Source organism: Filimonas zeae (assembly GCF_014641615.1).
GTDB classification, from domain to species: Bacteria; Bacteroidota; Bacteroidia; order Chitinophagales; family Chitinophagaceae; genus Filimonas; species Filimonas zeae.
On sequence record NZ_BMIB01000007.1, the window covers coordinates 57,672 to 115,342 of the forward strand.

Below are 57,671 nucleotides of genomic sequence, written 5' to 3' on the forward strand. Positions count from 1 at the left end.
GGATACCAGTATAAAAAGGGTGGCTATGCCCGCCGCTACTTCTGCCTTACCTAAACCGCAGCCTGTTCCGGTGCCGGTTGTTTCTGAGCAGGAAGTGGTGGTAGAAGATACCAATACCGAAACAGAAAAGCAACCTGCCCTGAAGCTGGGCGTTGTTTTCAGCAGCAACCAGCACCAGTACCCCTGGCTGCAGGTAGATGCGATACAGGGTGAGCCAAACGATGCCGGAAATGCTTTTCTGGGCAAAGTAGAGAAACTGGATCTGGCTAAGTTTATTAATACCGATGCGTTTAACGAGGAAGACAAATCGCTGATTCAGCACCTGCGCAAACTGTTGCCGGGCGAGGTAAGCCGGTACCTAAACCGTAACTCGCCTTTCAGCGCTATATGGGAAAATATTGTGCAGCAGCACGATGATGCCCTGCCTGAAGAAACCCGCCACCTGATTGTAGAGTATCTGCACCCGCGGTATAAAAAGCTGGTTACCGATCTGGCTGGTGCGGCTTTTTCTTTCTTACTACCATCTGGCAAGGCTTTTCAAACAGCCAATCTGATACCGGCTGTGTGTGCGGAGGAATTGATAAGTCCTGAATTTACAGTAAGTTATAAAGAGGGTATCTATGAAATCAGCTGCTTTGTAAAGGTTTCTGATGGCCGTTTCAGCATTGCTGAAAACGAACTGAACAGCCCTTTGCTGTTTAAGCTGCACGATATTTTGTACCTGTGGAAGCGTGCAGATGATGTGATGCTGGCGGAGAAGTTTATGCCTTCCGGCTCTATACAGATTGAAGAAGCGCATTGGAATAAACAGTTGCAGGATTTTGTACTGCCTTTAACCAAGGAATACCAGGTACAGTTTAGCAATGTGCAGAAAGAAGAGGTGCGCGATCTGAAGCCGGATGTGAAGCTGCTGTTACGGGAGAGAGGTGACTATCTGCTGTTTCAACCTGTTTTCAGCTACAAAGGCTACGAAGTAAAAGCGAGCGATAAAGAAAAAGTAATTCTTCCCGTAGCAGACAAGTTGCTGGTAATACACCGCAATGTGGAAGCAGAGGAAGCATTCTTTCAACAAATAGAAAACCTGCATTCCGGTTTTATACGTCCGGAAGAAGGAAACCTGCTGGCATTGAAAGGTGCCGAGGTGTTAAAGAACAACTGGTTTTTCCTGTTTGTAGATGCAGTAAAGGAAATGAACCTGCCGGTATTTGGGTTTGAAGCACTGAAAAGCTTCCGCTTTAATACCGCCAAGCCTTCAACCAAAATATTTATCAGCAGCCATACCGACTGGTTTGACGCCAAAGTGGATATTCACTTTGGAGAACAGCAGGTTACGGTGGCTGACGTTAAAAAGGCATTGGCCAACAAACAACAATACGTTCAGTTACAGGATGGCACACTGGGTATTTTGCCCGAAGAGTGGATTAAGAAGTACTCATTACTCTTCCGCGTGGGCGATGGCAAGAGCACCAGCAATATCAAGCTGAGCAAATATCACTTCAGTGTGATTGAGGAGTTGTACGAGCAGCGCGATGAGGAAGAACTGGTATTTCAGCTGGAAGCTAAATACGAAAAACTGCGTGAGTTTCAGAATATTCCGCAGGTAGATGCTCCCGGACACCTGCAACCTATATTACGGCCTTATCAGATTTCCGGCTTTCAGTGGCTCAATTATCTGAGTCAGGTACAATGGGGTGGTATTCTGGCAGATGATATGGGTTTGGGTAAAACCATTCAGGCGCTTTCCTTCCTCCACCATTTAAAAGTCGAGAATGATAATATGCGTGCGCTGGTGGTATGCCCAACTACGCTGATGTATAACTGGGAGAATGAGATTAAGAAGTTCACCCCTACATTGAAATACTATACGCACCATGGCGGCCTGCGTAATTCTGACGTGCTGACGGATGGTTCCATAGACGTGATTATTACCACCTACGGCACCCTGCGCAGTGATATCAAATACTTCTCTGAAATAGACTTTGATTATGTGGTGCTGGATGAAAGCCAGGCGATTAAAAACCCGGCGAGTAAGGTTACCAAGGCGGCCTGCATTTTAAAAGCGAAGAACCGTTTGTGCCTGAGTGGTACCCCGTTACAGAATAACACCTTTGATATTTATGCTCAGATGAACTTCCTGAACCCGGGCATGCTGGGCTCTATGGAGTTTTTTAAACAGGAGTTTTCTGTACCAATTGACAAGTTTGGTGAGAAAGAGCAGAAAGAACACCTGCGTAGACTGCTGTTTCCGTTTATCCTGCGCCGTACCAAGGAACAGGTGGCCAAAGACCTGCCTGCAAAATCGGAGATGATTCTCTTTTGTGAAATGGGTAAAGAGCAGCGGGAAATTTATGATGCCTTCCGTAACGACTACCGCGACAAAATTCTGGGAGTGGTAGATAGTCAGGGTATGGGCAGGTCGCAACTGACCATTTTACAGGGACTTATGAAGCTGCGGCAGATATGTGATAGTCCTGCTATTATTAAAGACGAAGACAATTTTCCCAACGCCTCCGTTAAACTGGAAGAGCTGGGACGGGAGATTTCTGAAAATATCAGCAACCATAAAGCCCTTGTGTTTTCTCAGTTTTTGGGAATGCTGGGTTTAATACGTCAGAAGCTTACCGAGTTAGGTATTGATTATGAATACTTTGACGGTAGCACTTCTGCGCCCGACCGGGAAAAAGCCATCCGCCGTTTTCAATCGGAAGACAGCTGCCGCGTATTCCTGATTTCGCTAAAAGCAGGTGGTGTGGGTTTGAACCTTACCGCCGCAGATTATGTGTATATAGTAGACCCATGGTGGAACCCCGCTGTGGAGCAACAGGCGATTGACCGGACGCACCGTATTGGCCAGACCAAGAACATATTTGCCTACCGGATGATTTGTAAAGACACGGTAGAAGACAAGATATTGCTACTACAGGAGAAGAAAAAAGCACTGGCTGCCGATCTGATTACAGATGATACCGGTTTTGTAAAAAGTCTTACCCGTGATGATATTGAGTACCTTTTCAGCTAATAACAGCTGAAAAGGCACTTTGAATGATGCCTGAACGTTTCTGGCAAACCCTTTGGATGTGCAGATGTTAAATATTGTTAAAGCATCTACTAGGGTTTTCGTATTACCTATCCGTGTACCGTGATTACCGATATAAACGTGTATCCTCGTTGCTACGGAATACTTTTGCGCTTAACCCCCGGATCAATCAATCTATAAATTCATTGAATCATCAGAACCCTTCTATGAAAAAGAGTCTGCTTGTCCCTATCTCCCTGGCAACAATGCTCATTTGTTTCTGCATGTCTGTAGCAGCACAGACTGCCGTACCCAATGGCTCCATAAAGGGGCGCCTGGCAGATAGTACTTCCAAAGAGCCCTTAAAGGGCGCTACCGTTAGCTTACTTAACAAAGCAGATTCGTCCATTGTGGCTTACGTGCTTTCTCAGGACAACGGAACCTTTTCTTTCGACAAAGTATCGCAGGGCAGTTATCTGTTGCATATCAGTTTTCAGAGTTACGACAACTTTTACAGGCCGGTGTCGCTTACTGCGGATAAGCCGGGTGTAGACTTTGGCTCGTTATACATGCAGCAGGAAGCCAATGTGCTGGAAGGTGTTGTAATTAAATCCACACCACCTATTGCCATTAAAAAAGATACCGTAGAGTTTAACGCCGGTAGTTTTAAAACCAAGCCTAACGCTGTGGCGGAAGACCTGCTGAAAAAGCTGCCGGGTGTTGAAGTGGACAAGGATGGTACCATTAAAGCGCAGGGTGAACAGGTTACGAGAGTATTGGTGAACGGTAAGCGCTTTTTTGGTGATGACCCGCTGATGGCTACTAAAAACCTGCCGCCGGATGTAATTGACAAAATTCAGATTTTTGACGCGCAGAGCGATCAGAGTGCTTTTACCGGTTTTGATGATGGTAACCGGGTAAAAACCATCAACATTGTTATCAAGAAAAACAAGAACAAAGGATATTTTGGTAAGGCTGCCGCGGGAATTGGCAACAAAGATTTGTACGAACTGGGTGTAAACATGAACCGCTTTAACGACAATGAGAACCTGTCGGTAGTAGCTTCCAGCAACAATGTAAACAAACAGGGCTTTTCGGCTCAGGACGTATTGGGTGGAGCTGGCGGTGGTGGCCGTGGTGGTGGAGGCGGCGGCGGTGGTATGCGCCGTGGCGGTGGTGGCGGAGGAGGTGGTGGTAACTTCGGAGGTGGAAGTTCGGGGCTGACTACCAACTATACTGCTGGTTTGAACTACCGTTCTCCCTGGAGCTCTAAAACAGAAGGCTACGGCAGCTATTTTTACAATGGCCAGAATACCAACCGCGACCAGATAAGCAGAACACAAACTTTCGTAACCTCAGATACCACCACCGATAACAATCAGGTGCTGATTGCCAGAAACAATAACTATAACCACCGGTTTAACTATAATATTGAAAGCAGGCCGGATACCAATAATCAGTTTATTATCCGCCCCGGGCTGTCTTATCAGAAAAGCACAAACAGCAGTAACCGTACTACGGGAATTGTTAAAAACCAGGGCATTAAAGTGAGTAATGGTACCACTATGTCAGAGTCAGAGAACAGCGGATACGCTGCAAACCTGGATCTGAACTACCAGCACCGCTTTAAGAAAAAAGGCCGTACTATATCGCTGGGATTGAATGGTAGTTATAATTCCAACGACGGTGAAGGAAATAACTATTCCGTAAACCAATCTTACCTGGCTAACGGAACAGACTTTACGGTGGATACTGTTAATCAGCGCAATTTCAACAATGTACACAGCAAAAGCTTCAGCGGAACTGTATCGTACACCGAACCTTTGTCGGAGCATAGCATGATTGCGTTGGATTACAACTATTCTACCAACATGAACACCTCTGACAGGCAGACGTTTAATTATGATTCAGCTACGCATAATTATAATGTACTGGACACTACGCTCACCAACTACTTTGAAAGCAGAAACACTTCTAACCGCGCCACTATCAGTTACCGGGTTCAATTTCCCAAAGTAACCGCAAGTGTGGGTACGGGCGTGCAGTTTTCCGAATTGTCCAGCATCAACCGTACAAGAAATACTGATCTGAAACAGCGGTTTACCAACATGTACCCCACTGCAAGCCTTAACTATAGTATTGCCCGGCAAAAGAACCTGCGCTTTAACTACGATGGCCGTACCAATGCCCCATCGGTAACCCAGTTGCAGGATGTAACGGATAACTCTGACCCGCTGAACATTAAACAGGGTAACCCCGGATTGAAGCAGGCGTTCAACCACTCTTTCCGGTTGATGTTTAACTCATTCAGTCAGACGACTATGCGCAACGTTTTTCTTACGTTTAATGCACAGTTTACTACCAACAACATTACCAATTCGGTTATTACCGTGCTGGACGGTGTTGAAAAGCCGGCTGGTGTTCCCGATAACACCCCTTCGGGTGCTACCATTACCAGACCTGTTAACCTGAATGGTAACTATAATATGTCACTATCGTTCAACTATGGCCTTCCGCTGAAAACACCTAAGTCCAATCTTAACTTCGGAAGTAACTTAAGTCAGAACCAGACGGTGAACCTGCAAAACGACAGAAAAGGCGGTTCTATCAAGAACTATACACGGAACTATGCTTTGGGAGGTGTAATCCGCTGGACCACCAACCTGCAAAAGAACTTTGATGTAAACTTTACCTCAAACTCTACTTATAACATTGCACGTTATACAGTGAATCAATCTCAGAATGGTAACTATTTCTCTGAGTCGCTCTCAACCGAATTCACGTACTATACAAATAGTGGCTGGATGGCTTCTGCCGATTTCGACTATAAATACTATGGCCGTGGCGCGGGTTATAATACCAGTGTGCCGTTGCTGACGATGTATGTAGCTAAACAGATTTTCAAGAACAAATCCGGCGAAATACGCCTTTCGGTATACGATCTGTTAAACCAGAACGTAAGTATTACCCGGAATATTACGCAAAACTACATACAAGACGTTCAGAACAAAGTGCTGACCCGTTACGTGATGTTAACCTTTACGTACAACCTGCGCAAGTTTGGAGACGGCAAAATGCCTTCTTTCCGGCGTGGAGAGGGCAGGCCAGATGGTGGCGGCCGGGGATTTGATGGCGGCCGCGGTGGTGGTTATGGCGGCGGAAGAGGTGGGCGTGGCGGATTTTAACGAACTGATAAGCCCCCGGAAGGGGGCTTAACCTTTTTTTCATAAAAAAATATCCACAGGTTTTCCAAACATTCTTAATTTTACATCTTCAAAACATTTGGATCATCATTTCATACAGAACTGAAGTTGAAACAATACACAACCCATAGTAGCTTATCGGCTTTCCATCCTTCTCTGATGGGGGATGTTAACCTTTTGGGTAACATGAACTTCCTGTATTTAATGCGACGACCCCGGATTTGATATTTCTCCTCCTACTTCTGTCTCCCAACATGTTGGGGAACATTTTTCCTTAGGCAATACCAGGCATCCCTTTGCACTGTTTTTGCTTAACCTCCCACATATAAGTATTTGTTTTAGCGTATTTCTTAATTAAGGAAAGTGGAACATCAAGATATTATAGTTCGTGTAGCCAATAGTGGCGACGTTCACCTGGCATCAACCATTACTGATGAAATGGAATCATCTGCCAAAGCGCGTGGTACAGGTATTGCCAAGCGCTCACCCGATTATGTTGCTATGAAAATGCTGGAAGGAAAGGGAGTGATTGCCCTTACCAAAGGCGGAGACTGGGTAGGCTTTTGCTACATTGAAGAATGGAGCCATGGTAAGTTTGTAGCTAACAGTGGATTGATTGTTTCACCGGAATACCGCAAAACAGGTGTAGCAAAGCGTATTAAGAAGAGAATATTTGACCTGTCGAGGGAAAAATATCCCGAGTCTAAAATATTCGGTCTTACTACTGGTTTGGCTGTAATGAAAATAAACAGCGAACTGGGATATGAGCCTGTTACCTATTCTGAGTTAACAGATGATGAAGTATTCTGGGCAGGTTGTAAAAGTTGCGTCAATTACGATATCTTAATGAGCAAAGGCAGGAAAAACTGCATGTGTACTGCCATGTTATACGATCCTAAAGATCACTACGAACCTAAGGAAACCAAAGACTATTTTGAAAAGAAGAGCAAAGTGTACGAGCGTTTAATGCGCTTTAAGCAGTTTCTTTTCAGAAAGAAGTCCGGCACCAAAAAGTCACTCTTTCATGCGTTCTTTAATTTCTAAATCAGTAAACCATTACATCGGAGATGAAAAAAGTAGTTCTTGGTTTTAGCGGTGGGCTAGATACAACCTTTTGCGTAAAACACCTGGGTGAAGACAAAGGTTATGAAATACATAGCGTAATTGTAAATACAGGTGGTTTTAGTGAAGAAGAGTTGAAGAAAATAGAAGCGCACGCTTATAAACTGGGTGTTAAAACCCATACTACTGTTGATGCGGTGAAAGGGTATTACGATAAAATGATCAAGTACCTGGTATTTGGTAACGTATTAAAGAACAACACTTACCCTTTAAGCGTAAGTGCTGAGCGTCTGGTACAGGCTTTACATATAGCAGAGCATGCAAAAGCCCTGAAAGCAGATGCAGTTGCACATGGCAGTACCGGTGCCGGTAACGATCAGGTGCGTTTTGATATGGTGTTTAACATTGTACTTCCCGGTGTGGAAATTATTACTCCTATCCGCGACCTGAAACTGAGCCGTGAAGCAGAGATTGAATACCTGAAAGGCAAAGGAGTAGAGATGAACTTTGAAAAAGCAGCCTACTCTATTAACAAAGGCCTGTGGGGTACCAGCGTTGGTGGTCGTGAAACTCTATCTTCCAAGGGTTTATTGCCTGAAGAAGCATGGCCTACACAGGTAACCAAAAGCGGAGCAGAAGAAGTGAAGCTTCATTTTGAAAAAGGCGAACTGACTGCGGTAAACGACAAAACGTTTGCACACCCTTCAGAAGCAATACAATACTTACAAACTATAGCCGGCGCTTATGGTGTTGGCCGTGATATTCACGTTGGTGATACCATTATTGGTATTAAAGGCCGCGTAGGTTTTGAAGCAGCTGCACCTATGGTAATATTGAAAGCACACCACGCACTGGAAAAGCATGTATTAACCAAATGGCAGCTGAGCTGGAAAGATAATATTGCCAACTTCTACGGAAACTGGATGCACGAAGGGCAGATTCTGGACCCCGTAATGCGTGATATAGAAGCATTTTTACAAAGCTCACAGGCCAATGTTACCGGCGATGTATTTGTACAGTTACAGCCTTACTACTTCCAGGTAATAGGTATTGAATCTAAGTACGACCTGATGAACAGCAAGTTTGGCAAGTACGGAGAAATGAACAATGGCTGGACGGGTGAAGATGTTCGTGGCTTTACGAAAATCTTTGGCAACCAGACTGCTATGTTCCACATGGTAAAAGACAGCAACGAACAGTAATCACCATATATAATTCACAGGCAATGGCAATAAAAGCAGGAATCGTAGGCGGTGCAGGATATACAGGCGGGGAGTTATTGAGAATATTAATCAATCACCCACAGGTGGAGATTGTGTTTGTACACAGCTCCAGCAATGCAGGTAATCCAGTGAGCAAGGTACATGCAGACTTAACCGGAGATACGGATCTGGTTTTTACCGGCCAGTTAAGCAACGCTATTGATGTACTGTTTTTATGTGTAGGCCATGGTGATGCCAGAAAGTTTCTGGAAGCAAATACGATAGATGAAAATGTAACCATTATTGATCTGTCGCAGGATTTTCGTTTAAAAGCCACGGCTGCTATTGGCGGTCGTGAATTTGTATATGGCCTTCCCGAGCTGAACAAAGCTGCGATTCAGAAAGCAGGCAATATTGCCAATCCGGGCTGTTTTGCTACCGCTATTCAGCTGGGGCTGTTGCCGCTTGCTAAAGCTGGTTTACTGGGAGATATTTATACTACCGGCATTACCGGTTCAACCGGTGCTGGTCAGGGCTTAAGCAGCACTTCGCATTTTAGCTGGAGAGCCAATAATATACAAGCATACAAGTCTTTACAACATCAGCATATTAAAGAAATACACCAGAGTCTGCATCAGTTGCAGGACGATTTTCCTGCTACTGCAGGAACGGAAAACGGTGTGCATTTCGTTCCCTGGCGTGGTGATTTCACCAGGGGGATTTATGTGAGTTCCACATTGGATTGCGGACTGCCGGTAGAAGAGGTAAAGAAACTGTATACCTCTTTTTATGCAGATGCCGCGTTCACCCATTACAGCGACAGTATGATTGATCTGAAGCAGGTGGTGAACACCAATAAGTGCCTGATACATGTAGAAAAACAAGGTAATAAGATAGTAGTACACGCTGCTATTGACAACCTGTTGAAAGGTGCAAGCGGACAAGCTGTGCAGAACATGAATTTAGTATTCGGGGTGGAAGAAACGGCGGGCCTTAAACTGAAAGCCAACTATTTCTAAGCCTTTTTATTCACAATTTAAATCCCGTTAGTGGATAGGTATGAAACTATTTGACGTTTATCCGGTTAATGACGTTACCATCGTAAAAGCAAACGGATCTTATGTATGGGACGAAAACGGCGTACAGTATTTAGACATGTATGGTGGTCACGCGGTGATTTCCATTGGACATACACATCCGCATTGGGTGTCGCGAATTGAAGAGCAGCTGAATAAGATTGCTTTCTATTCCAACTCAGTACACCTGCCTATTCAGCAGGAGCTGGCTGAGAAACTGGGTAAGGTAAGTGGTAAAGAAGATTATCAGTTATTCCTTTGTAACTCAGGTGCAGAAGCCAATGAGAATGCTTTGAAACTGGCTTCTTTCCATAACGGTAAAAAGAAAGTGGTGGCTTTTAAAAAGTCGTTCCACGGTCGCACTTCACTGGCGGTAGCTGTTACAGACAACCCATCTATCGTTGCCCCTATCAACGAAACGGAGAATGTAATTTTCCTGCCTTATAACGATGAAGCCGCACTGGAAGCCTGCTTTAAAAAGAACGGTAGCGAAATTTCTTCTGTAATAGTAGAAGGTATACAGGGTGTTGGTGGTATTAACATTGCCAGCGACAGCTTTTTACAAAAAATCCGTTCGCTGTGTGATGAGTACAATGCAGTGTATATTGCCGACTCGGTGCAGTGTGGTTATGGCCGCAGCGGTAAATTCTTTTCTCACGATTATGCCGGTGTAAACGCAGATATCTATACCATGGCTAAGGGTATGGGTAACGGCTTCCCTATCGGTGGTATTTTAATAGCACCACAAATCAAGTCTAAACATGGTATGCTGGGTACCACTTTTGGTGGCAATCAGCTGGCTTGTGCGGCGGCGTTGGCTGTACTGGAAGTAATTGACCAGGAAGGACTAATTGAACAGGCCAGACAACGTGGTATGTACCTGACCAACCGGTTAAAAGCGGTTAAAGGAATTGAAAATGTACGTGGCCGTGGTTTAATGATTGGTTTTGAAGTGCCGGAGGAAATAAAAGACCTGAAGAAAAATCTGTTGTACAAGCACCAGGTATTTACCGGTGAAGCAAAACCCAATATCATTCGCTTATTGCCTTCGCTGGCAATTGCCCGCAAACAGGTTGATGAGTTTCTGGAATTATTACAGGAAGAAATCAACGCGTTAAAAGCGGCTGTGACGGCACCCGAAACAGCAGAATAATATTACACACATTAAACCACTCCTACATTGAGAAACTTCATATCTGTTCATGATGTAAAAGACATCAATGCACTGGCTGCCAATGCGCTGATGTATAAAGCTGATCCTTTTAAAGACAGAAAACTGGGCGCAGATAAGCGTATAGGTCTGTTATTTTTAAATCCGAGTTTACGCACACGTTTAAGTACGCAGGTAGCAGCAGCGAATCTGGGTATGGAAGCCATTGTGTTTAACGTGGATAAGGAAGGCTGGGCGCTGGAGTTTGAAGAGGGCGCTATTATGAGCGGTAATACCGTTGAACATATTAAAGATGCTGCCCCTATTCTGGGCAGCTATTTCGATATACTCTGTATAAGAACCTTTCCTGGCTTAAAGAACCGCGAAGATGACTACAGCGAGTTATACATTTCTCAGTTTATTAAATACTGTGGTGTTCCCGTAATCAGTCTGGAAAGCGCTACACTGCATCCGCTCCAGAGTCTTACGGATATTATTACCATTCAGGAGACTTTGAAAGAGAACGCAGCGTTTAAAGCTGCCAATGCAAAGCCTAAGATTGTACTTACCTGGGCGCCTCATGTAAAGCCGCTGCCCCAATGTGTGGCCAACAGCTTTGCACAATGGATTAACGCCTGGGGCGAAGCTGATTTTGTAATTACCCATCCGGAAGATTACGAACTGGCTACCCAGTTTACCCAGGGTGCTACTGTTACCCAGAACCAGGATGAAGCATTAAAAGGCGCTGACTTTGTATATGTGAAAAACTGGAGTACGTATACGGACTACGGTAAAGTGTATGAGAACGACCCGGGATGGATGCTGACTGCGGAAAAGCTGAAGCTGACTAACCAGGCCAAAGTAATGCACTGCCTGCCGGTAAGAAGAAATGTGGAGTTAAGTGATGAGGTGCTGGACGGACCTAACAGTATTGTTACCAAACAAGCGTCTAACCGTGTTTGGGCGGCACAGGCTGTAATTGCTGAAATTCTGAAAAGCGTATAATGGATAAGGTATTTGTAATTAAAATAGGCGGAAACGTTATTGACAACGAGCAAAACCTTTCCGCTTTTCTTTCTGCCTTTGCCTCTATTCCCGGTAAAAAAATACTGATTCATGGCGGTGGTAAAATTGCTACCAAAATAGGCGATCAGCTGGGGGTAGCTTCTAACTACGTAAATGGCAGACGTATTACCGATGACGCCACCATTGATATTGTAACCATGGTATATGGTGGGCTGGTAAATAAAAAAATCATTGCGCAGTTGCAGGCTAAAGGCTGTAATGCTATAGGCCTTACCGGTGCAGATGCTAACCTCATTCCTGCCGTAAAACGTCCCGTGAAAGAGGTAGATTTTGGCTGGGTGGGTGATGTGGATGCTTCGCGTATTCCGGTAAACAACTGCCGTCTTTTTCTGGACAACGGAATTATACCAGTGTTTGCGCCTTTAACGCACGATTCCGAAGGCCATATTCTGAATACCAATGCAGATACCATTGCTTCTTCTATAGCAGTTGCCTTATCTGCATTTTATGATGTGCGCCTGGTGTATTGCTTTGAGAAGAAAGGTGTGCTGGAGAATGTGGAAGATGAGGATTCTGTAATACGCCTTATTACCAAAGAGAAGTATGCGCAGCTGTTGAGTGAAGGCAAACTTTTCGCGGGCATTCTGCCTAAAATTGATAACGCATTCGCTGCTATAGATGCCGGAGTGAAGGAAGTTTTGATAGGAGATGCCAATGATCTGCTACAGAATACCACACCCGAAACACAGGGAACGCTTATTACCAACTGATGTAGATGGAAACGACGTATTTATACAAAGAGGCGTTGCAATTGCTACAGGAGCTGATTGCCACGCCTTCTTTTTCGAAAGAAGAAGACAAGACTGCTGCCATTATTGAACGATTTTTACAAAGCAAGGGTGTTGAAACACATCGTCACTTAAACAACGTCTGGGCCTTAAACAAATACTTTGATCCCGGCAAGCCTGTGGTGTTGCTAAACTCACATCACGACACGGTAAAACCTAACCCTCAGTACACCAAAGATCCATTTACACCTGCTATTGAAGATGGTAAACTGTATGGGCTGGGAAGTAATGATGCCGGAGGATGCCTGGTTTCGCTGCTGGCAGCTTTTCTTTACTTCTACAATCAGCAGGGGCTGCTGTATAACGTTATTATAGGTGCCTCTGCCGAAGAGGAAATTTCTGGTGCCAACGGTATTGAAGCCTTACTGAAAGCGGAAGGACTGGTTGCTGCTTTACAGCATAAGCAACCCGCTTTTGCTATTGTAGGTGAGCCTACCTTGTTAAACCTGGCTATAGCCGAAAAAGGGTTGATGGTGCTGGATGGCCTTGCACACGGAAAGGCGGGCCATGCTGCAAGAGAGGAGGGAGAGAACGCTGTTTATAAAGCGATGAAGGATATTGAATGGATCAGCACCTACCGTTTTCCCAAAGCATCGGAATGGCTGGGGCCCGTTAAAATGAGTGTAACTGTAATTAACACAGAGAACAGGGCGCACAACGTGGTGCCTGCACAATGCTCTTTTGTAGTAGATGTACGTGTTACAGATGCCTACTCTCACGAGCAGGTGCTGGAGATAATACAAAAGCATGTACAAAGTGAGGTAAAGCCGCGCAGCATGCGCATGCGTGCTACGCGTATAGAGCCTACACACCCTATTGTGGAAGCAGGTATTGCTCTGGGCAAATCAGTATATGGCTCACCCACTTCTTCTGATAAAGCACTGATGCCTTTTCCGGCCTTAAAGTGTGGCCCCGGCGATAGTGCCCGCAGCCATACGGCAGACGAATTTATTTATCTGGAAGAAATTGCAAATGGAATAGAGCATTATATACAGCTGTTAAGCAAAGTGGTGGTGAAGGCCTGATATTATTGGAATTTAAAACTGAACACATGAAACTCTGGCAGAAAAATATAGATTCTTTAAAAGAGGTGGAACTTTTTACGGTGGGCAGAGACCGTGAGTTTGATCTGTTACTGGCTCCTTTTGATGTATTGGGTAACATAGCGCACGCCAGAATGCTGGCTACTGTGGGCCTGCTTACCAATGAAGAAGCTGCTATACTGGCCAAAGAGTTACAACATATTTATGCTACCATTCAACAGCATCCTTCTTTACCTGAAAAAGCAGCGGGTGTAAATGACCCTGCTTTTGTTATTCAGGATGATGTGGAAGATGTACACTCTCAGGTTGAATTTTTACTGACGCAGAAGCTGGGCGATATTGGTAAGAAAATACATTCTGCCCGCAGCCGTAACGATCAGGTACTGGTAGATGTAAAACTGTTTTTACGTGCTGAGCTGGAACAGACAGTACATGCAGTACAATCTTTATTTGAGTTACTGATAGCTAAAAGCGAAGAGTTCAGAGAATGTTTACTACCGGGCTATACGCACCTGCAACTGGCAATGCCTTCCTCTTTCGGTTTATGGCTGGGCGCTTATGCAGAAAGCCTGGTAGATGATGCCATATCGCTGAAAGCGGCTTATGATATAGTGAACAAGAATCCGCTGGGTTCTGCAGCAGGGTACGGTTCCTCTTTTCCGATTAACCGTACGCTTACCACACAACTGCTGGGCTTTGGTGATTTAAACTATAATGTGGTATACGCCCAGATGGGACGCGGCAAAGCAGAAAGGAATGTGGCCATGGCACTGGCCAACCTGGCAGAAACACTGTCCAGGCTTTCTATGGATGCCTGCCTGTTTTTAAATCAGAACTTTGGCTTTATCAGCTTTCCACCGCAGTTGACCACCGGCTCCAGCATTATGCCGCATAAGAAGAATCCGGATGTGTTTGAACTGATCCGTTCTTACTGCAATCGTATTAAAGCGTTGCCTAATGAGATCATGATGATGACCACTAATTTGCCGTCAGGTTATCACAGAGATTTGCAGCTGTTAAAAGAGCATCTGTTTCCGGCATTTACTACCATTCGTTCCTGCATGGAGATGGCGGGATTGATGCTGTCGAACATGGAAGTGAAGAAGGATATTCTGCAGGATGAAAAATACAAATACCTGTTTAGTGTGGAAGAGGTGAACAAACTGGTACTGGAAGGCTTACCGTTCAGAGATGCCTATAAAAAGGTAGGACTGGATATAGAAGCGGGACAGTTTACTTATAGCACAGAAGTACATCATACCCATGAGGGAAGCATTGGCAACCTCTGCAACCATAAAATTACCGCCAATATGCATGATGTGTTGTCTTCCTTTGCTTTTGACGAATCAAAAGCTGCGTTGACAACCCTGCTGAATGGTTAGTTCTTTAACGTTGATTAACCTTTCTCTTAAGTTGGTTAACCTGTTATAGAAGATAGCGGACTTACGTTTGGGCAAAATATTTTGCCCATGCGTAAGCATTTTACCCTTACACTTTTAAGCCTTGCTTTCTGCTGTATTTCCTACGCACAACGAACTACTGTAAAAGGGAGAATTATTGACAGTACCCAGCAAAGAGGAATGGCCTATGCTACCGTTTCTCTGGTACACGAAAAAGATTCTACGCTGGTAACCTTTGCCCGTGCCGATTCTTCCGGTTATTTTACTTTACCCAACATTGATAAGGGAAGCTATCTGCTTTCCACTTCCTACGTGGGGTACCTGCCTGTATGGAAAAAGCTAGAGGTGGCAGCAGGAGGGGAGCAGGTAATAGCGGATGTGAATATGACCGATCTGGTAACGGCACAAAATGTAACCGTACAGGCAAAGCGTCCACCGGTTACCATGAACAACGATACCCTGGAGTTTAACACCGAGAACTTTAAAACACATCCGAATGCTGTGGTGGAAGACATGCTGAAAAAGATGCCGGGTGTAACTGTTGAATCGGATGGAACGATAAAGGTAAACGGGCAAACGGTACAGAAGATACTGGTGAACGGAAAGGAGTTTTTTACTGGTGACCCTAAAATGGCTACTAAAAACCTGCCTGCCGATGCAGTGGATAAAGTGCAGTTGTTTGATAAAAAAAGCGATCGGAGTGAGTTTACAGGCATTGACGATGGCAACACCACCAGAACCATAAACCTGAAACTAAAAAAAGACCGCAACAATGCCTTGTTTGGTAAAATATACGGCAGCGCCGGAACGAATGAGCGATATGATGGACAGGCCAATATAAACCGCTTCAACAATGAGGAACAGATATCGCTGCTTGCTATGGGCAATAATACCAACAAGCAGGGCTTTTCTATAGCAGATGCTATGAACTTTTCCGGCGCATTGGCACGTGGTATGCGTAATGGTGGTGGTATTGTTATTACAGGTGGCAGCAGTAGTGAAACGGGCTTGCCTACTACCGGTATGGGGCAGAATCAACAGGGTGTAGCTACTACCTACGCGGGAGGCATTAATTACAATAATAACTGGAACAAGAAAACAGACCTCAATACCAGTTATACAGGTAGTGATATGCATCTTGTTACCAACCGCCAATCCACTACACAAAACCTGGCGCCTACCAATAGCTATGTAAGAAAAGACAATTCAGAAACGGCCAGTGATAATACGCAGCATCGTATTAACCTGGCGCTGGACCAGAAAATAGACAGTTCGTTTTCAGTAAAGTTTACCCCTAATATTACCTGGCAAAAAACAGCCAGTAATGCTACCAGTAATTATAACTCTGTAAGCAGCAAAGGGGTAGCGCTGAACGAAGGAAGTACTGTAAATATCAACAACGCAGACGCCGTGAATATTACCAACAACATTCTGTTGCGGAAGCGGCTGGCAAAGAAGGGCAGAACCTTATCCGGTAATCTGAATAACACTTACAATCACAGCCAGTCTTCCGGCAGGTTGAATTCAAATATGTTGTTTTATTATGAAAATCAGATGCCAGTAGATTCGGTGATTAGCCAGATCAATAGCCGCGATGCTGTTACACAAACGTATGGAGCAAACGTTACCTATACAGAGCCTATAGGCAAGCGTTCATTGCTGGAAGTAAGTTCGTTCGGTAATATCAGTATTGGTAAAAGCAATAAAACTACATACGACCAAAACCTGGGCAACGGTAAATACGATTTGTATAATGAGTTATTAAGTAATGATTTTACCAGCAGGTATTCTTATGGTGGTGGAGGACTAAACTTCAGAACCAATCAAAAAATGTTTAATGCTACAGTGGGAACCTCTTTGCAAACTGCTGCATTACAGGCCACCAATAATACAGCAGATGTAAAAATACGGCAGACTTTTACGGACCTGTTACCCAATGCAGCTTTTCAATATTTGTTCAGCCGCTTCCGTAATTTGAAGCTGGATTATTATGCATCTACTGTGCAGCCCAGCGTAACACAATTGCAGCCCATAGCAGACATCAGCGATCCGTTGAATGTATCTTCGGGTAATGCTGATTTGAAGCGGCAGTATAACCATACACTGAACATGAACTATTTTGCGGTAAAGCCGGAGAGTGGCACCAACATACGGGCGTTGCTGATGGTGGTGGCAAGCAAAGACGCTATTGTAAATGCGGATAGCGTGAAAGAAAATGGTTCACGCAGCAGCCGGCCGGTGAATGCAGATGGTGTATACATGGTTACCGGAAACTTTGGGTATGGATTTACGGTAAAAAAACTAAAATCCCGCTTTGATGTGGGAAGCAGCATCTCGTATAACCGTAACGTTGCTTTTCTTAATGATGAGCGGAACCTGATTTCAAACCTGGCCATAGGACCCAATTTATCCTGGAACTTTAGTATAGATGATGTTATTGACCTGCGGCTCTCTTCCCGTTTCAGCATCAGCAAAGCAACTTATTCTTTACAGCCACAGGCAAATACCAATTACCTGCAACAGAGCTACGGAGGAGAGATGACCAATTACCTGCCATGGTCGCTGGTAGTAAACAACCAGTTCAATTATGTATTGAATTCCGGTAGAACAAGCGGCTTTAATACACAGGTTCCACTGTGGAATGCTTCTATAGCTAAAAGCTTTCTGAAGAACAAGCGTGCAGAGGTTAAGCTTTCTGTATACGATCTGCTGAATAAGAATATAGGCATTACCCGTACAGCTAATCAGAGTGCTATTGTAGATCAGCGATACAATGTGTTGAACCGGTATTTTACGCTTGGGTTTACCTATAGCCTTAATAAGTCTGGCTTGCAAACTAAAGGAGCGAGAATTATGGTGGGGCCACCTATGTAACAGAAGTACGTAATAAGTTTAAAAAGAAATGGCCGGTCTGCAATTTGCAGCCGGCCATTTTACACGATACATGAGAAAAAACTATTTTACTGACCAATGCGTATTACTCTTGGTCCGCCCGGCCCGCCGTTAAACATGCTCATCATTTTCTGATTGTATTCTGCGCGATTGGTTGTTTTGCCTTTGGAAGGTTCTTTCAGTTCTTTTTTACTCAGTTTATTGCTTACTTCCTGTGCGGTAAATTTGATGTCTCCCTCATTTACATCCAGCAGCAGTATGGTACCAGGAAGACCGTTATACATTTCGGGCCCCGCAGGAACAGGGATGTCTTCTGTATACCAGGCTACAATACTCTGACCACGTGCATTGGTAAGGGTAGCTTTTTTACAGTTGTATTTCAATACCACTTTGGTTTCTTCCGTAAGCTTCCACGCCATGGTTTTTACGGTGTCTATGATAAGGTAGTTCTGCTCTCCCAATTCGGCCTGTTCCACAATTTTCTGGTTGCTAAAGTTGATATACAGAATATTATTCTGGCCTGGCATTCCGGGTGGTGGTCCCATACGCTGGGGGCCTCCGCCGCCTGGCCCGCCGGGTGCACCACCACCTGCAAACGGATCAGGAGCCTCATCTTCTTTAACGGCTTTATAAACGCTGGTACCATCTCCAAACAGCAGCTCCTGCTTAGTGGTTCTGAATTCGGGTATCATTGCTTTCATCTGCTCGTCTTTAAGGCGACGGTGCAAATTCATCTTTTTTTCGTAGGTAATGGTACCCTCCTTTATCTGAGCCGTTGCTGTGCAAACCATTGCTACGCTAAAGGCTGATAGTATTAATTGCCGCATAGTTTATATTTATACAGTCAAAGCTAAAAGGGGGCATTGTTAAGCATTCCTGCTATAAGGTTAATTAAGGTTAATGAGCCGGGCAGAGGATGTGGTGGTAGTTACATTTGTAAACATTGATGAGCGGCATGAATAAGTTGCGTATTTCCTGGGTATTTATGGCGGGCACTATTGTTTTAATAGCTGCCTTTCAAGGGTATTGGCTAAAGAAGGTATATAAGGAGGAATACGATGCGTTACAGCGCCGAACAGATATTCTGCTGAAAGAGACAGTGCAGGGGGTACAATCGGAGCGGATGAAAAATATGCCTTTGCTGGTTCGTCCGGATCGTATTGACAGAATAGAGATTGTTTCTGATACAGCTAAAGGACGTACCACTGGTTTAAATGCTAAAGCAGTTATTACTACCAAAGCCCGGACGCACACTGGCTCTATAAACGATATCAGCGATTCTGTTTTAAAGGAAAAGGTAGTGGTAACGGGCATAAGGCATGCTATTCCCGATAGCCTGCGCGGATTATTAGGCAGATCGGATGTTAAAATAGTAATGGGTGGGCGACTTCCAGACAGCAGCGAAAGAGGAGTTTTTATAAATGGGTATGATGATATACCACCCCCGCCGCCGTTTTTCAGAATGGCGATTGCCAATACCATCGACAGTTTAAAGCGTTCGGTTAAAAAGACAAAGAAGGGGAATACAAAAGACGCCCAGAACATACAGAAGTTTATTTACGAGCTGCGTCAGCTGGATGACTCTATTCCATTACGCAAGCTGGATACACTATACACTAAGGCTTTGAAAAAAGAGGGCATTGTGCTGTCGCATTGTTTATATATGGCTTCTTTGCCTAACCGTAAAGCAGGAATGGACTCTGTTCCGCAAGCAGGCGGCAAGCTGAGTACCCGTTTTGCTATGGCAGGCTTTAATGCCCCTTTCGGCTATTATGCGGTATTTGAAAAGCCACTTTCTTATTTAGGCAGGAAGCTATTACTACCAGTAGGCGTTTCTGTATTGCTGATTGGAGTTACTACACTTTCATTTGTATTTATGTACAGGAGCCTGGCCGCACAGAGAAGGCTTAGCGAAATGAAGAACGGGTTTATCAGTAACATTACACATGAACTGAAAACACCTGTGGCAACGGTAAACGTAGCTATTGAAGCATTGAGAAACTTCAATGCCATTGAAGATGCGGCACGTACCAAAGAATACCTGGACATATCTGCGATAGAGCTGCAAAGGTTAAATCTGCTGATTGATAAAGTACTAAGGTTATCTATGTTTGAAAAGCAGACCATGGAGCTACAGCCGGAAGAGGTAGATATGAACGCATTGATTAAGGAAGTAACAACGGGCATGCGTTTGCAGCTGGAGAAGGCAAATGCCAGAGTGGAATTACAGCTTCCTGCTGAAAAGATAGTGGTACAGGGGGACAGGCTTCATCTTACCAGTGTTATCTATAATCTGCTGGACAATGCAGTTAAGTACAGTCCGGGACAGCCCTTTATACATGTTGACCTGCAAAAGGGAGATGGCGAACTGATTTTCAGCGTTCGGGATAATGGTATTGGCATTGCCACCACTTATCAGAAAAAGGTATTTGAAAAATTCTTCCGGGTGCCGGACAATGACCGTCATAATATACGTGGATACGGACTTGGGTTAAGTTATGTTGCACATATTGTACAGCTGCACCATGGTAGCATAACTGTGCATAGTGAGGAAAGAAAAGGCAGCACTTTTACAATTAAACTTCCTTTTGCGTATGAGCAGAGTTAAGGTTCTCTATGTGGAAGATGAACAGTTCCTGGGTAAGATTGTGAAGGAAACACTGGAAAGCCGTGGCTTTGAAGTGTTGATGGAAACAAACGGCGAAACAGCCTTGCAAACCTTTTTGACAGAGCTGCCGGATATTTGTGTGCTGGATGTAATGTTACCGGGAATCAGCGGGTTTGAGCTGGCAGAAGCTATCAGAAATGAGAATGACGATATACCGGTTATTTTTCTGACTGCTAAAGTGCAGACGGAGGATGTGGTAAAGGGATTCAGGGTTGGAGGAAATGATTATATCCGGAAGCCTTTCAGCATGGAAGAACTGATTGTGCGCATAGAGAATCTTTTGCGCATAAAGCCGGAGCCTGCCGGGGCAGCAGCACCTCAGGAAGCGTTGATAATAGGTACTTACCGGTTTCATTTGCAACGTCAGATATTGCAGGGAACAGAAACGGAAAAAAGACTTTCTTACCGCGAGAGTGAGTTGCTGAAGTTTTTGTGGCAGAACCGTAGTACGGTAATAGACAGAAGGGCTATTTTAAATGAACTGTGGGGGAATGATTCATTTTTCAACAGCAGAAATCTGGATGTATACATTACCAGGCTGCGTGGCTATCTGAAAGAAGATCCTGCACTGGAAATTATAACTATAAAGGGGGTAGGCTACCGTTTTGTGGCAGACTGCCCCCTTTAGTAAGAAACTTTTTATTTAGTAGTTTATCACCTGCTCTACAATAGATTCAGGGATAGGTCTCCATTCATATTGCTGGTTACGTAACTGCGGAATAAAGCCTGCTTCGTTAATAGCCTGCTGCATGGTACGATAAGTAAAACGGTGAGGAGCACCAGCGGCGCTTACCACGTTTTCTTCAATCATAATACTGCCCCAGTCGTTGGCGCCTGCGTGCAGACATATCTGAGCAGTTTGCTTACCTACTGTTAACCAGCTTGCCTGTATGTTTAGTACGTTGGGAAGCATGATACGGCTGATGGCTATCATTCTGATATATTCGTCCTGTGTAGTCAGATTATGCACACCGCGGATACGGGTAAGCAGCGTGTCTACATCCTGGAAAGTCCATGGTATAAAAGCCAGAAAACCTTTGGCTTCTGCCGGCTTTTTAGCCTGTATTTCCCGTATGCGGGTAAGGTGAATAAAGCGCTCTTCCAATGTTTCTACGTGGCCAAACATCATGGTGGCGCTGGTGGTAATATTCAGTTTATGGGCTTCGTGCATAATGGCCAGCCACTCATCGCTACCACACTTGCCCTTGCTGATGAGGCGGCGCACTCTGTCAACCAGTATTTCTGCACCTGCACCAGGCAGAGAATCCATACCGGCTTCTTTCAGCGCCTTCAATACATCGTGGTGGCTCATTTTTTCCAGCTTACAAATGTGGGCTACTTCGGGTGGCCCCAGCGTGTGCAGCTTTAAATCCGGGTACAAAGCTTTAAGCTCACTGAAAAGATCCACATAAAACTGTAAACCCAGGCCCGGATGGTGCCCACCCTGTAACAGCAGCTGATCGCCGCCGTATTTAAGCGTTTCTTCGATTTTCTTTTTATAGGTGTCTATATCGGTAATATAGGCATCGGCGTGGCCGGGAATACGGTAGAAGTTGCAGAATTTACAGTTGGCCACACACACATTGGTGGTGTTAACGTTTCTGTCAATCTGCCAGGTTACTTTCCCGTGGGGGACCTGCTTTTTGCGTAATTCGTCTGCAACAAACATTAACTCTGTCAACGGCGCGTGTTCGTAAAGGAACATCCCTTCTTCTATTGTCAAAAATCCGAAGTCAAGCGCCTTCTGATATAACGCTGATAAATTCATCCTTACTATAATTGTAGTGGTACAAAGGTAGTGGAAATGTGGTTGTATAGCGGGGCTGAATAATTCTGTGAACGGTTTGCACAGGCGGGCAAATAGACTTAACTTTTGTTAACCAAATCAAACATGAGAAAATGCCCGGATTGCGCCATATTAGAAGTCTTATTGTTACTATGTTGCTCTTACTGAGTGCATTATCTATCCGCTTGTATGCCCAGGAGCAGTTTATAACTCCCCCCGCCCGCCTGCTTACCAACTTTTCTTTTAAAATGCTAACCGGGGGCATTGTAATAGTATCAGCTACGCTGGACAATTGTAAAGACTCCCTCAACTTCATTTTCGATACAGGAAGCGGAGGCATATCGCTGGACTCTGCCACGGTAGACTACCTGAAACTGGAAAGAACCGCTACCTCACGAACCATTAAAGGAATTGCAGGGGTACGCAAGGTTGATTTTGCCTTTAACCATAGCTTACACCTGCCGGGCCTTACGGTAGATTCTCTGGATTTTCACATTAATGACTATGAGTTATTGACGAGTGTGTATGGTGTGAAGATAGATGGCATTATGGGCTATTCTTTTCTGAAACGGTACATCGTGTGCTTAAACTACGACAAACATGAGATGGGGGTATATAGCCAGGGTAGCTTTACCTATCCCCGAAACAGTCAGTTTCTCCGGCCGGTATTTTCTTCTATTCCTATACAACAGGTAACTGTAAAAGATACACGTGCAATACTTGCACGCTACTACCTGGATACAGGTGCCGGGCTATGTATGCTTTTTTCTCAGTCGTTTGTTGATGATAGTAGTTTGTTGTTGAAGAAGCGTAAGATATTTGATACACAGGCAGAGGGGCTTGGAGGCAAAAAGAGTATGCGTTTAACGGTTATTAAAGAGGTAAAGGTGGGGCCGTACCGCTTAAAGAAAGTTCCGGTTTATCTGTTTGATGATGATTACAATGTTACTGCCTATCCCACGCTGGGAGGCTTGTTAGGTAACGACATTATGCGCCGGTTTAATGTGGTATTCAACTATGCTGATCAGTTAATTTGTATTAAACCCAACACGCATTACCGGGAAGAATTTGACTATTCTTACACAGGGCTGGGCATTTATGTGGTAGACCGGCATATAAAAGTGATTGATGTTATTAAAGGCTCTCCCGGAGAGAAAGCAGGCTTTATGACAGACGATGTTATTCTCTCTATAGACAACAATTTCTCTAACGATATACAGGCTTACAAAGCCATGTTTCAGCACCCACGAACCACTCTACGCATTATAGTACTCAGAAAGGGCAGCCCTGTAACATTAAAGCTGCGCATAAAAAGCATATTAGATTGATGCAGCGTATATTACAGACAAATGTTTGTATATAGCAATGGATGCAAGAATATTCAGACAACTTAATAAGAGCGGATTGGTTTCTGACAGTGAAATGCAGTGTATAGAAGAGCATAAAAACAAACCTGTGCCCATAAGGCAGGACTTGTTGTTTGTATTGTATGCCGGAATTATAATGGCTGTTTACGGGCTGGGTACGCTTATATACCGCAACATAGATGATATAGGCCACGGTGTTGTTGCTGGTATTATTGCTGTTATTTGTGCCGGATGTTTTTTCTGGAGCCGGAAGTTTGTAACAGGCTTTTCTACGGATAAAACTGAACCATCGCGCTATTTTGTAGATTATGTGGTTTTATCAGGGGCTCTTCTACTGCCTTTGCTGGCAGGCTATCTTCAGTATGTGTATCAGCTTTTTGGAGCGCGTTGGGGGCTGGCCACTTTTGTACCCATGCTGCTTTTATTTCTGGTAGGTTATTATTACGATCATAAAGGAGTGGTAAGTCTGGCAGTAACCAATCTTGCTGCCTGGTTGGGCATTACTGTAGCTCCGCTACAGGCAGCAGAGGAGAATGACTTTACCAATGAAAAGCTGATTTACACTGGTGTGGCGCTGGGGGGCATGCTGTTATTACTGGCTTATGCAAGTGTGCAAAAGAATATCAAAGCACATTTTGCAGATGTGTATCGCAACTTTGGGTTACACGTTCTTTTCATCTCATTAACAGCGGGGCTTTTTCACTTCCATTTTCCGTTTCCGGCAGTTATATGGTTTTTGTTGATAGCGCTGGCCTGTTACCTGCTTGGAAAACGGGCTTTGAATATTAACTCCTACTACCTGATGGTGGTTACTGCCTTATATGGATACATTGCTGTAAGCTATATGGTTATTTACGGGCTGATTACCATTGGAAGCGATGGGGGATTGTTTCTGGCACTCTTGTATGGGGTGCTTTCGGGTATTGGATTAATTATACTACTTGTTAACCTGCACAGAAAAATTAAGAAACATGCTGGCGTATAATAGTAAGGACTTATATAACCGGATAGTACAAAAGCAGGCTTCTGATGCATTTATAAATGGCTGCGTGGATGAAGAAGGGTTAAAACGTTTGCTGGCAGCTGCTCCTTCTGGTCTGTACACCCCTCAGCATCTTTTTAGTATAGGCATTGCTTTGATAACATTGATTGCATATTGCTTTGGAGTACTAATAATAGCCTGGGGAAGTGAGTTTTCTTCAGCGGCCCTGATAACGTTTCTGGCGGCTGCGGGGGCCTATATGGCACTGGAAGCAGGCGTAAAACAAAGAAGGTTTTATAACGCCGGTGCAGATAACATGCTGCTGATGTTGATTCCGGCAACGGTTATTGCTTTCTGCTTTGTGGAGATAAAACATATGCAACTGCTTTTTACAACCTTGATTGCAGGGGTGATATGTTGCTGGCTATGCATTCGTTTTGTAGATGCTTTAATGGCATTGCTAACCACTGTGGCTATTGTAATGCTTTACTGTTTGTTATTAGATAGGGCAGGGCTTGCTGCGGTTATATTACCTGTTGCAGCGTTGTTGCCGGCCGTATTGATGTATATAGTTTCGGGCCTGCTTTTAAAGTCTGATTCTCTGATCGTATATACCTGGTGTTTAAAAGTGGTACGTATAACTGCGTTGGCAATTGTGTATGCATGCAGCAACTTTCTTGTGGTAGACGTTGTGTTTACGGGTTCATACGATTATCGTGTTTCAGGGGCATGGAAGATTTTTTATTTATCCCTGCAGGTGATTGTTCCTGTTGTTTATGTTATAGCCGGTATTAGAAAGCGTAACATGGTATTACTAAGAGCAGGTGTTATTGCAGCAGCCTTATCAGCATATACTTTTCATTATTACTATTCTTTTTTGCCTGCTGATGTGGTATTATTGATAGCTGGTTGTATTTTAATAACCGTTAGCCTGTTGCTGATCCGCGTATTACAACAGGGGCAACGGGCGTTTAGTGCGGAACCGGAAAGTAATGCGGAGAAGTTGCTGAAGCAGGCTGAGGCCGATATTGTTTTTCAGGTATTAGGCAAAAAAGGCACTGCTGTTACGCCTGTAAACCCATTTGGAGGAGGAAGTTCCGGAGGAGCGGGTGCTTCGGGAAGTTACTAAAGAAAAAGACCAGCTATTGCTGGTCTCTTCTGTAAAATTCTTTCAGGCTATCGTTAATGTAAAAAAGAATCTCCTGTTGGTTTGGGTTTTTACGCAGCCATTCATAGTCCGGCCTGTATCGTCCCATAAAGAGATTTAAAGAGTCTCCTTTCAGACGGGTATAGTAACCCACCATTTCAGATGAAAAACGGTAGTCTACATAATGCTGCTTCTCCTGATCGGTAAAGTTGTCTATTGACTGCTGGCGTAAACGATCTTTTTTACTCCATTTCAGGTTAATACCCAAGCCTGCGCCGGAGTTTGCTTTGGTAAATGTTTTGTCTTTATAACCAATATCTTCCTGAAACTTGCGCCGCCGTTCGGCACTGTCCGACTGGTATTTGGTGTAATTGGTGGATCTTACCGTTACATCCAGCTTTGAAGTGGCTATTCTGGGCAGTTCAATATGCGTGGTATCACGCAGATACGGAAAATAGCGTAAACTGTCTGAACCGTACCCAAGTGCAGCAAATAACAGCAGATCGCCTTTGGTAACCTCTATTGCAAAAAAGCCGTTTTTATCGGTTTCCACAATGGTTTTGGTATTCTGGTTGGTAACGGTAGCACCCACAATGGCTGAACCCATGGCACTATCTTTCAGGTAGCCGTAATAGGTTTTTTTAGTATCCTGACCTATGGCAAGCGTGGTTAAAATAAATAACGCTATGGTTGTCAGGCTCATGTGCAACAAGAGAGTGTGAGGCCTCCTGGTAACAGGCGGTAAATTCATGCAATAAATATGTTTAATGGCAAGTTAAAGATATTCGCATTTCGTCGTACTCATTGCTCTGTTAAACTTTATAGGTGCGGCTATTGTCTTCTTTTACAGGCAAGGTTAGATTCACTAATTTGCACTTCTTTTTCAAATAACAATATGATTACCTACAACCGATTTGTTTTAGATAATGGCCTGCGGGTACTGGTACATGAGGATGCTGCAACGCCAATGGCGGTGGTAAATATTATGTATGACGTAGGTGCGAGGGATGAAAACCCGGCACAAACAGGATTTGCCCATTTATTTGAGCATCTGATGTTTGGCGGCAGTATACATATTCCGGATTATGATGAGCCGCTGCAGAGAGCAGGCGGAGAAAATAATGCCTATACAACCAACGACCTTACCAACTATTATTGCCAGCTACCGGTGCAGAACCTGGAAACAGCTTTCTGGCTGGAGAGCGACCGTATGTTAAGCCTGGCATTCAGCAAAAAAAGTCTGGATGTACAGCGCAAGGTGGTGTGCGAAGAGTTTAAAGAGCACTATATCAACAAACCCTATGGCGATGCATGGCACAAGATGCGTCATCTGGCATACACTACCCATCCTTATAAATGGATGACAATTGGGGATGAACTGAGCCATATAGAAAATGCAGCGCTGGATGATGTGAAGAACTTCTTCTTTCGTCATTACCGTCCCATTAATGCCATACTGGTAGTTGCCGGAAACGTAAAAACCGAAGAGGTAAAGCGACTGGCAGAAAAATGGTTTGGCGATATTCCTATGGGAGAAAAATATGTGCGTAACCTTACACAGGAGCCGGTGCAAACAGCCGGGCGCCGCCTGGAAGTAGAAGCCGATGTGCCGCTGAATGCTTTTTACAAAACCTGGCATATGGATTCGCGGTTAAGCAAAGGCTATTATGCTGCCGATCTTATTACAGAAATTCTGGGCGGGGGCGCTTCTGCCAGGCTGCACCACTCCCTGGTAAAAGAGCAGAAGCTTTTCAGTAACCTGGAGTGCTATCATTTCGGCACAATGGATCCGGGGCTTGTTACCATTGAAGGTAAACTGGTGAAAGGGGTAAATACCTCCGATGCTGAAAAAGCCATAGAGGAAGAGCTGGAGAAAATTAAAACAGATCTGGTAAGCGAGGCTGAGCTGCAAAAGGTAAAAAACAAAACAGAGAGCATTATTGCTTTTGAAGATATGAGTGTAATGAGCCGTGCCAACAGCCTGGCTTTTTACGAGCTTACCGGTAACGCAGCGTTGATTAATGAAGAGCTGGCTAAATATCAACAGGTAACAACGGAGGAAATCAGAGATTACAGCCGTAAAATATTTGATGCAGCCAACAGCAACACTTTGTACTATAACAGCAAAAACTAATACACGTTTTCTTTCAGAAAACGGTAACAACGGGAACAGACTATGATTGACAGAAAAAAGAGTCCTGCTATACATGATGCGGTGGAATTTGATTTGCGGTTAAAGCCCTGCGAACAGTTTACGCTGGATAACGGGGTGCCGGTATATGCGGTGAATGCAGGTGAGCAGGAAGTGCTGATGATTGAACTGGTGTTTTACGCAGGCAACTGGTACGAGCAGCAGAATATAGTAGCAGCCACCACCAACTTTCTATTAAAAAACGGAACTACTAATAAAGCAGCTTTAGCGCTGAATGAGCATTTTGAGTTTCACGGTGCTTATCTCAACCGCCATTGTTATAATGAAACTGCTACATTAACCCTGCATTGCCTGAACAAACACCTGCCTAAGCTGTTACCTGCTGTGGCGGAGATATTGGCAGAATCGGTATTTCCGGCAGAGGAGCTGGCTATATACAAGCAGAACCAGAAGCAAAGGCTGGAAGTGAATCTGAAGAAGTGCGACTTTATAGCCAACCGGCTGATTGATGAGTACTTGTTTGGTATAGAACATCCTTACGGAAAATATACATCAACAGCGGATTATGATGCGCTGGAGCGTGAGCAACTGGTGGAGTTTTATAGCCAGTATTATGCAAAGGGTAAGTGCATGGTATTTGCGGCAGGTAAGTTACCGGCTGATATTGCCCAACAGCTGAACGCAGCTTTTGGACATTTACCTTTCAACACACAACCTATGCCTGTTGTGGAGCATATAACCAAACCGGCAGCAGAAAAAAAATATCAGGTAACCAATGATACAGCAGGGGTTCAGGCAGCTATTCGTATTGCTCAACCTTTCCCTAACAGGCATCATCCTGATTTTATTAAGGTGCAGGTGCTGAATAATATATTCGGCGGCTTTTTCGGTTCCAGGTTAATGAGCAATATCCGGGAAGATAAAGGGTATACTTACGGAATACACAGCTACCTCCAGAATCATATACAACAAAGCGCCTGGATGATAAGCACAGAAGCAGGACGTGATGTATGTGCGGCTACGGTAGCGGAAGTTTATAAAGAAATGGAGCGTTTGAGAGAAGAGCTGATTGAAAAAGAAGAGTTGGATCTGGTTCGTAATTATATGATGGGAAGTATTCTGGGCGATCTGGATGGTCCTTTTCAGATTATCTCCCGCTGGAAAAATTACGTGCTGAATAACCTTACAGATGCCTATTTTTATAACAACCTGCAAACCATCCGAAGCATTACCGCAGAGGAGTTGCAGGAGCTAGCCCGGAAATACCTGGTGCCGGAAGCCTTTTACGAATTAACGGTTGTATAAAACAGATACGTATGGGAAAGTTTATTGGCAAATTACTGGTGAGTGCGTTGGCTGCATTAATTGTATCCTATCTTTTACCGGGCGTAAAAATTAACAGTGGTTTCAGCGCTCTGGCGGTGGCACTGGTATTGGCGTTGTTAAATACGTTTGTAAAGCCATTGCTGGTAATTCTTACTATTCCTATTACGGTGGTTACACTTGGATTGTTTTTACTGGTCATTAATATATTAATGGTAAAATGGACTGCCGAAATTGTTCCCGGGTTTACAGTAGTAAACTGGTGGGCTGCACTCTGGTTTAGTCTTTTACTTACTTTCTTTACTTCCCTTATAGAAAGTCTTATTAACAAAACGCAGTCAGACAGGTAAATGCCGTGTCGTGTAGTAGCTTATGTATTTCGATAGAAAACAATGGAGTAACGAAGCGCTGGTAAACATTTACCGGAAACTGCTGCTGCCGCGGCTGATAGAGGAGAAAATGCTGATTCTGCTGCGGCAGGGCAAAATAAGCAAGTGGTTTAGCGGCATTGGCCAGGAAGCTATTGCTGTGGGCAGCACTTTTGCCCTGGAAGCAGACGAATGGATAATGCCGTTACACCGCAACCTGGGTGTTTTTACCGGTCGCGATATGCCTTTGCTCCGGTTGTTTTTACAATGGCAGGGTAGTAGTGAAGGTTATAGCAAGGGCCGCGAACGCAGCTTTCACTTCGGTAGCCGCGAACATCATATTTGCGGCATGATATCGCACCTGGGGCCACAACTGGCCATTGCAGATGGAACTTCGCTGGCACACCTGTTGAATGGTAAACCCAAAGTATCGCTGGCGTTTACAGGTGATGGCGGCACCAGTGAAGGCGATTTTCACGAAGCGTTGAATGTGGCTGCCGTATGGGATTTACCCGTCATCTTTCTCATTGAAAATAATGGCTACGGCCTTAGTACACCTGTACAGGAACAATACCGTTGCAATACACTGGCCGACCGTGCTATAGGCTACGGTATGAAAGGCAGCACCATTAACGGCAATAATATTCTGAATGTGATAGAGGCTGTTTCTGAGGCCCGCGACTATTGTTTGCGGGAAAAGAAACCTTACCTGCTGGAATGTGTAACCTTTCGTATGCGGGGCCACGAGGAGGCAAGTGGCATTAAATACGTACCACAGGAACTGCTTGACAAATGGGCAAAGCAGGACCCTGTAGTTCAGTACGAACATTATCTGCTACGTGAAGCAGTGCTTACAACAGAAGAAATAGCCGCTATCCGCAGCGAGCTGAAAACTTATATTGAATCAGAACTGGAACTGGCTGATAAAGTAATTTCCAGGCCGGTTGATACAGCAACAGAACTGTCAGATGTATATGCGCCGGCAACTGAAATAACCGTTAGTCCAGGAGTGCTTAAGTCGCGCATACAAACGCCGGAAGTGCGATTTATTGATGCTATAGCCGATGCTTTGTATCAGAGCATGCAGCAGCATGAAAACCTGGTATTAATGGGGCAGGATATAGCGGAGTATGGCGGTGCTTTTAAAATAACAGAAGGACTGGTTCAGGAGTTTGGAAGGGAGCGGGTAAGAAACACGCCTTTGTGCGAAAGTGCTATTATAGGTACCGCGTTGGGGTTAAGCCTGGAAGGCTGTAAAAGCATGGTGGAAATGCAGTTTGCTGATTTTGTAACTGCGGGATTTAATCAGATTGTAAACAACCTGGCCAAGCTTTATTACCGTTGGGGCCAGGCGGCAGATGTGGTTATCCGTATGCCCACAGGCGGCGGCGTAGGTGCAGGACCTTTTCATTCGCAAAGCAATGAAGCCTGGTTTGTGCATACGCCCGGTTTGAAAGTGGTTTACCCCTCTTCTGCTGAAGATGCCAAGGGCTTATTAATTGCAGCCATTAATGACCCCGGCCCTGTTTTATTTTTTGAGCACAAAGCACTTTACAGAAGCGTAACGGGTAAGGTTGCTGCTGATTTTTATGAAACACCGATTGGAAAAGCCCGTGTGGTGAAAGAAGGAAGTGAGCTGAGCATTATTACTTACGGCGCTGGTGTACACTGGGCAATGGAATATGCAGAAAGCCGCCCCGATGTAGACATTGAAATTCTGGATTTGCGAACGTTGCTTCCATTGGATTACGAAGCTATAAAGGCTTCTGTGCTACGCACCGGAAAAGTATTGGTTTTGCATGAAGACACGCTTACAGGTGGTATTGGTGGAGAAATAGCAGCCTGGATTGGAGAACATTGTTTTGATAAACTGGATGCTCCGGTTATGCGTTGCGCCTCTTTAGACACACCTGTTCCGTTTGATATTCGCCTGGAGCAGAATTTTATGGCTAAAAGCAGGATTGCGTTGTATATTAATAAGCTCCTGTTGTATTAGTTGTTCGTTTTAACCGGGAGCTGCCGGCAGCAGAATAGAAACGCCCTTCCTGAATACACATACCCCTCACTATTAATCTGTTTAAGTACCTTTAAACAAAAAAGAAAGGCTTTGATAAACATTTATTTACCGTACAGAGAGAAGTATAAGCGCATGCAGCGGGTGCTTGCGGCAGATGTAGGTGGAACGAAAGTGAACATGGCGTTGTGTTATGTAACGGAAACGAAGATAGAGATAGTGCATACTGCCAGATATGCTTCGCAGGAGTATTCTTCCTTTACAGATATTATTAAAGCGTTTCTGGCAGACGAGAAAGTTGAAAAGCCGGAAAAAATAGGTATTGGCGTAGCCGGGCCTGTTATAGACAATACCGTAGAGTTTACCAACCTGAACTGGGGAGTGGTAAGTGCTAAAGATATTGCAGCCGTAACAGGTGTACCGGAAGAACATGTAGGCCTGATTAATGACCTGGAAGCTACAGGTTATGGTTTGCCTTGTTTGGGTGAAGATGATATTTTAACCCTGCACCGCGGCGAGCCAGGGCATAAAGGTAACGCTGCCATTATTGCTCCGGGAACCGGCCTGGGCGAAGCAGGTCTGTTTGCCGATGCCAAAGGCTATCATCCTTTTGCTACAGAAGGGGGCCATTGCGAATTTGCACCCCGTACGGAAATGGAAGCACAGCTGTTCAGCTATTTGAAAATAAAGCACCGGCGCGTAAGCTGGGAGCATGTGGTGGCAGGCCCTGGTATTTACCGGTTGTACTACTTTCTGCGTGATGTAATGCAGCGGGAAGAGCCGGAGTGGCTGAAAAAGGAAATTGAAGAAAAGGGCGACCCCTCTGCTGTAATCAGCCAGGCTGGTCTTGAAAAAAGAGCCCCTATCTGTGAAGAGGTAATGCAGCTGTTTGTACAGCAACTGGCCCGTGAAGCAAGCAGTCTGGTACTAAAAATGAAAGCAACAGGCGGGCTGTTTTTCGGCGGCGGCATTCCTCCTAAAATTCTGCCTCTTTTAAAAGAGCCTAACTTTTACGACACCTTTGTTGACTGTGGCAGAATGCAGGCACTGGTGGAAAAAGTTCCGGTGCGGATTATTCTGAACGATAAATCTGCCCTGTTTGGTGCGGCTTATTACGGTGCTTATGGACTATAGCGCTTTTCGGCTGCTGCCGTAAATACATCGGTATAAACGGGTTGTGCGACCCCGGAAAAAAAGGTAGTTTTAATCATTCTTTTCCTCCCGGGAAAAGGCTAATGAGAAAACAAACTACACACGCATGAAAAAATGGACTATGCTGGCGGTGGGGTGTGCATTAACACTCCATCTTTCAGCTCAGGAAACATTTCCCGTAAACGGAGTAGCTGATAAAAGGGAAGGGTGTTATGCCTTTACACATGCTACTATTGTAAAAGACGGGCAAACCACATTACAGGATGCCACACTGGTTATCCGCAAAGGCAAAATTGTAAGTGCAGCCGCCAACGCGGCTATTCCCAGAGACGCGGTAGTGATAGATTGTAAGGGTAAATATATTTACCCTTCTTTTATTGATATCTACAGCGATTACGGCGTAGGCTCTCCACAACGCGAAAGAACCGGGTTTGATTTCCGGGCGCCTGCGCAACTTACCTCTAACCAGAAAGGAGCTTACGGCTGGAACCAGGCAATACGCACTGACGTAGATGCGGGCAAAGTTTTCAGCGTAGATAATGCGAAAGCCAAAAGCTTACGCGAAGCGGGTTTTGGTACTGTTTTGTCGCACCAGAAAGATGGCATTGCCCGTGGCACCGGCCTGGTGGCAACGCTGGCGGAAGACAAGGACAATCTGGTAATTCTCAAAGACAAAGCATCTGCACATTACTCTTTTAATAAAGGCGTTTCTTCTCAAAGCTATCCCAGCAGTATGATGGGGAGTATTGCTTTGTTAAGACAAACGTATCTGGATGCGCAGTGGTATAAAAACCATCCCGCTGCGGAAGGTGTAAACTTAAGCCTGCAGTATTGGAATGAGCAGCAGGGGTTATTACAGATTTTTGAAGCCAATGGTAAATGGAATGCGGTACGTGCTGACAGGCTGGGCGATGAGTTTGGCGTGCAGTACATTATTAAAGCCAGTGGTGATGAATACCAGCGCCTGAAAGAAATGAAGGCTACCAACGCCACTTTTATATTGCCGGTTAACTTTCCGCAGGCAATGGATGTGGAAGACCCGAACGATGCCCGCTTTGTATCGCTGGAAGACATGAAGCATTGGGAAATGGCACCTGCCGCTGCAGGGCTGTTTGAGAAAGAGAATGTTCCTTTTTGTTTAACCAGCGCGGATGTAAAAGACAGCAAACAGTTTTTAACCAACCTTCGTAAAGCTATTGAATATGGTTTAAGTGAAAACAAAGCATTTGAAGCACTTACCAAAACGCCTGCTACGCTGCTGGGCATTTATGATAAAGTGGGTAGTCTGGATGCGGGTAAGCTGGCCAACTTTATTATTACATCCGGCCCCGTTTTTAAAGAAAACACTACGTTGTATCAGAACTGGGTACAGGGTAACGAATATGACGTTAAAAATGAAGGCTGGGCTGGGGTAAGTGGTTCTTACACACTTACGGTAACCGCTACAGGTAGCACACCTAAAACTTACAACCTGGTGGTGAAGGGTGATAACGCCGCCAATATCATAAACACAGATACTATTGCCGCACGTTTTAACTACGATGGCAAACTGATTAAACTCAGCTTTTCCGAAACCAAAAAATCCAGAGCCAGCATTCGTTTAAGTGGTGTTAACAACGGCACTATCTGGCAGGGCAATGGAGTGGATACTGCGGGCAATGCGGTGTTGTGGACTGCCTCTTTTGTAAAGGCAGGCGAAGAAAAGGCCGATAGCAGTAAACGTAAACAACCAATACGTTTAGGCAAAGTAACCTATCCTTTCAATGGCTATGGCTGGGAGCAATTGCCACAGCAACAAACACTGCTTATTAAAAATGCAACGGTTTGGACCAACGAAAAAGATGGTAAACTGGAAGGCGCTGATGTACTGGTAAAGAACGGTAAAATTGCGCAGGTGGGTAAAGGCTTGTCTGATGCAGGTGCTGTGGTGATTGACGGTACCGGCAAACATCTTACCGCTGGTATTATAGATGAACATTCTCATATTGCAGCAGCTTCTATTAATGAAGGCGCACAGAGTGTAACCTCTGAGGTGCGTATTGCAGATAACCTGAATCCGGATGATATTAATATCTATCGCCAGCTTAGCGGTGGCGTTACTTCTTCTCATATTTTACATGGCTCTGCCAATACCGTTGGTGGGCAAACCCAGTTAATAAAACTGCGCTGGGGTGTAAATGATGAAGAGTTGAAATTTAAAGGGGCAGATCCTTTTATCAAGTTCGCTTTGGGTGAAAACGTAAAGCGAACTACTTCTCAAAACAACAATCGCTTTCCTGATACACGTATGGGCGTAGAGCAGGTACTGGTAGATGCTTTTCAGCGTGCTACTGATTACCGGAATGCTTTAAAGGCGGATGGCAAAAATGCACGTCGCGATCTGGAGCTGGATGCACTGGTGGAAATTATGAACAGCAAGCGCTTTATCACCTGCCATTCTTATGTGCAGAGTGAGATTACTTCTACCATCCGCGTGGCTGAAAAATTCGGCTTTACCCTTAACACCTTTACACACATACTGGAAGGCTATAAGGTGGCCGATAAAATGAAAGCACATGGTGCGAATGCTTCTACGTTTTCAGACTGGTGGGCATATAAAATGGAAGTGCAGGATGCAATAGCTTATAATGCTGCTATTATGACCAAAGTGGGTTTGAATGTGTGTATTAATTCTGATGATGCAGAAATGGCGCGCCGGTTAAATCAGGAGGCTGCCAAAACAATTAAGTATGGTGGTGTTACAGAAGAAGAAGCGTTGAAAATGGTTACGCTTAACCCTGCCAAAGCGCTGCATGTGTCAGATAAAGTAGGCAGCATTAAAGCAGGTAAAGATGCGGATCTGGTGTTATGGAGCGATCATCCGTTAAGTATTTATGCAAAAGCAGAGAAAACTATTGTAGACGGCACCGTTTATTTTGACCGCGAAAAAGATGCACAAACGCGTGTGCAAATTGCTGCGGAGCGGAATCGTTTAATTAACAAGATGCTGGGTGAGAAAAAGGGAGGAGCTTCTATGGCACCCGCCCGACCAAGCTTCAATGTAATACTCAGCTGTGGCGATCACGACCACCACGATGGTTTAATTACCATTGATACAGGCGATGACGAATAATTACTGTAATCATCTGTTAAAACATTATTGAAATGAAAAAGACTTTTCTACATATTGGCTTACTGCTGCTGTTAACAGGAGCGGTAAAGGCACAGGATGATGTATATCCTGCGAAAGAATACAAGGGCAAGTTGTTTATTACCAATGGCACCATTCATATAGGAAATGGGCAGGTAGTTGAAAACGGCACTATTGAAGTGGAGAACGGTAAAATTGTTCGTGTGGGGCAAAACATTCCGGTACCCGCTGGCGATGTAAAGGTGTTCAGTGCGCAGGGCAAACAGGTATATCCAGGGCTGATACTCCCTATAACGGACCTGGGTTTGAAAGAAATTGCGAATGGCGTGCGCGGCAGTAATGATTATAGAGAACTGGGCGACCTGAACCCCAGTGTGCGTGCTATTGCCGCTTACAATGCAGACACCCGTATTGCAGGTACATTAAGGGCCAATGGTATACTCCTGGCTGGTGTTACGCCGCAGGGCGGCACTATTAGTGGCTCTTCTTCTGTAGTACAGCTGGATGCCTGGAATTATGAAGATGCGGCTTATAAAACCGATAACGGCATACATATAGAAATGCCTTCTTTTATTAATCGTCCCAGCCGTTTTGCCATCATGATGGGTGCGGGTAGAGAGCAGGGTGATGCAACCAAACAGGCACTGGATAAAGTAGAGAGTATTAAGGTATTCTTCCGCCAGGCAAAAGCATATCTGGCAGAATCTGCTCACAAAGAAGTGAATATAAAGTTTGAAGCATTAAAGCCACTGTTTGAAAAAAAGCAAAAGTTGTTTGTACACGGCGATCAGGTAAAGCAGATGCTGGCGGCTATTGATTTTGCAAAAGAGTTCGGCTTTTCAGTAGTAGTTGTTGGGGGAAGTGAGAGCTGGCAGATAGCGCCTTTGTTACAGCAAAATGAGGTAGCCGTTATTTTAAACGATCAGCATGCTTTGCCTTCCACAGAAGATGATGATGTAGATCAGCCTTACAAAACGCCAGCTGTATTACAAAAGGCCGGTGTGTTATTTGCGCTGAACGATGCGCATGACGAAAGCAGATATCGCAACCTGCCTTTTAATGCGGGCACCGCAGCCACTTACGGCTTAACCAAAGAACAGGCTTTGCAGGCTATTACCTTAAACACTGCCAGAATTCTGGGGGTAGAGGACAAAACAGGCTCGCTGGAAGCAGGTAAAGATGCCAACATTATTATCAGTGAAGGTGACATTCTGGATATGAAAACCAGCCTGGTTACCAAAGCTTTTATTCAAGGCAGAGACGTGAGTTTGCAGAATAAGCAAACCCAGCTTTATGAGCGCTATAAATACAAATATGGGTTATAGTAAGTTGTAAGATTACTGTGTAGGGGCTGACTCCGGAAGGATAAGCACCTGCATCGTATTTGAAAGAGGCTGTATCATCAGTTTGATGCAGCCTCTCTGTTTTTCGCCGGAGGCAGTCTTTAAAAAGCCTTTGCCATACAACTTAGTAAAACTGGGGTGCTGTTTTCTGGCTTAACTGATGATTAGTTTAATGTTGGGTATAACATCCTTGTCCAGCCGCTGCTTCACAAAATTTTGCTCTACTAGACTTAGCGTATACCAATACCTTTCACTGATTTTCTTTTGCATAGTGCTGTGTATTATGCAGGCCCGTGGCCGGACCTGCGGTGTTATTAATGAGCAAGTGCGCCGATTTTAGTGTCTGTTATTTTTACCACTTCTACATGAGGGGGCAGGTTGAAATAAAGTTTTGCTTCGTTCTTCATCAACCGGCTTAACTACGTTTCCGTGAATCTGCTTTGCACCTGTACCGTTGTTCCAATTATCAGTTCTACATACTGTGGCTTTTTAGTCGAGTGTTTACCTTTTAGCCTCTCAGGGTGGGTAGCTGGTTTGCTAATCTGCTGAGCCGGGTAGTCGCTGTAATAAGCTTTAGAATACTCTTCCATCTCATGTATGATGGTGTTGGCTAATGGCGGTATATTTCCTGCAATGCGTATCATAAGGGGCTTTTTCTATACTTTACAAAGAGCAGCACATTCGCTTTTCATAACAAGAAAAGACAAGCCTTTCCATCCTAAGCTTTGCAACAACGGCAACAGAAAAAAGTTCAGGCCACCACACACGATGTTGTCTGCAAGACGGAATAACCCGCGGAGAAACACTCACCCGCTATCTGATTTTATTCAAAAAAATTTATATATAAATTCTGCCCTTTTTGTATCTTATGAGGCGTAAACACTAAAATTATCTATCATGAAACATCTTTCGCTGCTTATTGCCGCATTTTTATTGTTAACGAGCATTCAGGGGCAGAACCGTATGCTTTCAGGCCATGTAACAACTATCTACGGGGCGCCGTTAGCCGGCGTGCAGGTAAACGTAGTAGGATACAATCTCCAGACTTACACTGACGGGCAAGGCTTCTATCTTTTTACGAATGTTCCGGCTGCTGCCACAAAACTGTTCTTCAACTTTATCGGATACTATCCATACGAATATCTGCTTAATCCATTTTCACATATTTACAACCTGGAAATGGAGTGGTATACAGATGAGGAATGGATTTTCGGTAGTAAGAAAAATAATTTGGTGAATTAAAGCTTTTTATTCCATTACCAGTTATTGTGTTTTACCAGAACGTATCCATTTCATAATATCCCGATTCCGAATTCTTTTACAGATAAATAAATATCACTTATACAACAGGAGGTTGCCTTATTTCTAGAGCAGCCTCCTTTTTTGTTCAGCCAGTTCTATACATCCTGTAAATAGTGACTGGTAAGGTTTTTCATATCAAACCTGATTACTTCTCCGTCCAGCAGGGGAGGTCTATTTTCATTTTTTTTGTGCCAACTGAGATAAGGCAGTATGGGTATTCTGACCGGAAAATGAACACACCTTTTTCATCATCTTTCTCGTTGATTCCAAGTATATACTCTGGTAAATCAACATATTCATCTTTCATATCCCCGATGAGGGCAGGTATTCGTTCAGGCTATTCTCAGCGGCTATCTTATTGATGAGCCAGCCTTTTTTAAAACTGTATAACATTGCCGCCGATGTTTACTATGGGCTTTCCGGCCCTAAGCTTCTTCATAGCATTTCTAACAACGCTGATGGAATTGTAAAGCTCAGGGAAATGGTCCTGAAGCATTGGGAAAAGGTCCGGAAGTTTCAGGAGGAGGTCTTGAAGCTTTGGGTAGATACCCCGAAGTTTCAGGAAACTGTCTGGAAGCTTTGGGATAACGGCCGGAAGCTTTAGAAATGTATCTGAGTGTTGTAGTTTATTGTGGCAAAGTTCAGCCACGTTTGCATAGTGCAGGAGCATGTATTCTGCGAGCTGGCAGCTGCCATGCCGGAACTTTAGGGTTTCATGGCCCAGCTTTAGGACCAAATGTAGAAGCTTTAGCGCGAGTGCTGAAAACACTATGGCCACATTTAAAAGTTGTATAACGAGATGCGGCAACTCTCTGATGGAAAATAGAAGCTTCTGGAAGTGTTCCGCCAACCTTCTGATGTGTTTTAGAAGTTGTGGCACGGGATCATAAAGTTGTTTGCTGTTATGCAGAAGCTATCTTGTGTAAAGAAAAAGCTGGGCGGCCACTTCCGGAAGCTTCTGATTATTACGGACCAACTTCTGATTTAGAAGCGAAAGTGAGGCTTTTGCATGGTTACAGTGCATAAGTATCTGAAAATGTTGCTATTGATGATGAGCCGGGCGGAGATAACCTAAAAATTCCAGATCGGATTGTTGCGTTACTGCATGGGCTTTTCCGTTTTTCAGCAGGTATAATTGGTCTGCCACGTCCAGAATATGCGGGTACATATGGTCGGTTATCAGGAAGCCCTTGTGCTGTTTTTCGGCGTTCAATACTTTTTTCAGCCGTTCTACCTGTATGGGAGCAAGAAAGGAAAAAGGCTCATCCAGCAAAACAAACCGGGTTTCTGATTTTAAAATGCAATACACTTCCACAAAGCGCCTTTGTCCGCTGGATAAATTGCCCAAAGCCGTGTTTTGTAATCTGGCGTATTCCGGAAATTCTTCTTCCAACGCAGAAGGGGCAATGCCGAAATCGGCCAGCACACGCTTCAACGTAAACTGTTTAGGTATAAAGTTGTGCTGCGGCAGATAGCGCAGCAGATCGGGCCGCTGAAAAGCTGCCGGAAAAGAAGTGTGGTTAATGCGTACGGACTTGTCTTGACACGGAAAGGAGCCGTATACAATATTCAGCAGGCAACTTTTGCCACATCCGTTTCGGCCCAGCAGGCCGGTAACCTGCCCAACCTCGCATTGAATATAGATATCAGATAAAATGCGGCGGCCGTTAAACGACAGCTGAATGCCATCTGCTGCTAATACATTTTTCATAAACAATGGTATAGGGCGATTAAGGTGAGGAAAAACAAACTAAAGTCGATAGTGAGCGCGCTGCCCCACAATACTTTTTTACTCAGGCCCAGATTATGATAGTAATAATATTCTTTTCTTTTAACCTGGTTTATAAAGTACCACAATACTGCGTTGGTAATTACTTTTAACCAGAAAAGTGCCGCTATCATAGACAGGCCGTATGCGGCAAATAATCCGCCGGCGGCAACGGTAATGCCGCCGGAAGCAATTGCAAAGCCGGAATAAAAGGTGAGAATGAGCCGGGTTGTTCGGGCGATGGTCATAAGCGTGGTATTTCCACAAGAAATTTAGTGTAAGTATCGACGGAGATATCAAAGGCCCGGACGTATTAGTAGATGTTTAACGATTATTACATTATTTCTGTTAAAAATTGGCGGTAAAAAGCCGGTTTCCTGTCCCTCATTCAGGCTGCGCAGCAAAACGGCCCATGGGGTGGGTAAGTCATCGGTTTTCGGCTTCAATAGCACTTTGTTTAAGGGATAATGACCGCATTTAGGGTATGGAACGCAAAATAAATGTCTGTGGGTACTCCAAAAATGTATATATTGACGGCTCATTTTTACGGGTACTTTTTTTAGCCCTTGAGACCTTAATTTTTTAATATAATAGTTTGGCCCTGAACATGAAACCCGGTATAAGAAAAGCAGTTAATCTGACAGCTTTTACCCTGCTTTTTTTCATTGTTGGTGTTGTGCTGTACGGAAGTTTGTACGGCATGGTAATTAACATGCTGAAGCATTTTTCCAAAGGTGGAGTTGAGTTTAAGGGCGAGTTCCCTATGCTGTTTATTCACAGCTTATTGTTCGGCCTTATATTTTGTGTTATACCTGGCTGCGTGTTTATATGCCACCAGATATTAAGGGGTAAGTCGGTTAAGGACTACATGTGGACCTGTATTCTGTATTTTGTATTTTTTGTTACTGCCTTCTGGGGTGTTACCGATTTTGAAAGTTTCTTTATCGTAGCTTCTACCGATCCCAATAAACGTAACGCTATTTTATCTCATAACGTTCAGGATGTACACCTGAATGGAATTTTTATACTGGCCATAATACTGGCAACCATTTTTACCACTTTTGCCAATATGATTAAATGGTTAAGGGCACCCAAGCCCAAACCAAAGGCTAAAACGCAGGTTAGAAAGGTGGTTAAAAAGCCTGCCAGCACGTTTTAATATAACACATAGCCCTGTAGGCAACTTTCCTTTGGGGTTTGATGCAGCGAGTACGGAATAGTAAACTATGCTACCTTCGCTGCATGAGTAAAAAACTGTTTTTGCTGGATGCCATGGCGCTTATTTACCGCGCCTATTATGCGTTGATACGTAGTCCGCGTATTACTTCCAAAGGAATCAATACCAATGCACAGTTTGGTTTTACCAACACGTTGTTTGACCTCATTAACAAAGAAAAGCCTACGCACCTTGCGGTTTGTTTTGATACCCACGCGCCCACAGAGCGACATATAGATTTTACAGATTATAAAGCCAACCGGCAGGAAGCGCCGGAAGATCTGCTGGCTTCTATTCCTGACATTCAACGTATTATACGTGGCTTCAATATTCCTTGCGTAGAACTGGATGGTTATGAAGCCGATGATGTAATTGGTACACTTGCCTGGCAGGCTGCCGATGCAGGGTATGAAGTGTATATGGTAACGCCTGATAAAGATTATGGCCAGCTGTTAATACACCCCAGCGTATTCATTTACAAGCCTCCTTATATGGGCAGTAAAGAAGAGGTGCTGGATGCTAAAAAGGTTTGTGAAAAGTGGGATATTGCCCGCGTAGAGCAGGTGGTGGATATTCTGGGCCTGATGGGTGATGCCGTGGATAACATACCGGGCATACCAGGCGTAGGCGAAAAAACAGCGGCTAAGCTGCTGAAAGAATATGATACACTGGAAAACGTATTGGCCAATGCGGATAGCATAAAAGGAGCGCTGGGCGAAAAGGTGCGTAATGGAAAGGACAGTGCTATCATAAGCAAGAAGCTGGCTACTATCATCACCAACGTGCCCGTTCAGTTTCACGAGGAAGATTACCAGCTGAAGGCCTGGAACAATGAAGCGCTGATTGAAGTGTTTACCGAACTGGAGTTTAAAACCCTGGGTAAGCGTATTCTGGGTGATGCCTTTAATGTGTTTCAAACTGCTGCTGCAGGTGTACAAACCGATTTGTTTGGCAACGCCGTAGAAACAAAAACTGCGGCTAAAGCGGACGGAGAAGAAGGCTTACTGGCTACTGGCTTCAGTGCCGATAAAAACATCAATAATACCCCGCACGAATATCATTTACTGGATACACCTGAAAAGGTGCAGGCTTTTCTGAATGATGCAGTACAGCAATCAGAAATCTGCTTTGATACAGAAACTACCGGACTGGATGCGAATGAAGCAGACCTGGTAGGCATGAGTTTTTCTTTTACTCCAGGCGTTGCTTTTTATATACCCTGCCCGCCGGAAAGAGATAAAACACTGGCCGTACTGGAGCAGCTGCGCCCCTTGCTGGAAAAGCCGGATATTACCTGGATAGGGCAGAACCTGAAATATGATATGCTGGTGTTGAAATGGTATGCTTTTGAACTGAAAGGAAACATTTACGATACCATGCTGGCCCATTATGTGGTAGAGCCCGAAGGGCGCCGCAGTATGGACCTGTTAAGCGCACAATACCTGGGGTATGAGCCCGTGCATATTGAGGAACTGATTGGAAAGAAAGGCAAGACGCAGGGAAATATGCGGGATGTGGCGGTTGACAAAATAAAAGACTACGCTGCCGAAGATGCAGATATAACCTTACAACTGAAACATGCCCTGCACCCGCAGCTAAAAGAGAAAGAGGTAGAGAAGGTATTTTACGAAGTGGAGAACCCATTGGTAAAAGTGCTTACGGCTATGGAGTTTGAGGGTGTAAAGGTAGATGTGGGTTTTTTACGCGAATATTCTAAACAGCTGGAAATAGAAGCCAAACAGTTTGAGGAAAATGTATACCAGGAAGCGGGCGTGCGGTTTAATCTTTCCTCTCCACGTCAGTTAGGAGAAGTGCTGTTTGATAAACTGAAACTGGACCCCAAAGCCAAAAAAACTAAGACCGGCCAATACGCTACCGGAGAAGATGTGTTGCTGAAGCTGGCAGGCAACAGCTCTATTGTGTCTGATATTTTAGGCTATCGCGAACTGACCAAGCTGCGCAGTACTTATGTAGATGCATTGCCTGAAATGATTAACAGCAAAACGGGGCGTGTACATACCAGCTATGCACAGGCCGTTGCTGTAACCGGCCGCCTGAGCAGCAATAATCCCAACCTGCAAAACATTCCCATCCGTACAGAAAGGGGTAAGGAAATAAGAAAAGCTTTTGTGCCCCGCGATGCGGAACACACGTTAATCAGTGCGGACTATTCACAAATTGAGTTACGTGTAATTGCTGCTATAAGTGGCGATGAAAATATGTGCGAAGCCTTTAAACAGGGCAAAGACATTCACACTGCTACTGCTGCAAAAGTGTATGGCATAGCGGATGAAGAGGTAACCAAAGAACAACGTTATAAAGCCAAGAGCGTAAACTTTGGCATTATATACGGGCAGGGTGCTTTTGGCCTGGCAGATAACCTGGGCATTAGCCGTGCAGAAGCCAAGGAGATAATTGACAATTACAAGAAAGAGTTTTCGGGCATTACCAGATACATGGATGGCATGATCAATTTTGCCAAAGAGCATGGTTATGTACAAACCTTAATGGGCCGTAAGCGTTGGTTGCGGGATATTAACTCTTCCAACTTTACCGTACGCGGTTTTGCGGAACGCAATGCTATTAACTCGCCCATACAAGGTACTGCTGCAGACATGGTGAAAATGGCTATGATACGTATACAGGCCGCTATGGAAAAAGAGAAGCTGCGCAGCCGTATGATATTACAGGTGCATGATGAATTGGTGTTTGATGCGCATAATGATGAACTGGAAATACTAAAGCCGCTGATTCTGGAAAATATGAAGGCTGCATTACCGCTGCCCAATGAGGTGCCGGTAGAAGCGGAGTTGGGAACAGGAATTAACTGGCTGGAGGCGCATTAATTAAAAATAACCTTGTATATTATCATTGCATACTGAAATTGTATCATGATTGTTGTTATTCAATGTAAAGACCAGGTAGGGCTGGTATCTGCCATCTCCGGCCTCATGGCTGCTGAAAAAATCAACATTGTATCTATGCGGGAGCATGTTGATACCCAGAACAACCGCTTTTTTGCACGTCTGGTATTACAGCAACCTGCTGATGTGGTGGTGTTACGGGCAAAGCTGGAATCGGTATTGCCCGATGATGCATTAATACAGGTTACGCTGCAGCCGGAAAAGAAAATAATAGTGCTGGTTACCAAAGAGTATCACTGCCTGGGTGATATTCTTTTGCGCAATCACTTTAAAACCCTGGGCGCATCGGTACAATGTGTCATTGGCAACCATGCCACGCTGGAAGATATCTGCCGCCGGTTCGATGTTCCTTTTCATCTGGTATCGCACGAAAATCTGGCAAAGGAAGCTTTTGAGCAGGAACTACTGAATACCGTTCAGCAATACGAAGCGGATTACCTGGTTTTAGCCAAGTTTATGCGCATTTTATCTCCTGAATTTGTAGCACGTTTCCCTATGCGTGTTATCAACATTCATCATTCCTTTTTGCCTGCCTTTATTGGTGCCAACCCATACCGTCAGGCTTATGAAAGAGGGGTGAAGCTGATTGGTGCCACCGCGCATTTTGTTACCAACGATCTGGATGAGGGGCCGATTATTACACAGCAGATTATTCCCGTAAACCACTCCCTTTCTGCGGCTGATATGGTAAAGGCAGGTAAGGAAATAGAAACCGCGGTGCTGGCAAAAGCCCTGCAGCTGGTGATGGATGATAAAGTGCTGGTGTTTCGCAATAAAACAATTGTATTTGATGTATAAGCGTATTGTTGATTTTCTGTTTCATCTGCAATTGCCCTTTCCGCTTCCGGAAGAAGTAGGCGTGTTAGATGTATATGGAAACAAAGCAATACAGGAAGTTTGCCGTGCTTTTTATAAAAAATTTTATAACGATGGCAAGGCCCGCCATATGCTGGTGGGTATTAACCCGGGCAGGTTTGGCGGTGGAATTACGGGTATTCCTTTTACCGATCCTATTCGTCTGGAGCGTGAATGTGGTATAGAAAACCACTTCGATAGAAAGCAGGAGCTGTCTTCGGTTTTTATGTATGATATGATTGCCGCTTTTGGCGGAGCGGAAGCTTTCTACAGCCGCTTTTATATTACCGCAATAAGTCCGCTGGGGTTTGTAAAAAACGGAAAGAACCTGAACTACTACGATGATGCCTCTCTGAAGCGGTTGATTGAGCCGTTTGTATTAGACTGTATAGAAAAGCAATTAAGCTGGGGCATGCATACAGATGTCTGCTTCTGTATAGGCGAAGGAGAAAATGCTAAGTACCTGCAGAAGCTGAATCATCAACACCAGTGGTTTAAACGCATTATTCCCCTTCCTCATCCGCGTTTTATTATGCAGTATAAGCTAAAACAAAAAGAGGCTTATATACATCAGTATCTGAGATTGTTGAATGAGGCTGCCGGTTAATACTTACATTTTTCGCCTGGTAACAGCTTCACAAATTTTTCAACGCTAAAACTTTCTTTGGTGGCTCCTGGCTGCAGAATAAATTTTCCTTCCATTTCTGCCAGTACACGTTCCCCTGTTTTGAGTTTCAGGCCTTGAAAGGTTGTTTTTAACGCCGCCGCAGCTCCGGGTGTAAATGTTACAGCATATTCTTTTGCCCAGCCGCATACTTTAATGTGTGCAGAATCGGGCGTATAGGTAAGCATACCTCTCAGCGCAATATCTTTTTTAGGCGCAAATTTGCCGGGTTGGCGGTGCAACACGTAATTCAGTTTGGTGCCGGTAATAATGGCGCCCTCGTTGTCCAGGGTACTTAACTGGTCGCCGTTTATTATTTTATATTGGCGGGGGCCTTCCGTTATCTCATTGAGGGTGAGTATGCTATCTACGGCAGACCATTTTCCCAACTGGTAAAAAATATGTTCCCCTTTTACGCCTGTGTACTCCTGTTCCAGGGTAAAAGTACTGTCTGCATTCAGATCCAGTACGGTAATAATACCGGCGCAGTCTGCACAGGGCAGGGTATCGGCAAATAAGCCATCCAGTTGTTTTCCGGTAAAAGGAGACACTATTTTTGCCACACTGTCTTTTTTCTCTGCGTTTTTATTCGTATTATTTGTACAGGAAGTGGCGGCAAAGAGGCTGGCAATGGCCAGAAACAGCATGGTTGGCTTTCGCATAGAAATGGAGTTTAATGTTAAAATTAGGAAGAACAGGTTAATTTGCCGCAGGAGCCTATATTTGCAGTCCTTTCAAAATAAGATTTAAGCATGGAATACAGCAGAATTATTTCAGTTACGGGTTTAGGCGGATTGTTCGAGTTAGTGGGCAGTAAGGCCGATGGCGCTATTGTTCGCTCTCTGGAAGACAAAACTACCCGTTTTGTAAGTTCACGCGTACACAGCTTTTCACACCTCGAAAGCATTGAAGTATATACCATTCGTGAGAATGTAAACCTGGTAGAGGTATTACAGGCCATGAGTGCCAGCAAAGAAACTGTGCCTTCTGAAAAAGATGCTGCTGCAGTAAAAGCCTATTTCCAGAAGGTATATCCTGATATGGACTTTGATCGTGTTTATGGCAGTGATATGAAGAAGATGGTAAAATGGTTTACCATTCTGAACGGAAACAACGTTGAGTTTAAGCTGAGCGAAGCCCCTGAAGAAACAGAGGAAGAAGTAGCCGTTGAAGAAGTTGCTGCTCCTGCTGCGGAAGAAGCTAAGCCTGCAAAAGCGCCTAAAGCAAAGAAAGCGGCAGCACCAGCTACCGAAGCTGCTGAAGGTGACGAGGCGGCTGCTCCTAAAAAAAGAGCGCCCCGTAAAAAGAAGACTGAAGAAGAATAGTTTAACAACTATAGGTTGCAATCGTAAGCAGCGGAACACTGGTAGTATACCTACCGGGTTTCATTGCTTGCGATTTGTGCATTTATAGGGCTGGCAGGATTTATGTGCTGAATTGTAACTTTAATAAAAGAGAACATGCAATACACTGCGGACATACAGAAACAAAAAAGGACTTTTTTACCGGCTGACTTTGCCATTACTACCTGGGATGCATTGGAGCCCTACTTTATCAAACTGTCAGAACAACCACTTGATTCCAGAGAAGCGCTGGAACAATGGCTGCATGACATTAGTGAAGTAGAGGCGGCAGTAAGTGAAGATGCGTGCTGGAGGCAGATAAAAATGACCTGCGATACTACCGACCCCAAACTGGAGGAGGCGTTTACTTATTTCTGTATGGAAATTCAGCCGAAACTGCAGCCTTATGCAGACCAGCTGAACCGCAAGCTGATTGATTGTGCTTTTACAAAAGAACTGGATCAGCAATTATACTTTACCTACCTGCGCAATGTAAAAAAGAACATTGAACTGTTTAGGGAAGAGAACATTCCTATTCAGGCAGAGCTGAGCGTAATGCAGCAGCAGTATGGTGTTATTGCCGGTAAAATGACGGTTGAGGTAGAAGGTAAAGAATACACCCTGCAACAGGCTGCCCGCTTTCTGGAAAAACCAGACCGCAGTTTACGGGAGTCTGTTTACCGCAAAATCAATGAAAGAAGATTGCAGGACAAAGAAACCCTGAACAATCTGTATTCGCAACTGATAGAAAAGCGTCATCAGATTGCTTTAAACGCAGGCTTTGCTAATTACCGGGATTATAAATTTGTTGAGCTGGGGCGCTTTGATTATTCCAAAGAAGATTGCTTTCAGTTTCATGAGGCAGTAAAGCTGCATGTATTACCACTGGTAGAAAAGATTTATCAGCGTAAGAAAGAGAAATTAAAACTGGATGATCTGCGCCCCTGGGATACGGAAGCACAGCCAGAAGGCATAACGCCGCTGCATCCTTTCAACACAGGAAAAGAGTTGCTGGATAAAACCATTACCTGTTTTACGCAACTGAATCCCTTCTTTGCCGATTGCCTGAAAAAGATGGAAACAATGGGCCATCTTGATCTGGAAAGCAGGAAAGGCAAAGCGCCGGGCGGGTATAACTGTCCGTTAGCGGAAAGTGGCGCTCCTTTCATTTTTATGAATGCTGCCGGGCAAATGAGCGATGTTACTACCATGGTACATGAAGGTGGGCACGCTATTCATTCTTTTCTGGCGCATCCACTGGCGCTGAGTTCTTTTAAAGAATATCCGATGGAGATTGCAGAAGTGGCCAGCATGAGCATGGAACTGTTCAGCATGAACCATTGGGAGGCATTTTTTGACAATGCGGAAGAACTGCAGCGTGCCAAAGAACACCAGCTGGAAAGAGTAATTACTATTTTTCCCTGGATAGCCACTATTGATAAGTATCAGCATTGGATATACGAACATCCGGCACATACCGTAGAAGAGCGTGCTGCTAAATGGATGGAGTTGTTGAATGAATTTTCTATAAAGACTATCAATGTAGAAGGACTGGATGCTTACCGCCAGAACAGCTGGCAGCGCCAGTTACACCTGTTTGAAGTGCCTTTTTACTATATAGAATATGGTATTGCGCAACTGGGAGCTATTGGTATGTGGATGCAGTACAGGCAAAACCCACAAAATGCGCTGAATAATTACATGAATGCGCTGCACCTGGGCGGTACTAAAACCCTGCCTGAGTTATATGCAGCTGCCGGGTTGAAATTCGACTTCTCTCCGGAGCATATTAAAACGCTGATGGAGTTTGTAAACGCCGAAATGGAAAAGCTGTAACTACTAGTTACAGCTTTTGCAAATTCCGCTTACAATTACATCAATCTGTTTGCCGGTAAAACCTTTGGGCAACTGTACTTTAGGTACAGTTATATGATCCAGACAATACGTTACACCACAGTTATCGCAAACAAAATGCACGTGGTCATCATGATGATGGCCCGCGCTGCATTCTTCTTTGCACAAGGCGTACTTAACAGAGTTGTCGGCCGTAGGTATGGTATGTATAATCCCTTTTTCAACAAAGGTTTGCAGGGTTCTGTAAATAGTAACCCTGTCGAAGTTGGGGCCGGTTTGTTTTTCAATATCTGCATGCGCCAGTGCTGCATTGCTGTTTTGAAACAGTTCCAGTATTTTCTTCCTGCTGTCGGTAACACTCAGCTGGCTGCGCTTTAATATAGTAGTAATTACGTCTTCCATATTTCCTCCTTATCTTATTGCGGATTGTTGGTGAAAATGCTGTTGGTGAAACCGCTTTTCCCCGACTTTTCTTTTAACAATGTCTGGATGTCTTCGTTCAGTTTTGCCAGTTCATCTTCTTTCAGGCCATCATAAATCTGTCCGCGTACCTGGCCGTTCTTATCTACCAGCGCAAAAAACTGCGTGTGAATAAACTGGTCTTCAATTTTCTCTACTGCATTTTTAGGGTCATCCAGCAGATAACTATAACGTGCTGCTCCATACAAACTGTCTTTGCGGCCTGTTAAAAACACCCATTTGCGGTTATCCACCTGTAGTGAGTCGGAATAGTGTTTAATAACCGGAACCGAATCTGTTTCAGGATCACAGGTGTGTGATACAATAAGAAAGTTGGGCTCGTTTTTAAACGTGCTGTAAATTTTGTGCATGTTGGTATTCATACGCGGACAAATGCCTTTGCAGGTAGTAAAAAAGTACTCTACCAGGCATACTTTACCCTGCATATCTTTTTCTGTAAAGGTTCTGCCGTCCTGGTTGGTAAATGCAAAAGGCTTAACCGTGCTTATGGTTGGCGATTTTGACTTCCAGTTTTCGGTTCCGGCAAATAAAAATGCCCAGAAACCTACAGCCAGTACTACAAAGAACAGACTATATCCTATCAGCTTCTTATTTTTCATTGCTCCCTTTTTTGCTAATCTTCTGCAAAGGTACGGTAGTTCTTTTGCGCTTTGGATGGGTGTTTTGGGGTAGATAGGCTATTGGGCAGGCGGGCACAGCGTAACAGGCTTCTTTTAAGAAAGTATTGACATTTGAGGCTGTGCGCTGCCGCTGCTATGGTTGGTTAATGTGCTTTTTACGGGCCAGGCGTATACCTAAGGCGCCTTTAAAAGGTGGTGCCTTAGGGCATTGTTCCGTTACCGGGTTTTTCGCTGTTAAACAGGTATTTGATTACCAGTAAAAAGAACCCGAAAAAGTTAATGGTAGTAGTGGTAATAAGGGTAATTAATACGTTGTCGGAAATAGAAAAACAGAAGGGTGCGTTAGTGCCGAACCCTTCAAAAAAGAGAATCAGAAAAATCAGAAATGCCCAGATACAGGTGAGGATGAATATGTACATGGCATATTTCTTCCTTTCCTGATTATTCTGGCGGAGTGTTTTTAAATATTCCAGCTTGATATCGCGTTCCACATCTAAAAAACGGCTTTCTGTAGCGGAGCTTTCCGAATTGCTGGACTCTGCATTAAGCAGTTGCTGAACCTGAGCCGGTGGTCGAATGGCGCTGCGTATAGGCATAGCGAAAGGTATGGTAAGTTAGATGATGAGAATAAAGGGGATACCTGCAACCCTAGGCAGCAGTAAGAAACCCTTTGAAGTAGTCTTGTATTTCCTCGTCAGGAATAACCACGTCAAAGGACCCGGGGCTGTAATGTTTGAACCAGGGCGATTCTTCTTTGTGCGTCCAGTTAGATAACTGTGCAGCACTGATATGTTTTAAAGCTTCCCATGTATAGTCAATGGTACTGATAGCATCCCTGTCAAGCTGCGCCAGGCTGTATTGCTTACTATCGCCGGTCATGAGCAGGTCAGTATCAGTAATAGGTCTGCTACCGTATAATTTGTATTCCTGGTAAATTTTAGGCACTACCGGGCCAAACTGCCATGCCTGAATATTGTCTTTAAGAAGTGGCTCTCCATAAATGGCCAGATGATAGCCATGGGCAAAATACACCAGCTTTTGTAACTTCATCTGAGTTACAAAAATGCCTTCTGCAATTCCTTTTTGTACAAAGGCGTACGCAATAAGTGAAGCGGGGTAAGCCATAGCAATAAACTTCTCTGTCAAATATACTAAATTAGTTAGTGGGAACCTATTTTGAAAGTAAATATTTACAAGGTGATTAACTCCTTTCCGGAAAGTGGTAAACTGGTGGTAAGTCTGGTAATAGCCGTTATCAGTTGGTTTGTGGTACCCTATGCTGCCCCCGAGGGTCTGCTGCACGTAATGCTGTGCTGGGATATTTTTGCGTTGGTACTGCTGGTATTAAACTGGATCACTTTTTTTACTACCAGCTCGCAGGATATAAGGCAGCGGGCTAAAACGGAAGACTCCAGCCGTATCGTAATTTTTTCCATAGTACTTATCAGCACTTTTGCCAGTTTGCTGGCGGTAGTGTTATTGCTGGTTACCCGGTCGCAGAAGCAGGAGTGGAAAGAGCTGTACCTGGCCATAGCTATAGTGGGCATGGTGTTGTCCTGGATGCTGGTACATTCTATTTATGCCCTCCGGTATGCCCATTTGTATTATGCCAATCACCCCACTAAAAAAGAAACACACGCAGGCGGGTTAGATTTTCCGGGAGAAGATAAGCCGGATTTTATTGATTTTGCTTATTTCTCCTTTGTATTGGGTATGACTTTTCAGGTGTCTGATGTACAAATTACCTCAAAAAGTTTGCGAAGGCTGGCATTGATGCATGGAATGTTGTCTTTTGGCTACAATACTGTTATTGTTGCGCTTACTATTAATGTGGTGGCAGGGCTGGGTAACTAATGTAGCGGTATAAAACAGGGACATTTGAGTGCGGCACTAATGTTGATTCAGGCAGCAGTAAACCTATTACTATGTACCGCGAACTGATAAAAACACAGGAAGAAGCTGTAAGCCATTTATTTATTCACTGCTGCTACGGCAATGGAAGATTTACAGACGAAGAACTGGATGCCATTTCTGAAAAGCTGGTAGCGTTAAAGCTGCATAAGGATCTGAACTTTAAAGATGAGGTAAAGAAATACACTTCCTACACCGGCAACCTGGGTAATGAAGCGGATTATATCGGGTACCTGGTGTCGCTGATTATGCCGGTGAACGAGCTGGCGTTGTTTTCTTATTGTGCTGAACTCTGTATCAGCGATTCTGTTATAGATATTACGGAAGAGCAGTTACTGTTAAACCTGGGCAATGCATTGGCTATAAAAGCAGAAGACCAGGCGGTTATACAGAAGCTGGCTGTACAACGCTACCTGGTCTTTACTCAAAAATATTTCTAACAATTGCTACGCGAAAGAATAGCTGATATTGCCGTCTTTGTCATCCTTTAACTGAATGCCAAGGGCGGCTAATTCAGTTCTGATTTTGTCGCTGGTAACATAGTCCTTTTTATCCTTTGCTTCTTTGCGCATGTTTATCAGCAACTGAATTACACCATCAAGCTTGCCATCATTGTTATATTCCTCTTCGCTTTTCAGGCCGAAAATATCTTCTACAAATACTTTCAGCTGACGCTGTAAAAGCGAAAGCGTGTTGGTGCTGATGGCATCTGCGGCAATGTGTTTGTCTTTAATACCATTAATTACAGGCACCAGTTCAAACATATTGGCTACCACTTTAGCAGTATTAAGGTCATCGTTCATGAACTCATCAAACTGCTCAACCAGTTTACGCACTTTTTCGTCCAGTGCTGCATCTGCTGCAGCGTGGTTGTTACCCACATTCATTTCCTGGCTGGTGGTGTAGGCTTCCCATAAACGTTTCAATCCTTTTTCAGTAGCTTTTAACGCCTCGTTGCCAAAATCAAGTGTGGAACGATAGTGCGTTTGCAGAATGAAAAAGCGGATAACCATGGGGTGGTAAGCCTGCTCCAGCGCCGGATGATTACCGGAGAACATCTCGGTAAGCTTAATCTGGTTGCCGTAGCTTTTGCCCATTTTTTTACCGTTTACGGTAATCATGTTATTGTGTAACCAGTAACGGGCAGGCGTTTTATGATTGCATACGGTGCTTTGTGCAATCTCACACTCGTGGTGCGGAAACTGCAGGTCCATACCGCCGCCGTGGATATCAAACTGCTGCCCCAGGTATTTGGTACTCATGGCCGAGCACTCAATGTGCCAACCTGGAAAACCTTCGCCCCATGGGCTTACCCAACGCATAATATGCTCCGGAGGTGCATTCTTCCATAAGGCGAAATCTGCCTTGTTACGCTTCTCTTCCTGGTTGTCAAGCTCACGTGAGCCTTCCTGCATATCTTCCAGAATACGTCCGCTTAACATGCCGTAAGGAGATCCTTTCACAGAAAAGTCTGCATCGTATTTTGCTACATCAAAGTACACGGAACCATTGGCTACATAAGCGTATCCGTCTGCAATGATTTTTTCAATCATCACTATCTGCTCTACAATGTGGCCCGTTGCAGTGGGTTCAATGCTGGGTGGTATATTGTTAAACTGCAGCATGGCCCAGTGGTACAGGTTGGTGTATTTTTGCACCAGCTCCATGGGTTCCAGCTTTTCCAGTATTGCCTTGCTGCTTATTTTATCTTCTGCTTCACGGCCTTCCTCTTCAAAATGGCCCGCATCGGTAATATTGCGAACATATCTTACTTTATAACCCAGATGTAAAAGGTAACGGTAAACAATGTCGAAAGTAATGAATGGCCGTGCATGGCCCAGGTGGCTTTCGCCGCTTACGGTAGGTCCGCACACGTACATCCCTACATGCCCTGGTGTAATAGATTCAAAAGCTTCCTTTTGTCTGGTAAGTGAGTTGTATACTTTAAGCTGTGACATAGATATAACCGGGTGATATGTTTATTTTAATGAATGGCGGAAAAACTTGTTCGGGTATAAAAATAGGAATAATAGTAGCTGCCTAGCAGCAACAGCATGCGGAGTGCAAAAAAGTAATGTTGATAGCGCGGAACATAATGCGAATATATCCTATTTTTTCAAACTTACATCAGCCACCAGCATCAGATGGTCGCTGAGGTCCTCATCTACCATATCAAACTGATGAATTTCAAAACCGGGGTCGGGCAGAATATAATCTATGCGTAAAGTAGGGGCCAGGGCAATATAGGTGCGGCCAATGCCAAAGTCTTTGTCCAGAAAAGCATCCTGCCAGGCGCCACGTATCTGAAAATAGGTGTAAGAATTGGGAACATCATTAAAATCGCCGCAGATAACAGAAGGGTAAGGGCTATCATCCAGGGTTTCCCTTACAATATTGGCCTGCAGGCCCCGCCGTGTAAACGCCACCTTCATTTTTTTGAACAGGTTTTTAGAGGCGTCAAACAACTCCTTATCCTGCTGCTGAATCCGTTCTATATCCTGGTAGTCCGAAGCGGAAAAGCGGAAAGATTGCAAATGGGTGGTAAATAAGCGGATGGTGTCTTCTCCTTTTACAATATCAGCATAAATAAGGCTTTCTGCACGCTTGCCGGGATATTGAATTTTACCGGAATGGATGATGGGGTAACGCGAGAAAATGATACTACCATACAGAAAGAATCCCTTGCCTTTTTGATAGTCCTCAGAGAAGAAATAATGCGGATATTCTTTAATCAGCAAGCCGATATTATCGGCCTGGCTGCCTTGTGTATAAGAGTGGTTAAATTCCTGCAGGCAGATTACATCGGCATGGGTATTAATAAGCGCAGAGGCAATTTGTTTGCGGATGGCTTTTTGTTTGTCGCGTCCCTTGCTTAAGCCCACCAGGCTGCCTACATTCCAGTCTGCAATGCGGATGCGTGGCTCTATTTTAACGTTGGTGAAAGTGCTTTTGGCGTTTATGGCAAACAAAGTACTTAGTTGTCTGAAGCCGACAAGAAGGGTTATAAATGGCAGTATGCCGAGGCGGGGTTTGGTAATAAGCCAGAACAGCATAAAAAACACCAGCAAAATAACCAGATAAGGAACCATTAACCCCAGAAACCCGATAGGCCACCACGTAGCGGGTGTAAGATAAGGAACCAGGCAGGACAGCAGGAAAAGCACGCACACTATGCAGTTGAGTACAATAAAAAAACGCTTGGTAAACCTGCGGATCATTCCTGCCATGAAATCAGATTGTGATGAAGGGCTTCGACCCGAGCTGTACGGCCGCAAGCCCTTCAACGGAAAGGTAATTTTTTATTTTGGCACTGCCAAGGTGGTAATTACCGGAAAGTGGTCTGACAGGTGTACCCGCTCCACCTTGCAATGCTGCACCAGCAGGCGTTTATCTGCCAGGCATACATCAATACGAAGGGTAGGGGAAAGCGCATCATAGGTTTGCCCCAGACCCAAACCTTTTTTCAGAAAAGCATCCTGCATATCGCCCCTTACCTTTTTATAAGTATAGCTGGCCGGAACGGAGTTCATATCTGCACAAAACACAACAGGGTGCGGGCTTGCTTTAAATGCACTGTCCAGAATTGCCGCTTCTCTTGCATGCTCCAATGCTGTTTTCTTGATTTTGCGTGCTATAGATCCTTTTCTTTTATAGCTTAATTTATAAACATTCTCGCTGCCCTGGCCGGTATTAGCGGTATCGCTATAAAGGCCCAGCGATGCCAGATGTGCTGCAATAACACGAACTTTGCGTTCTTTGATAACAACATCGGCAAAGGGGGCATGCTCTTTACTGCCATTGTTAAAGGCTATCCTGCCACTGTCTGCAATGGGAAGCTTTGAAAACAACATTGCACCCACCTCGGAATACCCGCCTGCTACCTGATAAATATGGTCATTACTGAATACTTTGTACTTATAGCCAAGGCTGTCAAGAATATGGCTCATAGAAACCAGGCCTCTGCCATTATTATAAGAGAGGTACTCCTGAAAACAAAGTACGTCTGCGTTGGAATTAACAATGGTGTTAATCATTTCCCGGCGTGGATTACCAATAGTATCATCTTTAATTTCATGATCGTTCAGAAAAAAGAACACGTTCCAGGTAAGCACTGTTATTGAGCTGTCGCTTTTTTCCGGAGCATTGGGTGCAAACGGATTAAAAGCTATTGTGTTTCTGATATTGGCGAAGCCGGTAAGCAATACCAGCAGGGATATGATGGCGATGCGTTTGTTTTTGAACAATAGCGACGATGCCATTACAAGTAATAACGCCAGCAATACAAAGGGAAAACCCAAAGCCAGTGCATCGGTAAAAAAACAAACTGAAGGCGACAGATAGCTGCTAAGGGCGCAGAGTATATAAACGGGCATAACTGCCCAGCAACCCAGCCGGTAGCAGGCGATAAAAAACTTTTTCATATTCGGGTACGGGGGCTAGTCCTGCTGTTCGCTGGCACGTTTTAAAAAATCCTTTTCTTCCTGGCTCAGCGAGGAGTAACCCTGCTGGTTGATTTTATCAAGCAGATCATCTACGCGTTGCTGGGTGATGTTGGATTTTTTTTCATAAGGCGCGCGACTGGCCTTATAAAAATGCCTTTGAGATACAGGTTTATTGAGATGCTTTTTTTCCGGATTAAAAAGGCTGTCCACTTTATTGGCCAGTGTAAACATCCACTCTCCCCAGTCGTTGCCCTTTTGCAGTTGCTTTATGTAAAGAAACCCGATAGCTGCGCCACCCAGATGTGCCAGTGCTACAGGCGCGTTGCCTGCGGCTACACTGGCATAATCAATTACAACAAATATGAGGGTAAGCACCCATAATGGAATGCCTCCGTTAAGCATGGTGAAGAGGCGATAGCCTGGCGCAAGCGTAGTGGTAGCTACCACAATTGCCATTAATGCGGCACCGGCGCCGTGCAAAGTCTGGGTAGTACCGATGTTAAGAGAAGGCACCAGGTTGGTGCTGAGCGCAAAGAACAGTGCTCCTGCAATTCCGCCATATAAATAAATAGGCACCAGCCGTCTGTTACCACTCAGATCCTGCAGAATAAACCCAAATGCCCAAAGCCATAACACGGTTCCTATGATGTCCCATATTTGATAATGGGTAAACATGTGCGTTATAATAGTCCATGGGTGTGTAAGCAATTCCTGCGGGTTAGCTGGCATATTCAGCCAGCTAAGTATCTGTGTGTTATAAAGTTCAAGAGGCGTTGAGGACAAGCGATAAACAATCTGAATAAAAATGAGCACTACAAAAATCGTTGCATTGGCAATAATCAGCCAGGTAAGTGAGTTGTTATCCTGGCCCAGTATCATCTTATTGCGTCTGCCTTGTTCCATAACTGCCATATGTGTAGATTAAAGAGAAAATTAATAAAA

49 protein-coding genes (2 of these 49 cut by a window edge) are annotated in these 57,671 nt (G+C 44.4%); 32 read left to right on the forward strand and 17 right to left on the reverse strand.

Translation table 11 applies throughout. The features are described 5' to 3' along the window. From IEY13_RS28350 to IEY13_RS28400, 11 genes are all read left to right on the forward strand, one after another. A protein-coding gene (locus tag IEY13_RS28350; RefSeq protein WP_188958926.1) for a DEAD/DEAH box helicase crosses the window boundary here: on the forward strand, window positions 1-3,019 show its 3' portion. It extends 770 nt beyond the left edge of the window; the window shows 3,019 of its 3,789 coding nt (coding positions 771-3,789); its start codon lies off the left edge, out of view; the stop codon is at window positions 3,017-3,019. A gap of 281 nt (window positions 3,020-3,300) precedes the next feature. Continuing rightward, a complete protein-coding gene (locus IEY13_RS28355) occupies window positions 3,301-6,201 on the forward strand; it encodes an outer membrane beta-barrel family protein (protein ID WP_188958928.1) in 2,901 nt (966 codons plus the stop codon). Window positions 6,202-6,582: 381 nt separating this feature from the next. Next, entirely contained in the window at window positions 6,583-7,263 is a 681-nt protein-coding gene (locus IEY13_RS28360; protein ID WP_188958930.1) for a GNAT family N-acetyltransferase, read from the forward strand. A 23-nt stretch (window positions 7,264-7,286) separates the two neighbouring features. After that, window positions 7,287-8,483 carry an argininosuccinate synthase gene (argG, locus tag IEY13_RS28365; RefSeq protein WP_188958932.1) on the forward strand — a complete coding sequence of 399 codons (1,197 nt, stop codon included), beginning with the start codon at window positions 7,287-7,289 and terminating at the stop codon, window positions 8,481-8,483. Window positions 8,484-8,506: 23 nt separating this feature from the next. Next, window positions 8,507-9,502 (forward strand): N-acetyl-gamma-glutamyl-phosphate reductase, encoded by a 996-nt coding sequence (gene argC, locus IEY13_RS28370; protein ID WP_188958934.1) that lies wholly within the window; start codon window positions 8,507-8,509, stop codon window positions 9,500-9,502. Window positions 9,503-9,542: 40 nt separating this feature from the next. Further along, entirely contained in the window at window positions 9,543-10,712 is a 1,170-nt protein-coding gene (locus IEY13_RS28375; RefSeq protein ID WP_188958936.1) for an aspartate aminotransferase family protein, read from the forward strand. A gap of 27 nt (window positions 10,713-10,739) precedes the next feature. Continuing rightward, complete coding sequence (locus IEY13_RS28380; RefSeq protein ID WP_188958938.1) at window positions 10,740-11,714, forward strand: Rossmann-fold NAD(P)-binding domain-containing protein; 975 nt, start codon at window positions 10,740-10,742, stop codon at window positions 11,712-11,714. After that, on the forward strand, window positions 11,714-12,505 hold the full coding sequence (gene argB, locus IEY13_RS28385) for an acetylglutamate kinase (RefSeq protein ID WP_188958940.1): 792 nt from the start codon (window positions 11,714-11,716) through the stop codon (window positions 12,503-12,505). The genes IEY13_RS28380 and argB overlap by 1 nt, the downstream gene beginning before the upstream one ends. 5 nt (window positions 12,506-12,510) lie before the next feature. Next, the gene (locus IEY13_RS28390) at window positions 12,511-13,608 is read left to right on the forward strand and encodes a M20 family metallo-hydrolase (RefSeq protein WP_188958942.1); all 1,098 of its coding nucleotides are present in this window, start codon (window positions 12,511-12,513) and stop codon (window positions 13,606-13,608) included. 26 nt (window positions 13,609-13,634) lie between these two features. Beyond that, entirely contained in the window at window positions 13,635-15,008 is a 1,374-nt protein-coding gene (gene argH / locus IEY13_RS28395) for an argininosuccinate lyase (protein WP_188958944.1), read from the forward strand. A gap of 87 nt (window positions 15,009-15,095) precedes the next feature. Then, window positions 15,096-17,900: a TonB-dependent receptor gene (locus IEY13_RS28400; protein ID WP_188958946.1), complete on the forward strand. Its 2,805-nt coding sequence runs from the start codon at window positions 15,096-15,098 to the stop codon at window positions 17,898-17,900. A gap of 86 nt (window positions 17,901-17,986) precedes the next feature. On the opposite strand, the gene IEY13_RS28405 is transcribed toward IEY13_RS28400, so the two are convergent. Beyond that, complete coding sequence (locus tag IEY13_RS28405; protein ID WP_188958948.1) at window positions 17,987-18,745, reverse strand: GLPGLI family protein; 759 nt, start codon at window positions 18,743-18,745, stop codon at window positions 17,987-17,989. Between the two features lie 128 nt (window positions 18,746-18,873). Between IEY13_RS28405 and IEY13_RS28410 the strand changes: the two genes are divergently transcribed. Beyond that, complete coding sequence (locus IEY13_RS28410; protein ID WP_188958950.1) at window positions 18,874-20,526, forward strand: sensor histidine kinase; 1,653 nt, start codon at window positions 18,874-18,876, stop codon at window positions 20,524-20,526. Then, window positions 20,513-21,214: a response regulator transcription factor gene (locus IEY13_RS28415; RefSeq protein WP_188958952.1), complete on the forward strand. Its 702-nt coding sequence runs from the start codon at window positions 20,513-20,515 to the stop codon at window positions 21,212-21,214. Before IEY13_RS28410 ends, IEY13_RS28415 begins: the two co-directional genes overlap by 14 nt. A gap of 15 nt (window positions 21,215-21,229) precedes the next feature. Here the strand turns inward: IEY13_RS28415 and mqnC are convergent, their stop codons facing one another. Next, the gene (gene mqnC, locus IEY13_RS28420) at window positions 21,230-22,354 is read right to left on the reverse strand and encodes a cyclic dehypoxanthinyl futalosine synthase (RefSeq protein WP_188958954.1); all 1,125 of its coding nucleotides are present in this window, start codon (window positions 22,352-22,354) and stop codon (window positions 21,230-21,232) included. Window positions 22,355-22,524: 170 nt separating this feature from the next. Here mqnC and IEY13_RS28425 point away from each other — a divergent pair, with 170 nt between their 5' ends. From IEY13_RS28425 to IEY13_RS28435, 3 genes are read left to right on the forward strand one after another with little or no spacing between them, the layout of a single operon-like run. Next, window positions 22,525-23,700, forward strand: a complete 1,176-nt coding sequence (locus IEY13_RS28425) for an aspartyl protease family protein (RefSeq protein WP_188958955.1) — start codon at window positions 22,525-22,527, stop codon at window positions 23,698-23,700. Window positions 23,701-23,737: 37 nt separating this feature from the next. Beyond that, window positions 23,738-24,724 carry a DUF2157 domain-containing protein gene (locus IEY13_RS28430; protein WP_188958957.1) on the forward strand — a complete coding sequence of 329 codons (987 nt, stop codon included), beginning with the start codon at window positions 23,738-23,740 and terminating at the stop codon, window positions 24,722-24,724. Then, on the forward strand, window positions 24,711-25,850 hold the full coding sequence (locus IEY13_RS28435; protein ID WP_188958959.1) for a lysophospholipid acyltransferase family protein: 1,140 nt from the start codon (window positions 24,711-24,713) through the stop codon (window positions 25,848-25,850). The genes IEY13_RS28430 and IEY13_RS28435 overlap by 14 nt, the downstream gene beginning before the upstream one ends. Before the next feature lie 13 nt (window positions 25,851-25,863). Here the strand turns inward: IEY13_RS28435 and IEY13_RS28440 are convergent, their stop codons facing one another. Beyond that, window positions 25,864-26,571: a carboxypeptidase-like regulatory domain-containing protein gene (locus tag IEY13_RS28440; protein ID WP_188958961.1), complete on the reverse strand. Its 708-nt coding sequence runs from the start codon at window positions 26,569-26,571 to the stop codon at window positions 25,864-25,866. Window positions 26,572-26,763: 192 nt separating this feature from the next. Between IEY13_RS28440 and IEY13_RS28445 the strand changes: the two genes are divergently transcribed. The 7 genes from IEY13_RS28445 (at window position 26,764) to IEY13_RS28475 (ending at window position 37,332) form a co-directional block, all read left to right on the forward strand. Beyond that, the gene (locus tag IEY13_RS28445) at window positions 26,764-28,002 is read left to right on the forward strand and encodes a M16 family metallopeptidase (protein ID WP_188958963.1); all 1,239 of its coding nucleotides are present in this window, start codon (window positions 26,764-26,766) and stop codon (window positions 28,000-28,002) included. A 42-nt stretch (window positions 28,003-28,044) separates the two neighbouring features. Beyond that, entirely contained in the window at window positions 28,045-29,325 is a 1,281-nt protein-coding gene (locus IEY13_RS28450; RefSeq protein ID WP_188958965.1) for a M16 family metallopeptidase, read from the forward strand. A gap of 11 nt (window positions 29,326-29,336) precedes the next feature. Further along, the gene (locus IEY13_RS28455; protein WP_188958967.1) at window positions 29,337-29,693 is read left to right on the forward strand and encodes a phage holin family protein; all 357 of its coding nucleotides are present in this window, start codon (window positions 29,337-29,339) and stop codon (window positions 29,691-29,693) included. 22 nt (window positions 29,694-29,715) lie between these two features. After that, a complete protein-coding gene (locus IEY13_RS28460) occupies window positions 29,716-31,707 on the forward strand; it encodes an alpha-ketoacid dehydrogenase subunit alpha/beta (RefSeq protein ID WP_188958969.1) in 1,992 nt (663 codons plus the stop codon). A gap of 111 nt (window positions 31,708-31,818) precedes the next feature. Further along, window positions 31,819-32,859, forward strand: coding sequence for a glucokinase (gene glk, locus IEY13_RS28465; protein ID WP_229688058.1), 1,041 nt, complete (start codon window positions 31,819-31,821; stop codon window positions 32,857-32,859). Between the two features lie 124 nt (window positions 32,860-32,983). After that, complete coding sequence (locus tag IEY13_RS28470; protein ID WP_188958971.1) at window positions 32,984-35,989, forward strand: amidohydrolase family protein; 3,006 nt, start codon at window positions 32,984-32,986, stop codon at window positions 35,987-35,989. Between the two features lie 32 nt (window positions 35,990-36,021). Continuing rightward, window positions 36,022-37,332 (forward strand): amidohydrolase family protein, encoded by a 1,311-nt coding sequence (locus IEY13_RS28475; RefSeq protein WP_188958973.1) that lies wholly within the window; start codon window positions 36,022-36,024, stop codon window positions 37,330-37,332. Between the two features lie 437 nt (window positions 37,333-37,769). On the opposite strand, the gene IEY13_RS28480 is transcribed toward IEY13_RS28475, so the two are convergent. After that, window positions 37,770-37,994, reverse strand: coding sequence for a hypothetical protein (locus IEY13_RS28480; RefSeq protein ID WP_188958975.1), 225 nt, complete (start codon window positions 37,992-37,994; stop codon window positions 37,770-37,772). A 253-nt stretch (window positions 37,995-38,247) separates the two neighbouring features. Between IEY13_RS28480 and IEY13_RS28485 the strand changes: the two genes are divergently transcribed. Then, on the forward strand, window positions 38,248-38,592 hold the full coding sequence (locus tag IEY13_RS28485) for a carboxypeptidase-like regulatory domain-containing protein (protein WP_188958976.1): 345 nt from the start codon (window positions 38,248-38,250) through the stop codon (window positions 38,590-38,592). A 436-nt stretch (window positions 38,593-39,028) separates the two neighbouring features. Here IEY13_RS28485 and IEY13_RS28490 read toward each other — a convergent pair whose 3' ends face one another. From IEY13_RS28490 to IEY13_RS28500, 3 genes are all read right to left on the reverse strand, one after another. Further along, window positions 39,029-39,532: a hypothetical protein gene (locus IEY13_RS28490; protein ID WP_188958978.1), complete on the reverse strand. Its 504-nt coding sequence runs from the start codon at window positions 39,530-39,532 to the stop codon at window positions 39,029-39,031. A gap of 162 nt (window positions 39,533-39,694) precedes the next feature. Continuing rightward, a complete protein-coding gene (locus IEY13_RS28495; RefSeq protein WP_188958980.1) occupies window positions 39,695-40,363 on the reverse strand; it encodes an ATP-binding cassette domain-containing protein in 669 nt (222 codons plus the stop codon). Further along, window positions 40,360-40,668, reverse strand: coding sequence for a hypothetical protein (locus tag IEY13_RS28500; RefSeq protein WP_188958982.1), 309 nt, complete (start codon window positions 40,666-40,668; stop codon window positions 40,360-40,362). Before IEY13_RS28500 ends, IEY13_RS28495 begins: the two co-directional genes overlap by 4 nt. 359 nt (window positions 40,669-41,027) lie before the next feature. On the opposite strand from IEY13_RS28500, the gene IEY13_RS28505 reads away from it, so the two are divergent. From IEY13_RS28505 to IEY13_RS28520, 4 genes are all read left to right on the forward strand, one after another. Next, window positions 41,028-41,579, forward strand: a complete 552-nt coding sequence (locus IEY13_RS28505; protein WP_188958984.1) for a hypothetical protein — start codon at window positions 41,028-41,030, stop codon at window positions 41,577-41,579. 83 nt (window positions 41,580-41,662) lie between these two features. Beyond that, on the forward strand, window positions 41,663-44,482 hold the full coding sequence (gene polA / locus IEY13_RS28510; RefSeq protein WP_188958986.1) for a DNA polymerase I: 2,820 nt from the start codon (window positions 41,663-41,665) through the stop codon (window positions 44,480-44,482). 45 nt (window positions 44,483-44,527) lie between these two features. After that, window positions 44,528-45,358, forward strand: a complete 831-nt coding sequence (gene purU / locus IEY13_RS28515; RefSeq protein WP_188958988.1) for a formyltetrahydrofolate deformylase — start codon at window positions 44,528-44,530, stop codon at window positions 45,356-45,358. Further along, the gene (locus tag IEY13_RS28520; RefSeq protein WP_229688059.1) at window positions 45,351-46,022 is read left to right on the forward strand and encodes a uracil-DNA glycosylase family protein; all 672 of its coding nucleotides are present in this window, start codon (window positions 45,351-45,353) and stop codon (window positions 46,020-46,022) included. The genes purU and IEY13_RS28520 overlap by 8 nt, the downstream gene beginning before the upstream one ends. Here IEY13_RS28520 and IEY13_RS28525 read toward each other — a convergent pair. Next, complete coding sequence (locus IEY13_RS28525; RefSeq protein ID WP_188958992.1) at window positions 46,019-46,741, reverse strand: copper resistance protein NlpE N-terminal domain-containing protein; 723 nt, start codon at window positions 46,739-46,741, stop codon at window positions 46,019-46,021. The genes IEY13_RS28520 and IEY13_RS28525 overlap by 4 nt on opposite strands. Window positions 46,742-46,831: 90 nt before the next feature. Between IEY13_RS28525 and IEY13_RS28530 the strand changes: the two genes are divergently transcribed. Both IEY13_RS28530 and IEY13_RS28535 read left to right on the forward strand, forming a co-directional pair. Then, the gene (locus tag IEY13_RS28530; protein ID WP_188958994.1) at window positions 46,832-47,404 is read left to right on the forward strand and encodes a DUF5606 family protein; all 573 of its coding nucleotides are present in this window, start codon (window positions 46,832-46,834) and stop codon (window positions 47,402-47,404) included. A gap of 135 nt (window positions 47,405-47,539) precedes the next feature. Then, window positions 47,540-49,258 carry a M3 family oligoendopeptidase gene (locus IEY13_RS28535; RefSeq protein ID WP_188958996.1) on the forward strand — a complete coding sequence of 573 codons (1,719 nt, stop codon included), beginning with the start codon at window positions 47,540-47,542 and terminating at the stop codon, window positions 49,256-49,258. A gap of 3 nt (window positions 49,259-49,261) precedes the next feature. Here IEY13_RS28535 and IEY13_RS28540 read toward each other — a convergent pair whose 3' ends face one another. The 4 genes from IEY13_RS28540 to IEY13_RS28555 form a co-directional block, all read right to left on the reverse strand. Next, window positions 49,262-49,678: a Fur family transcriptional regulator gene (locus IEY13_RS28540; protein ID WP_188958997.1), complete on the reverse strand. Its 417-nt coding sequence runs from the start codon at window positions 49,676-49,678 to the stop codon at window positions 49,262-49,264. A gap of 14 nt (window positions 49,679-49,692) precedes the next feature. Continuing rightward, a complete protein-coding gene (locus IEY13_RS28545; RefSeq protein WP_188958998.1) occupies window positions 49,693-50,355 on the reverse strand; it encodes an SCO family protein in 663 nt (220 codons plus the stop codon). Between the two features lie 221 nt (window positions 50,356-50,576). Next, window positions 50,577-50,972 carry a hypothetical protein gene (locus tag IEY13_RS28550; RefSeq protein WP_188959000.1) on the reverse strand — a complete coding sequence of 132 codons (396 nt, stop codon included), beginning with the start codon at window positions 50,970-50,972 and terminating at the stop codon, window positions 50,577-50,579. A 52-nt stretch (window positions 50,973-51,024) separates the two neighbouring features. After that, entirely contained in the window at window positions 51,025-51,522 is a 498-nt protein-coding gene (locus IEY13_RS28555; protein ID WP_188959002.1) for a Panacea domain-containing protein, read from the reverse strand. A 30-nt stretch (window positions 51,523-51,552) separates the two neighbouring features. Between IEY13_RS28555 and IEY13_RS28560 the strand changes: the two genes are divergently transcribed. Together IEY13_RS28560 and IEY13_RS28565 are read left to right on the forward strand one after the other, a co-directional pair. Beyond that, complete coding sequence (locus tag IEY13_RS28560; protein WP_188959004.1) at window positions 51,553-52,230, forward strand: DUF1345 domain-containing protein; 678 nt, start codon at window positions 51,553-51,555, stop codon at window positions 52,228-52,230. A gap of 71 nt (window positions 52,231-52,301) precedes the next feature. Then, complete coding sequence (locus IEY13_RS28565; protein ID WP_188959006.1) at window positions 52,302-52,727, forward strand: hypothetical protein; 426 nt, start codon at window positions 52,302-52,304, stop codon at window positions 52,725-52,727. A gap of 6 nt (window positions 52,728-52,733) precedes the next feature. Here the strand turns inward: IEY13_RS28565 and cysS are convergent, their stop codons facing one another. The 5 genes from cysS to IEY13_RS28590 form a co-directional block, all read right to left on the reverse strand. Beyond that, window positions 52,734-54,245, reverse strand: coding sequence for a cysteine--tRNA ligase (cysS, locus tag IEY13_RS28570; RefSeq protein WP_188959008.1), 1,512 nt, complete (start codon window positions 54,243-54,245; stop codon window positions 52,734-52,736). 150 nt (window positions 54,246-54,395) lie between these two features. Further along, window positions 54,396-55,514, reverse strand: coding sequence for an endonuclease/exonuclease/phosphatase family protein (locus tag IEY13_RS28575; protein ID WP_188959010.1), 1,119 nt, complete (start codon window positions 55,512-55,514; stop codon window positions 54,396-54,398). A gap of 72 nt (window positions 55,515-55,586) precedes the next feature. Continuing rightward, complete coding sequence (locus IEY13_RS28580; RefSeq protein ID WP_188959012.1) at window positions 55,587-56,708, reverse strand: endonuclease/exonuclease/phosphatase family protein; 1,122 nt, start codon at window positions 56,706-56,708, stop codon at window positions 55,587-55,589. Between the two features lie 15 nt (window positions 56,709-56,723). Then, entirely contained in the window at window positions 56,724-57,641 is a 918-nt protein-coding gene (locus IEY13_RS28585; protein WP_188959014.1) for a rhomboid family intramembrane serine protease, read from the reverse strand. Window positions 57,642-57,662: 21 nt separating this feature from the next. Next, window positions 57,663-57,671: the final stretch of a rhomboid family intramembrane serine protease gene (locus IEY13_RS28590; protein WP_188959016.1), read on the reverse strand. Its footprint extends 678 nt past the window's final position; only the last 9 of its 687 coding nucleotides appear in the window; the start codon falls outside the window, past its right edge; it ends in the stop codon at window positions 57,663-57,665.

What these genes read in the sequence shown, in the direction of transcription:
- IEY13_RS28400 (WP_188958946.1), top strand. Translation starts at nt 15,096, where the DNA reads ATGCGTAAGCATTTTACCCTTACACTTTTAAGCCTTGCTTTCTGCTGT.
- IEY13_RS28430 (WP_188958957.1), top strand. Translation starts at nt 23,738, where the DNA reads ATGGATGCAAGAATATTCAGACAACTTAATAAGAGCGGATTGGTTTCT.
- IEY13_RS28525 (WP_188958992.1), bottom strand. Translation starts at nt 46,741, where the DNA reads ATGCGAAAGCCAACCATGCTGTTTCTGGCCATTGCCAGCCTCTTTGCC.
- argG (WP_188958932.1), top strand. Translation starts at nt 7,287, where the DNA reads ATGAAAAAAGTAGTTCTTGGTTTTAGCGGTGGGCTAGATACAACCTTT.
- IEY13_RS28495 (WP_188958980.1), bottom strand. Translation starts at nt 40,363, where the DNA reads ATGAAAAATGTATTAGCAGCAGATGGCATTCAGCTGTCGTTTAACGGC.
- purU (WP_188958988.1), top strand. Translation starts at nt 44,528, where the DNA reads ATGATTGTTGTTATTCAATGTAAAGACCAGGTAGGGCTGGTATCTGCC.
- cysS (WP_188959008.1), bottom strand. Translation starts at nt 54,245, where the DNA reads ATGTCACAGCTTAAAGTATACAACTCACTTACCAGACAAAAGGAAGCT.
- IEY13_RS28425 (WP_188958955.1), top strand. Translation starts at nt 22,525, where the DNA reads ATGTTGCTCTTACTGAGTGCATTATCTATCCGCTTGTATGCCCAGGAG.
- argB (WP_188958940.1), top strand. Translation starts at nt 11,714, where the DNA reads ATGGATAAGGTATTTGTAATTAAAATAGGCGGAAACGTTATTGACAAC.
- IEY13_RS28500 (WP_188958982.1), bottom strand. Translation starts at nt 40,668, where the DNA reads ATGACCATCGCCCGAACAACCCGGCTCATTCTCACCTTTTATTCCGGC.
- IEY13_RS28565 (WP_188959006.1), top strand. Translation starts at nt 52,302, where the DNA reads ATGTACCGCGAACTGATAAAAACACAGGAAGAAGCTGTAAGCCATTTA.
- IEY13_RS28355 (WP_188958928.1), top strand. Translation starts at nt 3,301, where the DNA reads ATGTCTGTAGCAGCACAGACTGCCGTACCCAATGGCTCCATAAAGGGG.
- argC (WP_188958934.1), top strand. Translation starts at nt 8,507, where the DNA reads ATGGCAATAAAAGCAGGAATCGTAGGCGGTGCAGGATATACAGGCGGG.
- IEY13_RS28485 (WP_188958976.1), top strand. Translation starts at nt 38,248, where the DNA reads ATGAAACATCTTTCGCTGCTTATTGCCGCATTTTTATTGTTAACGAGC.
- IEY13_RS28575 (WP_188959010.1), bottom strand. Translation starts at nt 55,514, where the DNA reads ATGGCAGGAATGATCCGCAGGTTTACCAAGCGTTTTTTTATTGTACTC.
- IEY13_RS28460 (WP_188958969.1), top strand. Translation starts at nt 29,716, where the DNA reads ATGTATTTCGATAGAAAACAATGGAGTAACGAAGCGCTGGTAAACATT.
- IEY13_RS28445 (WP_188958963.1), top strand. Translation starts at nt 26,764, where the DNA reads ATGATTACCTACAACCGATTTGTTTTAGATAATGGCCTGCGGGTACTG.
- IEY13_RS28540 (WP_188958997.1), bottom strand. Translation starts at nt 49,678, where the DNA reads ATGGAAGACGTAATTACTACTATATTAAAGCGCAGCCAGCTGAGTGTT.
- mqnC (WP_188958954.1), bottom strand. Translation starts at nt 22,354, where the DNA reads ATGAATTTATCAGCGTTATATCAGAAGGCGCTTGACTTCGGATTTTTG.
- IEY13_RS28550 (WP_188959000.1), bottom strand. Translation starts at nt 50,972, where the DNA reads ATGCCTATACGCAGCGCCATTCGACCACCGGCTCAGGTTCAGCAACTG.
- IEY13_RS28535 (WP_188958996.1), top strand. Translation starts at nt 47,540, where the DNA reads ATGCAATACACTGCGGACATACAGAAACAAAAAAGGACTTTTTTACCG.
- IEY13_RS28470 (WP_188958971.1), top strand. Translation starts at nt 32,984, where the DNA reads ATGAAAAAATGGACTATGCTGGCGGTGGGGTGTGCATTAACACTCCAT.
- IEY13_RS28375 (WP_188958936.1), top strand. Translation starts at nt 9,543, where the DNA reads ATGAAACTATTTGACGTTTATCCGGTTAATGACGTTACCATCGTAAAA.
- IEY13_RS28415 (WP_188958952.1), top strand. Translation starts at nt 20,513, where the DNA reads ATGAGCAGAGTTAAGGTTCTCTATGTGGAAGATGAACAGTTCCTGGGT.
- IEY13_RS28480 (WP_188958975.1), bottom strand. Translation starts at nt 37,994, where the DNA reads ATGATACGCATTGCAGGAAATATACCGCCATTAGCCAACACCATCATA.
- IEY13_RS28455 (WP_188958967.1), top strand. Translation starts at nt 29,337, where the DNA reads ATGGGAAAGTTTATTGGCAAATTACTGGTGAGTGCGTTGGCTGCATTA.
- IEY13_RS28585 (WP_188959014.1), bottom strand. Translation starts at nt 57,641, where the DNA reads ATGGCAGTTATGGAACAAGGCAGACGCAATAAGATGATACTGGGCCAG.
- IEY13_RS28475 (WP_188958973.1), top strand. Translation starts at nt 36,022, where the DNA reads ATGAAAAAGACTTTTCTACATATTGGCTTACTGCTGCTGTTAACAGGA.
- IEY13_RS28435 (WP_188958959.1), top strand. Translation starts at nt 24,711, where the DNA reads ATGCTGGCGTATAATAGTAAGGACTTATATAACCGGATAGTACAAAAG.
- IEY13_RS28450 (WP_188958965.1), top strand. Translation starts at nt 28,045, where the DNA reads ATGATTGACAGAAAAAAGAGTCCTGCTATACATGATGCGGTGGAATTT.
- polA (WP_188958986.1), top strand. Translation starts at nt 41,663, where the DNA reads ATGAGTAAAAAACTGTTTTTGCTGGATGCCATGGCGCTTATTTACCGC.
- IEY13_RS28390 (WP_188958942.1), top strand. Translation starts at nt 12,511, where the DNA reads ATGGAAACGACGTATTTATACAAAGAGGCGTTGCAATTGCTACAGGAG.
- IEY13_RS28410 (WP_188958950.1), top strand. Translation starts at nt 18,874, where the DNA reads ATGAATAAGTTGCGTATTTCCTGGGTATTTATGGCGGGCACTATTGTT.
- IEY13_RS28505 (WP_188958984.1), top strand. Translation starts at nt 41,028, where the DNA reads ATGAAACCCGGTATAAGAAAAGCAGTTAATCTGACAGCTTTTACCCTG.
- IEY13_RS28580 (WP_188959012.1), bottom strand. Translation starts at nt 56,708, where the DNA reads ATGAAAAAGTTTTTTATCGCCTGCTACCGGCTGGGTTGCTGGGCAGTT.
- IEY13_RS28530 (WP_188958994.1), top strand. Translation starts at nt 46,832, where the DNA reads ATGGAATACAGCAGAATTATTTCAGTTACGGGTTTAGGCGGATTGTTC.
- IEY13_RS28545 (WP_188958998.1), bottom strand. Translation starts at nt 50,355, where the DNA reads ATGAAAAATAAGAAGCTGATAGGATATAGTCTGTTCTTTGTAGTACTG.
- IEY13_RS28520 (WP_229688059.1), top strand. Translation starts at nt 45,351, where the DNA reads ATGTATAAGCGTATTGTTGATTTTCTGTTTCATCTGCAATTGCCCTTT.
- argH (WP_188958944.1), top strand. Translation starts at nt 13,635, where the DNA reads ATGAAACTCTGGCAGAAAAATATAGATTCTTTAAAAGAGGTGGAACTT.
- IEY13_RS28440 (WP_188958961.1), bottom strand. Translation starts at nt 26,571, where the DNA reads ATGAGCCTGACAACCATAGCGTTATTTATTTTAACCACGCTTGCCATA.
- IEY13_RS28405 (WP_188958948.1), bottom strand. Translation starts at nt 18,745, where the DNA reads ATGCGGCAATTAATACTATCAGCCTTTAGCGTAGCAATGGTTTGCACA.